We start from the raw sequence: 57,671 nt of genomic DNA on the forward strand, positions 1-57,671 counted from the left end.
AGTGGTTGAAAACCAGCTATGGGAATTAACTGATAAGTTAACTCCCATCCAAGACGTACAAAAATATAATCAAGCAATGATGGATATGGGGGCAACAATTTGCACCCGTTCAAAGCCTGCTTGTGAACAATGCCCAGTAGCAATAGACTGTGAAGCTCAATTGATTGGTCGTCAAAATGAATTTCCTGGAAAGAAACCAAAGAAAATCACCCCAGAGAAAAATGCTTGGATGTTGGTTTTAGTGAAAAATAAACAAGTCATCCTTGAAAAACGTCCACCAACTGGTATTTGGGGAGGACTATGGTGCTTCCCAGAATTTTCAAGTCGTCAAGATCTCGATGAATATATGCAAATAAAGGGTATCAAGATTTCACAAGAAGAATCATTACCTGGATTTAGGCACACCTTCAGCCATTTTCATCTCGATATCACCCCCGTACTCATCAATCTTGATAGCTGGGATGATAAGCAAATAATGGAAGATAAGTCATCAGTCTGGTATAACTTATCCAACCCTCCTAAAGTTGGCCTTGCTGCGGCAACAGAGCGCATTTTGGCAAGTTTAGGCTCAGTATTAAATAAGGAATAATGATGGCTCGCACTGTAAATTGTATCTACCTGAAAAAAGAGTCCGAAGGACTTGGATTTCAACTGTATCCAGGCCCTCTTGGAAAACGTATTTTTGATAACATCAGTAAAGAAGCTTGGGGGTTATGGCAAGCTAAGCAAACCATGCTCATTAATGAAAAAAAACTCAGCATGATGAATGTCGAAGATAGAGGTTTTCTTGAAACTCAAATGATCAATTTTCTATTCGAAGGCAAAGACGTAGAGATTGAAGGTTACGTCCCTCAAAAAGACGATGAGTAAGTTCATCTTAAAAAAATAGAATTTAAGCGATTGATATAGTGTCTAGGGTCGAACAGTTATTACATAGAAAACTCGTGATTCAATGAGTGGCTAAACCAATGCTTAGAAGTGATCTTGGGCAGCTAACCTTCTGGTTAGCTGCCCAATAATTGTTTGTCATCACTCTTTAATGGATTGCACACTAAAATGTGCTTTATTTTTTAATTCCTTCGACCACTAAATCCAATTTAACATGAATAGCAGTAAGGCCAAGATCCTTCTTCATATCATAATCTTTTAATGCAAACTCAATCGTTTCGGTAAAATCGGCACGATATCACCCCCCAAGGATCACCGCCTTCTCTGATTCTCATCACTGAAATCACAAGCGGTTTAGTCACTCAATTTTTACAATCAAATAAGACAAAAATTGTTAGTTTTTGAGCACTAACTAACCGAACAGTCAATAAATGACAAAAAGATGTTGCAGGAAAAATCACACCACTATATTATACGCGCACTTTAAACGGCACTGGTTGTTAATAAACTGAGTGTATATCGTTTAGAGTAGATGGCTAACACTTAGCTTAGTTGCCCGAATAGCTCAGTCGGTAGAGCAGAGGATTGAAAATCCTCGTGTCCCTGGTTCGATTCCGGGTTCGGGCACCAATATTAAACAGTAATAGCAAGTTGATAAAACGACTAGAGTCAACAAAATAGATGACTCACTAGCTTTTACTTAACATAAGCCGGCATAGCTCAGTTGGTAGAGCAACTGACTTGTAATCAGTAGGTCCCGAGTTCGACTCTTGGTGCCGGCACCATCTAAATAATAAAAGTAAGTAAGCATTACTCAGCTTAATCAATCTTCTTAAATACGTTTATAAATCATCGTGTGACTGAATCATTCAGTATCTCTACATCCATAGCAAAATGTGATTTTTTAACTGAATTCTAGCGACAAATTGATCACTACACTTACTGATTTGGTTAGGTGCTGTTGCGGTTATAACTCAGTGGTTGACTGCTGCAATGTCTGACCACTTTTTATATTTTTCATCTGTCAGACTTACCTAGCTCAGTTCAAAAATTATAATGGTGATAACAGCATAAGGATTATCCATAGGGTGTAGTTTATATTCTATATATGGTATTTAAGTGCAAGATGCAGATACCTACAGCTGACTGATAAGATAACGCCAACTGTCAATAAACCAAATAACAAGCTAGAACAATAAACCTACAAAAAAATTGAAAGTATTATTCAACCAATTACTTACCGTCGATCACCGCCCGCATACTATTAAGCAAAGCTCGGTTAGTGCGTGATTTTTTTAACTTCTTTGAACTTTCTTTTAATGACTCATCAGAAATACGAGTAAAAATCCCACTGTATTCCTGTTCAGAAACGGCCTCATCACTATCAGCCATATCTGAAATATCCTGAGCAACACGGCTCAATTGCAGCCAAGCATTAGCAATATAAAAACCATGAAAGTCAGCTTGTGGCAACAGAGCTTTAGCACTACTGGGTAGTGCATCCCACCCCTTGGTAAATTTATCATCACCGTCTTCTAGTAATTCATTACACAAGTTTGCGTAGGCTTCGAGTAAATTCTCAGGGAGCTTATCCATTGGCACAACAACACTACACACATTAAACGACACTTGCTCAACGCGAATTTTATACTCTGGAGAGATATCAATCATGATTTGTTCTCTAAAATTAATGACAATGACAACTAAAAAGTACCGCTGACATAAAGGCCGTAATTACCATTTCCCACTATCGGTGAAATTGTAATACCTTTATAGGGTTCAGTAAAATACAGGCCAGATAATATACCGATTGCAGCACCTGCTAATACATCTTCGACATAATGCTTATCACTCTCAACTCGGGTATAACCAACAAAAGCGGCACCGATATAGGCTGGAATAGCCCACTCCCATCCATACCTTTGCTGGACAAACGTTGCTGCAGCAAAGCTATCTGCAGTGTGCCCAGATGGAAAAGAGTCCGAGCCAGAGCCATCTGGGCGCTCTTTATCGGTAACATATTTGAGCCCTTCAACCGCAATACGCGAAACAACCGTTGTTTTAATCAGTTGCCAACTCCCCTCATAACCCTCTTCATAAATTAAGCTAGTGCCTAAAGCCGCTAACGGGATTAGGGCATGAAGAATGTCGCCGGATTGTTCTAAATTAGACTCAGCACTCGCTGAGCCACAAGCGAGCAGTAATGCACCAGTCAATAAAATTCTCACGACAGTCGTCCCTGTAGGTAAATAGATAAAATATGCTGTTATACCTCCCTCTATAATGAAATGCAAACAAATATACAAATAGATCTGATTCTGTCATAAATCATTAAAAATCATCAATTCAACAGCAATTTATGTACTATCTAAATCAGTCACTTCACTAACAGCGAAGTCAAAAAGATCATTAACACCAAAGGATAGTTTACATGAATAAAATACAGTATTTAGAAAACAGATAAATTCCTGCTATCATGCTTAGGTATTCCTTAAATCTTGCCTTATTTATGTCTGACTCCATATCTACTCATTCACATTTCGACTCACTCACAACAAAGCAGTTAGCCGAACTAACGATGAATATTAAGCTGTGGGGCAAAGAACTCGGCTTTGCTCAAGTCGGTATTTGTGATACTGATTTAACCAAAGAAGAGCCCAAACTTCAGCAGTGGTTAGATAATGACTATCATGGTGATATGCGGTATATGGAAAGTCACGGCATGATGCGTGCTCGTCCTCATGAGCTCCACGCCAACACCCTACGAGTGATATCTGCCCGTATGGACTACTTGCCGCCTCAAGCAGGTTTTGCTACTAACTTAAAAGATCCTAATCTCGCCTATATATCCCGCTATGCTGGAGGTCGTGATTACCATAAAATCATTCGCCATCGTCTTAAAAAGCTGGGGCTGATGATTGAAAGTGAACTGAACCGCTTAGGAGTAGGCAAACCAAGCTTTCGTCCCTTTGTTGACTCAGCGCCTATTTTAGAACGGCCATTAGCCGAAAAAGCAGGGCTAGGCTGGACAGGTAAACACAGTTTATTGCTTAATCAAGAGGCAGGGAGTTGGTTTTTTTTAGGCGAGTTGCTGATTGATCTCCCTCTGCCAGTCGATATTCCTGTCAGTCAAGGGTGTAATACCTGTGTTGCCTGCATTAAGTCATGCCCGACTAACGCCATCGTCGAACCCTATATTGTGGATGGTAGGCGCTGTATCTCTTACCTGACGATAGAGCTACAAGGCGCTATCCCAGAGGAATTTCGTTCACTGATGGGTAATCGAATTTATGGTTGTGATGACTGCCAACTTGTTTGCCCGATAAACAGCCAAGCTCCTCTCACACTTGAACATGACTTTCACACTAGAGACCCACTTAAACACCCTGAGTTACTGACCTTATTTAACTGGAGTGAAGCTGAATTTCTTAAGATCACTGAAGGCAGTCCAATCCGCCGTATTGGTCATAAACGCTGGCTGAGAAACATAGCCGTTGCCCTAGGTAATGCCCCTGCATCTACAAGTATCATTGCTGCCTTGGAAAGCAAAAAAAGCTCAGTAAATCTAAACCACGAAGTCGACGATATGGTCATTGAGCATATTGACTGGGCCATTGCACAACAGCAACTCAAACTCTCAAAAACACCCGACTCACCCAATCGAAAAACCCAGCGTGTGATCCGCAGTATCGAAAAAGGCCTGCCTAGAGATGCTTAAGCCAGATGAAGGAGAGTTGACAACAAAGTGACCGCAAAATATGTCAACAAACAAGCATTAGCAGCGTCATACACTATGTTACGTTTTGCCATACAACGCTCGCTCAACTAAACTAAAAACAACCCAACTATACCAATTTAACAAGAAAGCTTATGTCTTATTGTTGTGCTCGCCTAGTTAGACGATTCACCATACTCTATGCTTGCATCATCGTTAGTGTGTCTATCGGTTGGATTAATATTGCTTGCGCGCAAACTGACAAGTACAGCACTATTTTGGTCCACTTTCCGCCTTTCCAGTACGATCCAACATTAGCTGAAAAGAAGCTGGGGCTCACTGTTGAATTGTGGGATCTAGCCAACCCGCAAGATGCTCATCGTCAAAACCGACAATACTACCCCCCAAGTCGTATTTCAAAAATGGCATCACAAGGTGAACTAGAGGTATTTTCTCCTGTACAATTCATCATTAAAAGGTATGACTTACTCAAACATTACCGTTGCACGGGCAACGTACTTCAAATAATTCCAGTGCTATATCAAAACCTCAATCTAGAACCTATAGAAATAAAAAATTTAAAAAGCGAACTGATCGGTAAGAGTATTTTACTGCCTCAAGAAAGCAAGCTGTTTTTTCAAAGTCTCATCCCACAAGGCAACCAAGTTGTTACCATGATCCAACCGAGGAATATGGCCAAAATGTTCATGGCTCAGCGTTATCCTTACATGCTGGATTTTCAAGAACGCGCCGAAGTGAGTTTAAAACAAGATAAAGCATCACTATTTGCTATCAAGCGCTACGTATTAATACAACTCAAAACCTCCGTATGTGTCACCAAGCAGCGCCCTGATTTATTTGCTGATGTCATGCAACAATATTGGAACTTTAGAAAAATGAAAGACACACCTGAAGCCCATCGTTTAGAAGATAAATATGATTTTAAACTTAACTGGGGCCCTGATGAAGATGAGTTGACACCAGATAGACTGCAAAATATATCACCAAACAACCATTAGCAGCACCATACTTGATGTTGCGTTTTGCCATACAACACCCGCTCAACTAAACTAGAAACAATCCAACTATATCAATTTAACAAGAAAACCTATGTCTTATTATTGTGCTCATCTAGTTAGACGATTCATCATACTCTCTGTTTGGATCATCGTTAGTATGCTTATCGGTTGGGCTAACCTTGCTTTCGCTCAAACAGACAAAATCAACACTTTTTTAGTTCACTTTCCTCCTTTTCAATATGAACCAGCATTAGCTAGGCCGGGACGACCAGGCCTCTCTGTTGAGCTTTGGGATTTAGCCAATCCTGAAGATGCTCCGAATCAAAATAGAACATTTTACCCACCTAGCCGCCTTTTCAAAATGGCTGTACAAGGTAAGTTAGAAGTATTTAGCACTGCACAATTCATGATCAATAAATACGGATTACTCAAACATTACCGCTGTACAGGTAATACCGTTGAAAGCATTATCGTCCTTTATCAAAACCTCGATATAGCACCTAGAGAAATGATAGATTTAAACACCGAATTAACAGGTGAAAATATTTTGGTCCCCGAAGAAAGCAAGCTTTTTTTTCAAAGCCTGATTAAAAAAAGCAACGAAGTATTTGCCATCAATCAGCCTATAAATATGGTAAATATGTTTATTTCCCAACGTGCAGCTTACATGTTGGACTTTCAAGCTCGAGCCGAAACAGGGCTTGCTCAACATCAAAAACCACCATTTACGATCAAACGTTATGTACTCTTACGACTTAAAAATTCCATATGCGTCACCAAGCAGCACCCTGATTTATTTGCAGATGTCATGCAACAATATTGGAATTTTAGAAAAATGAAAGACACACCTGAAGCCCATCGTTTAGAAGATAAATATAATTTTAAACTTAACTGGGGCCCAGATGAAGGAGAATTGACACCAGAGTGATGTTCCTTGCTGAGCAAGAAAGTCCATTAGAGCTGAAGCACTATAATCAAATAAAGCATTAAAAATAACAATTAATCATACAAGAAAAAAACGAATGTATTCCATCGTTAATACATAAACTGTAAATCATGGTATATCCTTTATGGAGCCCTTGCTATACAGGAGCAACTGGCGTTACCCTTATTAAGTGGACAGAAAATAATTAAAAATCACCCTATAATGTTTACGTATTATTGAAAACGATATCCAGAGTTTGTCGCTGTTACAAACTCAATGCTCAATTAAATCTAAGACTAAACAAGCTCATTTTCAACCAACATTTAGAAGGTAAACAATGAAAACAACACTATTAGCTGCCCTCATCACGGTATCACTTGCACCTATTCATGCAAGTGCAACAGAGCATAGCTCTGATACTCCCGTTTCTGATGAAGTCATCATCCATGAACGTGATGCACTTGCAGCACACACGAAAGACCAAGGTTTTGGCCCACAGTCACCTCGTGATATTGATTCAAACACAGGAAGTAACAGCACAATTTCAAGTCCTGCACCGGCTTCTTCAGCAATGAACCTCTGTAATATTCATTTTCATAAAAACGCCGAACATAAAGGCGGCGAATTTACTAAATATGCAGGTAATGGAGATGGTCTCGGGTATCAAAGTGGCTACAAATTTTCAGGTCAGCTAACTGCAAAAGAATTAACCCCACTGAACGAACAAATGTGTCCTAGCAAACATGGTGGACTGTCAGCTGGTGACACCATAGAAGTACACTATGTTTACTCAAGTATTCAAGTCGCACCAGGCCCTACACTAGGCGCTTGCCTAAGTGACAAGATTAACAATCCTCAGTTGCGCGTCGAGACTCAGGTTTATGTTGTCGTTAATGATAAGAACGCATTAGATTTTGCCGAATTGACAAAACACGGTGTAAAAAATGGTAAACATCAGGCATTCAATATCCCCAGTAATACAGGTACCCCCATTCAATATGAAGGTTCAACAACGGGTCCTGATTTCGACGAAGTTGCTTCTCCTTTCTTGGCGACATGGAGCGTACGCCCTAAAGTCGCTAAAGTGAATATTGAGACAGTCGGAAAATGGTGCCAAGGGAATGTCTTTAATGAAGATCACGCTCATGGGGTAAGGAATCTGATCAAGAATCCAGATCTACTATCGCAAATGACCAAATAGTATTACTGAGCAATCATCGCTAAACATAAATTGCCCACATGTCACTCAATCGTATTCATGTGGGCACTAAGCGAAACCAGTATGTGTCGGTGATATTATCGACACTGTATTTATTTTCTATTTAGCCAAAAAATTTTTAACAGAGGCTCCTGCTCCCCGCAAAGAAATTAACCAACGATACTCACCGCTAATCCCTGCCAATAAATATTCAAGGCAGTATCTGCCGACATAAAGAAATAACCTCTGTGACTTGTTCCTTTGACAATCCTGTCGCACAAAATGCTTGTTGAGTAATATATTCACTTTTTTCTACCAGTTCTTGACCCATTTCTGTTAGTTGTATATTTTTTTGTCGCTCATTATTCTGCACCACCTGCCTTTTAATTAACTGTTTATATTCCAGTCGTTTCAATAGTGGACTCATGGTTGCTTTAGTTAACCCCAGTTTTTTAGACAGAAAAGTAATCGATAAATTATCTTCTTCTCCGAGTGCTAGCAACACTAGAAATTGAGTATAAGTGAGATCGATAGGGGCCAATAAAGATCGGTAAATACTCGTTAAGCGGCTGGATGCCGAATACAGTGCAAAGCAAAGCTGATTATCTAATTTAACAGTAGACAAGATGTCACTCCATAATCTTCGTTATGAGTAATTCTGATCTTTTATCACCTAAAATACAATGACGACTTGACAATAATCAGCAAACATATAGTATTTGCACTAATAGTTAGCTTACTAACCTTTATGTTCATTAATCACTGAATGGAGAAAATGTTATGATAAAAGCAATCGTTGGTTTGAGTTTTAGTTTATTTGTCACAAGCAGTTTTGCCACAAATATTCATCAAAATGCTGAAAATATGGTTACATCATTCGAAAAAAAATTTGGTGTCACTGAAGGGAAGCGTCGTAATCACACCAAGGGATTTTGCTTTGAAGGTGAATTAATACCTAACCCTAAAGCAATGCAGCGTTATACAACAAATTTATTGTTTTTAAAAGAAGCGGCAGTCATTGGGCGTTTATCACATAAAGGAGGCAATAATCATGCTCCTGATAATAAAGCCGCTGAGTACGGTATGGGATTATCGATTAATACCTCAGACGGGGTAAATAATATGTCGATGAATACTTTAGACTTTTTTCCTGTATCGACACCAGAGGATTTTGCTAATTTAATGTTCGCGAAAACTCAAGGCTCTGCTGCAGTAAAAGCATTTAAAGCTAAAAATACCGATCTTCAGCGCTTCAGCGCACATAACGCCAAAAAAGAAAAAAAATTAATCCCATATGAAGGCAGTACATTTAACAGTATTAATAGCTTCTACTTAGTGGATCAAAATGGTAAAAAAACGGCAGTAAGGTGGTCATTTATCCCAACAAGAAAACAGTTAGTCGTATTAGAGCCTAAAGCGGATTTCTTTTATGAGAATATGCAAAATAATGTCAATACACACGGCGTAAGCTGGGATATGGTGATCACTGTAGCGAACCCTGATGATGAGGTCGATAATGCTGCCATTGAATGGGTGGGTGAACATACAAAGATAACAGCTGCAACACTCAAGGTTATTTCGCTAAGCTCAGAAAAAAATGGCCAATGTGATACGATTAATTATGATCCAATGGTATTATCTCAAGGGCTTATACCATCTCAAGATCCACTTTTACAAGCAAGACGCAATAGCTACGCTATCTCCTTTGGCAAAAGAATATTAGAAAAGAGGGAACAACAATGAGTGATTTATGGTTAAACAGTTTAATAACAGAAACTCCTCAGGCAGGATATGAACTTGCAATAAAGCTGTCGAGAATGGGCGTTAAATACACTCAACCATCTGATAAAGTAAGAGAAAAAATGCGACCGGATTATGCTGAGAATGCAGATAATTTGATCGCTTCATCTCACGTTATTGCCATTAATTTTCAAACAGTATCAGCAGCAAATAATTACTGGAAAAAGTAAAGTTTACCTCTCTTCACAATAAGCGAAATAAAGTGACCTTGATAAGCTATTATCAAGGTCACTGTCAATCAACAGCATTTATATCGTTAAACAATGACGCCCCTCTTACATTGCCTCAATCTGGTCAACCATCAACTGCAACGTTTGCTTCCCTCTAAATTCATTCACATCAAGTTTATAAACCACTCTAACATACTGAATACTCGCATCTGGCCAAATGGTCAAATCGACATTGAACGCGATAGCATCTAGCATGGTTTGACCACAATGCGTCTCTAAAACCAGCTTTAAATGCTTTTCACCTACGATACGCTGCTGAATAACCTTAAAGTAACCATCAAAAAGAGGCTCTGGAAACTCTTGCCCCCAGGGGCCTGCATTTCGAAGCTCCCATGCCATCGATAAATTCATTTCATCAGGGCGTAGTTCACCATCTGTTGTCAGTTGTCCAGTTAACTGCTCAGATTGTAATAATTCTCTTACCCCAGCATCGTAAGCTTGTTCAAACGCGTAGAAATCTTTACTCAGTAATGAGAGCCCTGCCGCCATGGCATGACCACCAAATTTGAGTATCATTCCAGGATGTCTGCTATTAATCAACTCAAGTAAATCTCGCATATGCAAGCCTTTGATTGAGCGAGCAGAACCTTTTATTTCACCATTTCCCGCATCGGCAAAGGCAATAACAGGTCTATGATATCTATCCTTTATTCGTGAAGCCAAAATGCCGATCACACCTTGATGCCAGTCCTCTTTAAACAAAGCGATCCCCCATGGAAGTTGATCTTCATTAAGTGACAATGACTCTAAGCTTTTTAATGCCTCCTGCTGCATATCGGCTTCAAGATCACGACGTTCAGCATTCAGACCATCAAGCTCTGCTGCCATACGTCTTGCTGTCACCATGTCATCACACAATAGAGTTTCGACACCTAACGCCATCTCATCAAGCCGACCAGCAGCATTGAGTCTGGGGCCTACAGCAAAACCAAAATCAGATGCGACGATACGAGCAGGGTTTCGTTTGGCAACTTCCAATAATGCGGTGATCCCCGGACGACATCGACCAGCTCTGACACGTTGTAACCCCGCTTCAACTAAAATTCGATTATTACTGTCTAAAGCAACCACATCAGCCACGGTGCCCAGCGCCACAATATCTAATAACCCACCTAAATTAGGTTCAATTAACCCTTGTTCTTGATACCAGTGACGAGATCTCATTTCGGCTCTTAATGCTGTCATCAAATAGAAAGCGACACCGACACCTGCTATTGATTTACTTGCAAAAGTACAATCAAACTGATTAGGATTGACGATAGCATCGGCCTCTGGTGTGGTTTTACCTGGCAAGTGATGATCTGTTATCACCACTTGCATGCCTAATCTCTTCGCTGCTGCAACCCCTTCTATCGAAGAAATACCGTTATCGACAGTGATCAACAGCTCTGCACCTTTACTGTGTGCAACGGCGACAATTTCAGGGCTTAACCCGTAACCAAAATCGAATCTGTTGGGGATCAAATAATCGACTCTATTCGCTCCCATCATCTTAAGCGCTAACATACATACACAAGTCGATGTAGCACCATCAGCATCAAAATCTCCCATAATAAGGATTGAACGTTGCTCCTTAATAGCATCAGCAATGATTTCGGCCGCTTTAGGCAATCCCTTCATCGTATCAGGCTTAAGTAATCGGCTTAGCGTTAACTCACAATCCTCCACAGAACTGCCACGGCTCGCATAAATCTGCCTTAATAGTGGTGAAAGGGTATTGGGGAGGTAGCTGTCATCAACTTTGTCTCGGCGAACAATCTTATGGATCACGTATTTACAGCCTTATGTCAGATTATATTTGATTCAATCATTGTTTATTACAGAAGATTGGGGGGTAGGAATTAATTAGCGTAAGTTCAGCTTACGATTGAATGAATAAAGCCAGTAGCGATAAACTACTGGCTTTTGGCTATTCAATACGGGTGAAAAAGCATACTAGTTAACCGATTCAAGTGCCTTTAGCAGTTCAGCTGGTGGCTGGTAGCCAGGGATCATACTGCCATCTTCTAAGATAATTGCTGGCGTGCCGTTAACACCAAAACTTTGGCCTAAATTATACTGCTCTGCAATTTTCGCGTCACACTTATTATGTTTAACGGTCTTTCCACCTTTCGCTTCAGTCATGGCTTTAAGAGGATCATCTGCACACCATACCGCTTCCATCTCATCAGCATTCGCTGAGGGGATGCCACGACGTGGGAAAGCTAAATAACGTACGGTTATACCTAAATCATTGTATTCAGACATTTGGTTATGCAACTTACGGCAATATCCACAGCTAATATCCGTAAATATGGTCACCACATGCTTTTCTTTTTTTGCTTTATAAACCAACATATTACTTTCAAGAGGCTTCATCATATCAAGTCGGGGACCTGCCATAGCAGCCTCGGTTAAATTCTTCATGCCCTTGTTTATATCATATATGTTACCGTGGATAATCTTGCTGCCATCTTTTGATATATATAGCACACCACGGTCAGTTAACGCTTGGTATAAGCCTGAGATCGGTGACTCTTGCAACGAGTGAACCTCAACACTTAAGGTATCTGCCAGTTTTTGTTTTAAAACAGTGTTGCTATCTGCCTGTGTGTTGGGTGCAGCCAAAGTAAAAGGCGTTATCACTACGGCAAAAATCAGAGAGCATACTCGGGTAAACGTCATTGGTAATCCTGTTTTTATCTAGGTCAATATATTGTGAGTTCAGTCGTCATAAAACAGTAGACCTCAGTTTCTATTGAAAACTTACAGTTTCAATGCAATTAAAGCAAATATAAACTGTAAGCAAAACCGTCAAATGTTGCCTAAAACACCAATACTACCCCCTTGGGTGATGCTCACTGTGTAATTGGCTCAATCTAGCTTTAGCTACATGAGTGTATATTTGCGTAGTAGAGAGATCGCTATGACCTAACAATAATTGCACCACACGCAAGTCGGCACCGTGATTTAGCAGATGCGTCGCGAAAGCATGCCTTAAAGTATGAGGCGAAAGGTCAGTGTTAATCCCTGCCCTCAGAGCATACAGCTTAATTCGATGCCAGAAGGTTTGTCTGGTCATCATTTTTCCACGGTTAGAGGGGAAAAGCACATCACTCATTTTTTGCTTTAGTAACTCACCTCTGGCAGCGACTAAGTAATGCTCAACCTCAGCGACAGCAAGCTCACCTAAAGGCACCAATCGTTCTTTATCGCCTTTACCAACAACCCTGACTAACCCCTGACGCAAACTTAGTTGTTCCATAGTCAAACTCACCAATTCAGTCACGCGTAAGCCTGTAGCATAAAGAAGCTCTAACATTGCTTTATCACGACATTCTATTGGCGAGTCAAGGTTTGGCTCATTCAGCAGATTATCAACATCTGCTTCACTGAGTGAATCTGGCAATTTACGTGCAAGTTTTGGTGATTTAATTTGCGCGATAGGATCAATATCGATCCGTTTATGCACCAATAGAAAACCATAAAAACGCCTTAAACTACTCACTAAACGTGCGCTACTGGTACGCGCAAAACCTTGAGTAAAACGCGTATCTAAATACTCTCTAATTAGCGTTTGTGTGACATCAACAAGTGAAAATCCTGCACCTAAGGCCCAGCGCTCGAAATGACAAATATCGGTTCTGTAAGCACTCAGTGTATTTTTACTTAATCCTCGGTTAGACCAAAGCTCATCAAGAAAAATATCAATCAGAGGATCAGACAAGTATGCTTCTGTTGGCTTAATCGGGTTAAATTCGGTCAAACAAGGACCCCTTAAAAATGATAAAAAAAAGCGCAGTCTCAACGAGACTACGCCTTATCTTATATCAACTTAATGAAAAATGATTATCTAAGAACTCAATAATGGATCAGAATTTGGTTTTTTAACCAATAAGCAAACCACGATGGTTAAACCCGTTGGTAACAACCATGCCATTCCTTCATTGTGTAAAGGCATAAAGTCAATCAGGCCCATATCGAACCCGGCCGCCTTTAGTCCATCAATCACACCAAACACCAATGCGACACTTAACACGATACGATGAGAAAATTCAGGCATTGAGAATTTTTTCGTTAAGAAAGTCACCGCAACAAGTGCCATTGCAACAGGATAAATGGTATAGAGAACAGGCACACTAATGCTGATCAATTCCGCTAAACCGACATTGGCAACGATCCCACAAATAAGGCTGATAATGATGACAAATGCACGATACGACAAACTAGGAATAAGCTCATTGAAAAACTCAGAACAAGCCGTAACCAAACCAATAACGGTTGTTAAACAAGCTAGAGTGACCACAGCCGCTAATAAGAACTGTCCAAACTCACCAAATTCACGATTCACATAATTAGTTAAAATCACCCCGCCATTATCAGCACCAATCGCAATATCACCTGCTGTAGCCCCTAAGTAGAAAAGAGAAATATAAACAAATGCTAGTCCTGCTGCAGCAACAAAGGCTGCTCGGATTAAATATTTAGTTTGCTCTTTACTATCACTCACCCCTTTGCGGCGTAAGACATCGATGATCAACATCCCAAAGATAAGTGACGCTAACGTATCCATGGTATTGTAACCTTCTAAAATACCTTTAGTTAATGGACTTGCTTGATAATCGCCTACCGCTTGGCCGACTTCTGTCGCCGGAACCATAAACACCGATGCAGCAAGCACAACCAACAGTGACAACATGATAGGTGTTAATACTTTACCTACGTAATCAAGTAATTTACCAGGATAGAGTGCCAATAACATCGCTACACCAAAGAAGATTAATGAATAAAGTAATTGAGAAATATTAAGCGCTATCCCCGCCAGCATAAAGGTCGAATTACTGTCGGCTAGAAAAGGTTTTAATCCCATCTCATAAGCCACCAGTCCTGCACGAGGCGCCGCAAAAGCTGGACCAATAACAATGTAGATAGCAATAGCGAAAATAGTCGCAGCTAATGGCGGCAGTAATCCCATGATCTTACCATTTGCCTTGGCGACAGCAATTAAGGTTATCAAGGGTAAAGTTACCGCAGTGATTAAAAAGCCAATCATGGCCAGACTCATATTCTCACCAGACAAGAAACCTGCAAGTGGTGGAAAAATTAAATTACCCGCACCTAAAAAAAACGCGAAGGTCATAAAACCTAAGCCCAAAGTGTCAGTGATCGTCATTTGTGTTTTTTGCACTTTTTACCCCATCTTTATTTTTATCATTCTCAAGCCATCACACTGAACATTAATTAGGTATGTATTATTCAGAGTAAATCAAAGTGTAAACATATGTTTACACTGGTCCGTGGTCAATTCAGTCGAGATTTGTCGAGTTTACAAACAAAAATACAAAACACGCATGTTTAGATTGTGTAAAACTGAGCGACCTCCTTTAAAACCTGTATAAATACGGGTTAAGGGCGCATACTATTACCAAATTTGACGCCAACTTACAAGTCCAGGTATCATAAAGACCACATATTAACACTTCAAGAAAACAAACAAGCCACAAACAAAAACAATGACCCTCAAAAGAAAACCAAAAACCTCAAAATAAACAATAAAAGTAAACAATAAACTAACAACCCAATCCACTGCTCCAAAATACATCTCTTTGATTCGCAGTAGTCGATTTTTTAACGTATCATCGCATTAATGTAAATCTGTAAAAATCTTCCTGATGGCCTTTACCTTTAAACAATTTCATATTAACGATCACGGTTGCGGTATGCCCGTTAGTACTGACGCAGTACTACTTGGCGCATGGGCACCATTGACACAAGCTAAACATATTTTAGACATAGGTGCGGGCAGCGGCTTGCTCAGTTTGATGGCGGCGCAGCGAAGTGAAGCCGACCTCACTTCGATTGAACTTGACGGTATTGCTGTCAACGCATGCAGTCAAAATTTCAACGCATCTAAATGGCAGAGTAGATTTAATCTGCTACATACCAGTGTTCAAGAATTTAGCGCAACTCATCAAGCTAATACCAGCATTAAATTCGATCACATTATCTGCAATCCCCCTTATTTTAAAGGCGGCACCCAATCCAATGATCGACTTAGAGCTCAAGCAAGGCACACGGATACATTGAATTTTCACTCGCTCCTGCAGGCAATCACTCAACTATTAACCCCCACAGGTACCGCAAGTTTAATTTTACCCTCTCAAAGCATGCCGCCTTTTAAGGAAGAACTAGACCGCTCAACTTTATTCATAGAACAATTGACTGACATTCGCGATTCAGATTTAAAAGCCCCTCATCGTCATCTATTTACTCTCAGACATAGCGCGATTGGCAGTCAATCACAGACCAAAACTAATTTTTGTATTAAAAAACTAGACGGTCGTTATACAGAAGAAATGATCACACTTATAACCGATTTTTACCTAAAATATTAACTCATTTACTGCCTATAAATACTCAAACTACCTCAAGATGCAGAATTCAGCGTATCTAGAGGTGACAGAGTTCAAGCGCCTTAATTCATGCCGCATGAACGGCATTCCAACCTTTGATGGATATGGGAAATGTCTTATTTTGTATAGCACAAAATAATCCATGATGGCCTCATTCAATATTTTACAACCAAGAAATACGATGCGATTAAAAAGGTACGCTCAATCAATGAAGGTGGAATCATGCAATTTGGAGACATCAAAAAACCACAATGTTGTATCGTATCAAAACAAATTGAATGATTTTTTATTTTAAATGGATATTTTCAATACTAATGATTTAAGTTAGTTCGATTAACCTTTATAATGTGGCGCTATTATTTATTGAGAGCTGCACATGCAATTTGAAGACTTCCTGCTTGACCCTATATTATTAGCGTCATTGAAAGCCATGGGCCACCTTAAGCCTACGACTATACAACAACAAGCGATCCCATTGGCCATGGATCAGCGGGATATTCTTGCACGAGCACCGACAGGAACAGGAAAAACCGCCAGCTTCTTATTACCAGCTCTTCAACATATTATTGACTTTCCACGCCGATTTTCAGGTCAAGCACGCGTCGTTATTCTTACACCAACCCGTGAATTAGCCAGCCAAATACACAGGTATGCCTCTCATCTGGCTTATGAGTTAGATCTCAACACCGTCATTATTACCGGCGGAGTCCCTTATGGCCCACAGGAGGAAGCATTAAAAGGTAATGTTGATATTCTTGTGGCAACCCCTGGTCGCTTAATGGAGTATCTAGATAAAGGGTTATTTAACGCAGAAGAAGTGGAAATACTGGTAATAGATGAAGCAGATAGAATGCTCGACATGGGCTTCTCAGCTGCTGTTGAAACCATCGCAATTGAATCTGTTGGCCGTAAACAAACCATGCTTTTTTCTGCGACATTAGAAGGCAGCGATGTAGGCCGTTTCTCTCATCAACTGCTTACAGATCCTGCAAAAGTTGAAGCTGAAGCACCTCGTAGTGAGAAAGCTAAAATTCACCAATGGATCCATATTGCCGATGATAAAGAGCATAAATTTAAGCTCTTATGCAGCATTCTACAACAAGAAGATACTAAGCGAGCCATCGTGTTCGTTAAAACTCGTGAATCTGTAGCAAGTCTAGATGGGCTACTCCAAAAAGCAGGCATTACCTGTAGCTTTATGCGTGGTGATATGGAACAAAAACAACGCTTTCAAGCTCTTGGTCGTTTCAGCAAAGGAGAGGTCAACGTATTACTTGCGACGGATGTTGCTGCACGTGGAATCGATGTCGAAAACATCACTCATGTGATTAATTTTGATATGCCAAGGTCTGCTGATACTTATGTCCACCGCATAGGCCGTACAGGTCGTGCTGGTGCTAAGGGCACCGCCATTTCTCTTGTCGAAGCACATGACATTCGCGTTGTGGGTAAAATTGAGCGTTATTTGGACCAACCACTTAAGCGTCGTTTTATTAAAGATCTTAGGCCTAAGAACAAGGAAGCGAAACCACCAGGAAAGAACAAAGTTAAACCGACTGACAAGACCTTTAGCAAAAAAAACAAAAAAAAGAAAAAGTAAATCGACTTAAAATTTAACTCTATTTCTAATAGCCGCTGATAGCGGCTTTTTTTTGCTAAAAAATGACCAAATAAAGGTCATTTTTTAGCAACAACACACTTAAATCATTTTAGACGTAAAAAAATTTTATCAAACCCCTCTACTCTGTTAAGTTAACCGGAGATCAAAATTTTAACATCGAGCAGAATAATCATGATAACAATAATACTCAGAAGGTTAGCTCCCCTCTATATTCTGGTTTTTTTCAGTATTGCTGCTTGGCTTCTCATTAACACTAAAAAAGAGCCAGAGCAAAAAGATGAAACAAAATTAGTGCCTATCGTAGATGTCATTAAAGCTGAACTAAAAACAGTCTCTTTAAACCTTCCTTCCTATGGTGTCGTCACTCCTAAGAATAAAACCCAACTGGTTACCGAAGTAAAAGGAAGGTTGCTGATTATTTCTCCAAATTTTGTCGCCGGTGGTGTCGTTAAAAAAGGCGAAAAGCTGGCTGTCATTGAACCATCGGACTATGAAGCAGATCTCAGTCAGGCTCAAGCAACTTTAGCTCAAGCAAAAGCAGCGCTCGAAGAAGAAGTCGCTCGTGGTGAGGTCGCTAAAAATGATTGGAAAGGTTATGACCTAGGCCTACCACCAGAGCTGGGATTACGTTTACCTCAATTAAAAAAAGAACAAGCTAACGTAAAGTTTGCTGAAGCAGCAATGGCTCGTGCTCAGCGAAACCTAGAAAGAACAATTATTAGCGCTCCTTTTGAAGGGATTATAAAAATTAGAAATGTCGATTTAGGCCAATATGTCGCACTTGGCACTAACTTAGGAGAGCTCTACGATACCCGTATTGCTGAAGTCCGTTTACCCCTTGCCAATAATGACCTTGCTTACTTGGAGTCAGTAGATAAACCTGATACTCAAGTCACCTTTAGTGCCTCTCTTGCAGGAAAAGAGATGACATGGACAGGCAATATCGTTCGCAGTGAAGGGGTAATAGATACCGAAAATCGTATGGTCTATCTGGTCGCAGAAATTAATGATCCGTACCTAAAAAAGATGAAGAAAAAAGGGCAACTCCCTCTCAAATATGGCAGTTTTGTCACCGCAGTGATCAAGGGGCGTACGGTCAGTGGCATTGTGAAACTTCCACGTCATATTGTCCATAATGGTCATGTCGCTGTGGTATCTAACAGTAATACTATTGAACTACGTGAGGTCAATATTATTAGAACCGATATAAACAATGTTTACATTAAAGATAGCTTACAAGATGGTGAACGTATCTCACTAACAAAGCTGGCAAATATGACCTCTGGCCAACAAGTCACAATCTTAAGTAAAGTCAGTGAAAACAGCATTAAAATCAATGAAGATGAAATAAAATCAGAGCAAAATACAGCCACTATGGATGTTCAATAATGGAACAACAAAAAGGAATAATGGCGTGGTTTGCCAACAATACAGTTGCGGCAAATTTACTTATGGCCTTCCTTATTTTAGGAGGATTATTCAGCAGCTTTTTTGTTATTAATAAAGAAATTTTTCCATCCTTTGAATTAAACTACTTACAAATAACTGTTGCTTATCCAGGCGCTGCACCTCAAGAAATTGAAGAGGGGATAAACATAAAAATTGAGGAGTCTATTCGCGATGTTGATGGCATAAAAAAGATAACTTCAGTCGCCAGTGAAGGAGTAGGTGAAGTCACTATTGAAGTACAAGACAACTTTGAAGCACAAGATATTTTAGATGAAATCAAGCTCAGATTGGATGCCATTGCCACCTTTCCAGATAATATCGAAAAACCTAATATCTTCCGTATTAAGCCGGAAAATAATGTTATTTGGGTGTCAGTTTATGGCAATCTTGATTTACATGAAATGAAAGAGCTAGCGAAAAGTATTCGAGAAGGCATTACCTCTCTTCCTTCTGTTACCCGAGCCAAAGTCACAGGTGTACGTGATTACGAAATAGGCATTGAAGTCTCTGAAGATAAACTTAGAGAATATGGTCTCAGTTTTTCTCAAGTAGCTCAAGCGGTTCAGAATTCTTCTATCGATCTCCCTGGTGGAACAATTAGAGCACAAGATGGGGACATACTACTACGAACCAAAGGTCAGGCATACACAGGGGACGATTTTGCTAATATTCTGGTGTCTACTCGTCCAGACGGTAGCAGAGTGATGTTGCCACAAGTCGCCACAATTAAAGATGACTTTGAGGAAAGACTAGAATATACCCGCTTTAACGGTAAACCCGCTGCGATGATAGAAGTCAGCAGTATTGACGATCAAAATGCACTGGATATTTCTGCTGAAGTCAATAATTACATCGCGCAACGCCGCACCACTCTTCCTGCAACAGTACAAATTGATACTTGGGGAGATCTCACCCATTACCTCAAAGGTCGATTGAACATGATGCTATCAAACATGTTCTATGGCGCTATTTTGGTGTTTATCATTCTCGCGCTATTCCTCGATATTAAGCTCGCCTTCTGGGTTATGATGGGACTGCCAGTGTGTTTTTTAGGGACAGCGCTATTAATGCCCATTGAGCCTTTTTCTATGTCGATTAATCTATTAACCCTATTCGCCTTCATTTTAGTACTGGGCATCGTCGTCGATGACGCCATTGTCATAGGAGAAAGTGCATACACTGAAACCGAGTTACACGGTCACTCTTTAGATAATGTGATTAAAGGGGCAAAAAGAGTCGCTATGCCAGCTACCTTCGGTGTGTTAACAACAATAGCCGCCTTTATACCCATGTTAATGGTCTCTGGCCCTCAAGGAATCATTTGGAAATCCATTGGCATGATAGTTATCCTCTGTTTAGCCTTCTCTTTGGTAGAATCAAAGTTAATCTTACCTGCTCATTTAGCGCATATGAAACCCAAAAAAAACCTGAAAAACCCAAATAAACTTGGCCAGTTAAAACGTAATTTCAACAATCATATTCAGCATTTTATCCATCATCAATACCGCCAATTTTTAACTACTTGCATTCAACACAGGTATAGCGTTGTAGCCGTATTTATTGGAGGACTTATTTTATCTCTCGCGCTTGTAATGAGTGGGACAGTACGCTGGGTTTTCTTTCCAGATCTACCTTCAGATTTTATTCAAGTTCATTTGGAAATGGAAACGGGGAGTTCAGAAGAAAATACTTTAAAAGTCGTTAAAGATATTGAAGATGCCCTTTATTCTATGGATCAAAAAATAACCGACGAAATGGGATATTCAGTCGTTAAGCACAGCTTTATTGATATGAAATCACGCACTTCTGCCTTTATCCTTGCAGAGCTAACAAAAGGCGAAGATCGTGATGTCGATGGTATTAAAATCGCCAGTGTCTGGCGTGAATCTTTTCCTGAATTTCTATCGGTTAAAAAATTAAGCATCGATGCCAGCACCAATGATGCAGGCGGTGATATCTCATTTAGGCTGTCCTCAAATAATCTAGAACAGCTTGCACAGGCCTCATCAGAACTCAAGCATAAACTAAAAACCTATGAAGGCATCGATGATATTTCCGACAATGATTCATCAGGAAGCCAAGAGATCCGCCTTACTATTAAACCCGAAGCTGAAGCACAAGGATTAAGCTTATCAGATCTGGCAAGTCAAGTTCGCTATGGCTTCTACGGCTTCGAAGCTCAAAGGATATTGCGTAATAAAGAAGAAATAAAAGTCATGGTTCGCTATCCTCTCGATCAACGCCGCTCTGTTGGCCACCTTGAAAATATGATGATCCGCACACCAAATGGTATATCTGTTCCTTTTTCTGCAGTCGCTGAAATTGAACTCGGTGATTCTTATTCATCAATCACCCGTGTTGACGGGCGTCGAGCCATTTCGATCATCGCCAATGCAGACAAAGATAAAATAGAGCCTTCTAAAATCGTCACTGAAATTCAGGAACAATTTATTCCCTATTTAGAAAGTCAGTATCCTGAAATTTCAACAAGTTTAGATGGGGGAAGTGCGGATGAACAAAGTGCATTAATTAGCTTGATACAAGGTTTCTTATTCGCACTATTTGCCATTTACGCCTTAATGGCCATACCATTAAAATCTTATAGCCAACCATTAATCATCATGGCAGTGATCCCATTTGGTATCATTGGTGCAATCTTTGGTCATTTGATTCTGGGTCTAGCTCTCAATATTCTCAGCTTATGCGGTATTATTGCACTCGCTGGAGTTGTCGTAAATGATTCGCTCATTTTAGTCGACTTTGTCAACCAAGCTCGCGCCAAAGGCATGTCAATAGCACAAGCAGTTATTGACTCTGGTTGCTATCGTTTCCGTGCGATTATTTTAACGTCATTAACGACGTTTGTTGGACTTATTCCTATTCTTTTAGAAACAAGCTTACAAGCTCAAATTGTTATTCCTATGGCAACCTCACTCGCATTCGGTATTTTGTTCTCTACTGTCGTAACCTTAGTATTGATACCACTACTCTACATCATACTCGATGATACTAAACAGTTATTGTCATGGTTAATCAAAGTACTACAAAGTTTATATCAATGGTGGTGGCAACCAAAAGATAAAAGCTCACTACCTCGTTAAACATCCACTTTTAAAGAATAACGAATATTTATAAACATTTACACAACCTAAATACAGCATAAAACAAACAAAAAACAACTCAAAAATAAAATAAACGAGCCAGAAAAATAACCAGTTAGCATAATAATTATGCTAATTATCATTAGGTTGTATCAATTTAACTGACACTGTTTGTATAGTAAATTTGTGTTAATATGTCGCTCAAACAAACAACTTAAAACTTAGATGCCGACGCGAAAACAACCTCTTCTCATTTCAGCTCAAGGGATCCATTGGTCTCACCAGCGCTTGCTGGCGCTTGCTGTTCAGATATGCCTATTAGTTCTCAGTGTTATATTCCTCAGTAATGTCATCATTACCTTAGGAGAACGTCGACTGCAAGAAGACTGGGCAACTCAGAGATACAGTGAACTTCAGACTGTTGGAACCGTAATTGCAGATAAAGTGGCATTTCAGCAATTTAGTACTCAGGTATTTGCTAAATCGGAATTACTTAAACGCTATCTCAATGTCCCTAGCACGGAAAGAGAAGAAAAGTTGAAACAAAACTGGAAAATTATCAAAGATAATATACCAGAACTCCTTGATATGGCATTATTCGATCCTCAGGGACATTTTAAATTTGCCACCAGCGATAACTTTGGCCATAAGCCTCTTCCCCCTGCACTACTCGGTGCCTCACGTAATATGGGAGGCAACGAAATCTACACATCGCCACTCGAATTTAGTCCAATAAACGGCAAACTACAGCCTTACATGTATCAACTCGCTTGGCTTGAAAATCCAGATCAAAGCATCAGAGGATATCTGGTTACTTACCATTCAATGTCAGAAATATTAAAAAATATAAAACCAGCTTATTCTAGCAATCCATCTCCTCTACTTATGTTTGATACACAGGGGCTCCTTTATGCAGGAGCTGAATCTCGTACTTCATTACAAAGAGTGCCGGACACAATAGGAGGAAGCCTAAGACAAAGTTATCCCGCACTTTGGCGAAAAATGGCAACCAGTAACTTCGGCCAGTTTCATGGAGACAACGCAACATTCGTCTATCTTAAGGTCGAATTAACCACCCAATACGAAACTCGTCGAGAATACTTACTTGTTTCATACATACTTAACAATGAAATTGCAACACACTTTTATCAATGGCGAAGCATACTTATCATAGGCGCATTGATTTTAACCATCCTAGCCTCTTTACTTATATTTATCAGTCACCTTTACAGGCTAGAACAAGGATCCCATAAATACAGTATCGAACTCGCTAGTCGCTTATTTCATCGGAATGTCGGTTGTATCATCGTCAATGACAATAGTCGTGTTGTCTCAGCAAACAAGAAAGCAGCTAAACAATTAGGCTTACCTAAAGATGAACTGCTCGATCGCAGTTTACAAAGACTTTTACACCTCGAAAATGATGAATATACAGATATCATACTGCATGTTTTGCAACATGGTGAATGGAAAGGTGAGTTTAACTCAGGAACTGATAATCAGGCACAATTAACCGCTCACATCAAAACTCAACATAATTCAGTAAAAACGAAACAATACTTATTAATCACTTTTGAAGATGTCAGCGAACTAAATAGTGCTAAAAATGATGCTTATATTAACCATATGCTTAATGGTAGCGCAGTAGCAACAGCACTTATTCATGCCGATGGTAAGCTGGTGCGCACTAATCAAGCTTTTGAGGAACATTTTCAAATACAACAAGGCACGACTCAATGCCTAACCGATATTTTAGATCACGACTTAGGCAATAAATGGCATCAAATATTGCAACAGATCATTCTTCAGGGTACTTGGAAAGGACAGGTACTGTGTTCACAAAATCATATTACCAGCAGCTGCCTTCAAGCAACCCTTAAGGGGTATCTTGACACCTCTGGTGAAATTGAATATATCGTTTGCACCTTTGAACAAGCTGTTCAAAAAGAATCCCCTTTAAAGCGTAGTAATATGGTACCGCACCGCACAACGGTATTAGTCAATCCTAGGGACTTAGAAAGCTACTTTAAGTCACTTTCTTCTACCAATAGAGAAACATCGAGTTTAATACTAATAGACATTACAGCAGAGAACATGCTGAGTCACATGAGTGATAGCAGTCAACTTGAAAATAGGCAGAAAGAAGTTGAGCTTCAAATCTTACATGATCTGCCGATTGGATATCAGATGTCCCATTGGCAGTTAGGTAAATTAATCATAATATTACCAAGTACAAATGCAGATGAAGCGCATCACTTCGCAATAAAATCAATGAGTAATTTAAAGGATATTGGCTTGAATGAGGGAATATGTATGGGTATTGCTGCTTATCAAACAGGACAAACGTTAGAGGAATACTTCAGCAATGCTGAAGTCGCCCTTAAACGAGCAAAGCAAACCGGTGAACAAATGATCTGCCAAGCATTCACTAGGCAAACATAGGAAATTTAAAAAGCAATACGAAAACACTAACGCGGTTATTGTAGATTAGTCTATGACAGTGATCCCATCAGGAAGATCACTTTGACTAATATCCACAATAGTAGAACGGCTCATGGTGATTTTGTATCTAGCATACTGCACCTCTTCTTTCCCATCTTTAAGCGCCAAAATCATATTAATCTGATAACGGCGCTCAACAGAATCATTACTGATCTTGCCCTCTTGTTCTTTATAAATTTTAGCCCTGCCCCGTTCTAAATAACGAGCAAATGGCGCTAAACTGAAGTTAACTTGCTCTTGAATTAATGTGTAGCCTGTTAAAAACTCTTTTTGAGTCACGCGAGTATGGAGCCCATAGTGCAGTACTTCAGCATCGAGTTTATTCTGAGTATGACGCCTCTGTAGTATATCAGAGACAGTATGAGGCAGTTCAGAAGGCTTGATAAAATCTAACCAAACTAACTGCCTAGCAATAGCCGTTTGACTTGTCGTATCCCTTAGAGTTCGACTCCACTTGGGTCGTCCCTTTTGAATGATACGCCATAATGCATTACGTATATCTTCTTTAAAAATCTCACGAAATCCATAAATCACCGCCAAGGTTAATACGAGTGCTATCGTTAAACCACTGAACACACCTTGAGCCTTAATAATTAACGCTGAGACAACAAGCATCACCATGGCAGTAGCAAAACCCGTTGTCATTTTTTTAAGGCCGGTACCTAAAGTCTTAATCTCATCTTTTAACACTACACCTTGCTGAATTAATCGCCTTAATAACAGCATTTTATTAGAGATACGATTAGGATCATCTTGAGTTTGTGATGAATTATATCGTCTCGAGTCGCGATGTTGAGCCTCTGCACGGCACTGAGCAACGACAGCATCCAACATCTCACTATACTCACTGCCTCTGGGCGCTCGTGACAGTAATTTAAGTAATTGCTGTTCACAAAACCAGGAGAGATAATTGTCAGCATTTTCAAAATAAGACTTCCACTTAGGATCACTTGGCTCATTACGACGAAACTTTTTTAAAAGTTGCGCAACCAATTCACTCAACTCAGTAAGGGCTTTAAAAAACTCTGTAGGTCCTTCAATCTGGCTAAGCTCCTTGCTGTCTGTTTCAATAGCGACAGCAAATTGGTAAGCAAAAAGATTCAGATAGAGCCTAAACTCCTCAACCGTACGCTTTTTCTGACTCGCAAAACGACTCTGCACTAAAGGAAGGTGTAAACCAGCTGAATAATAAGAACGACGCCCAGTGATCGCAGAATAATAATACTCTTCCTCGTTAAGACTATTAGAATCTATCCCCATCTCTTTAGGCAAGAAAAAGTAAAGATCAAGGCGCCTATTATCCCCCACTGTCATCTGGTGAATAAATTTGATTGAGAGAGATTCTTCCTGCTTAATGCGAATTTTAGACACTGGGCCCCTGAATATTTGCGAAGTTAAATCAGATAGTTATTTTTATAGCTCTCATTATAGCCCAAAAGCCATTGATTAAACGGAACCATGGTCGAATGTGAGAACGTTCGCTTAAAAAAACACCTAAAACACAAATAATCAGTCATTGTCATCATTGACATTCATGCTATTTACAATAGATATTTTTCGTCGTGCACAGCACTATTTAGCTAACACACACGACCACATAAGACATACTGGAAGTATTAATGCCATGGAGCACATGGAAGTGCTAAAATGGCCACCTCCAATCTTCTACCGATTGATCTCGGCGCACTGGGTCTGATAATTAATTTTCGCCTTGAAAACGCAGCGGATTATCGACTTCACTGACAATTTTCAGCGCCACGTCGTCGTAAGCTTGGTAACTCACCGACTAGACGATGTCGCCTTGCTCATAGGTAAGTTAAAGGTGGTAGCTGTGACCACCTTTAATGATGAATGTCTTGGTAATTTATGTCCACTATCTTGGGTGATGTCTTGATAATTTTCTATGAGCCGATGCTTAATCCACTATCTTGGGTGTCTTGATAATTTTGTTCTTTAGGGCGTCACCTAAATAAGCCTCCGGCTTTGCCGGAGGTAAGTGAACTTCTTAGCCTGCGATGATGCCTGAGGCAATTAGTGAACCACATGCACCCAAGATTATAGTTAATGTCGTTGAACCCAAGAATAAATATAAATTTTTTCTATTTTTCAATGATGAATTTTTAACAAAATTCTCGTCGGCACCAGAAAAGTGTATATAGGACTGTTCATAGATTCTATCTAGGCTTACTTCTGCTTTACGCCCAAGAAAATGGCCCGTTTTATATGATAAAAAAGAAACAAGAAGTGAAGATAAAATAAATACACATATTGGTCGCAGGTCCATTGCCCCGTCTACGACAAAATGGTTAGAAAGTACGTAAGAATAATAGCTTGTAAGTCCTAAAAATGAATATTTGAACAATTTAGGAAAGTAATGAGACAACTCCCTAGAAAGCTTCAAAAAATTATTAGTATTATTTTTTTCGAGCCCATTATACCAACCTTTTAATACGCTCATTAGTGCATTGGCCACACCAACATCTATATAATCAATTGAGAATACGGCAGTCTTCATTCGCTCGAATTGATATAGAGGAATGTCACTTCCCATTGGGCCAAGCTCTTCTTTAATTCCCTCAATCTTTGCAATTCTAGAGACAAGGGTTACGCTACTTTTGTACTCTTGAGGACGTTGAGTTTTTGGCAAAATTATTAAGAGATTATATTGAATATTAATAGATTCTACGGCACTTCCTTTGCATTCTGCATGTAGCTTTAGCCTATCGAGTGAACTATACCTTTCTGAGGAATCATCTACGTATTTAACTGAATAAATCTCATTTGATGAACAAATATTGTACTGCTCAGTAAATTGATATACACGGTGATGCAGCTGCTCAATGTTGCTCAATGTAAGAACAAAAGAGTCATTCTCGCGCTCCTTTAATTTTTCAGATTTACCCGTAATTTCATTGTAAAAATCTTGGGCTAGTTGGAAACTAATTTGTGATGCAGCATTGCCATCTCCCATGATGACAACTTCTGGGTCCCCATCAGCTACGTCAATATTAACAATATCGTTCATAAAACTTCCTTTTTATATGTGTGAAAGACTAACAGCCTTATTGAACATAGTTAACAATTCCATCACCCATAAGTTTAAATAAGATACCCCCTCCTCCTTTAATAACACCTGCAATATCTCTGAATAAAGTAAAAAGTGAGCTATTAATTTTGATAGCCTTTAGTGTTATTGTCACATAGACGCTGCAATTACACTAAGTGAACACCCATAATATTTTTAACATATCCTTGTGGTTATAATATGTCCATAAGCCTTATGGACTGTCTTAACCATTTTGCTAAACGGTATAACCAAGACATCCATAATTGTGTCATAAACGGAAAGTGCCAATTAATCCACTATCTTGGGTGATGAGATGGACGCTCCCTAATTCGGCGTCAATGCGCCAAACTGATATTGACCATTCAGTTACATAAGGAGCGTCCACTATGAAAGTTACCACTATTGCGATTGATCTTGCAAAGAATGTATTCCAAGTACTTGGAATGACTGCAGATGCTAAAAAAGTCTATAACAAACGGCTGAACAGAAATCAGCTTAAAGAGCTGCTATGCAACACGCCTGCTTGTACTGTGGTTATGGAGGCCTGTTATTCATCCCACTATTGGGGCCGTGTCGGTTTACAATTTGGTCATAACGTTAAGTTGATACCCGCTCAACATGTTACCCCATTTGTTCGCGGGAATAAAAATGACAGTAACGATGCATTAGCTATCTTTGAAGCAAGTTCAAGACCTAATATTCGTTTTGTGCCAATTAAGTCAGAGGCCCAGCAAGAGGTCTTGATGATGCACCGAATAAGAGACCGGTTAATCAAACAGCGTATCGCTTGTACCAATCAAATTCGAGGGTTATTGGTTGATTTTGGCTTTGTTTTCCCACAAGGTTTTACCGCTTTTGAACAAAACATCTGGGATATTATCAATGACAGTGAGCAGAGACCTTTACTCAGATATCTCCTCAACCAAGTTTATGATGAATACTTGCAAATAACTAAGCAACTCAAAGACCTCAATAAGTTGATAAAACAGAAGGTAGAGCAAACCGAAACAGGACAGATACTGCTCAGCATACCGGGTATTGGTCATGTAATAGCCTCCGCTTTTGAAGCTTGTATCGACAAAGGCCAGGCTTTTAATGGCCCTAAAGAACTCGCTGTCTGGCTTGGGCTAACACCGAGGCAATATGCCTCAGGAAATAAAAGCCAGATTTATGGTATTACTAAGCGTGGTGACAGCTATTTACGGAAACAACTCATCCATGGGGCGAGAACTGTTGTCAGTCATGCACACAAAAAAGATGATGCACTCAACCAATGGATAACCCAATTAAAAGCGCGAATAGGCTTTAATAAGACCGCAGTAGCGACAGCACATAAACTGGCAAGGTTGATGTGGATATTATTGAAAAAACAAACACGTTATCAAGCACAAATCGGCCAAACGGCAGAGATAATATTGTGCGTCCGATAATGTTAACGGTATCGACTATCAAGCAAAGCTCGTTCAAGACAAGGGCCTGTACTGAGCCCGACTGGGTGTAGTGAGCACTTGATAGTCACCTCTTAGAGAAGTGGTTAAATTGATGACAAAAGACTCAGTTCATCCTGCATAAACCCGTTAGAGACAAGGGTAAATAACCCGACTGGGTGTATTTTATTTTTGGGTGTGTAGGTACGGAATTCATCAGGGGCGCATTTTCTCTAAAAAGAGAACGTGTTAAGCCCGCCTCTTACTGTAACAAGAAGGTCAGCACTATCGCTTAAAGCGAAAAGAGTCCGTCAATACACACATAACGAGAGGCCATAGCTAACAGAGAAACCAAGGTAAAAAACACCTTGGCTAGATGAGTATTACCTTGACTAACCGGGAGCGTCCATATATGTCTTGATAATTTTGTTGATAGCGGGATAGGGAGCTAAAGGTGGTCGCTGTGACCACCTTTAATTGTGGATGTCTTGGTTATTTTTGGGTTGTTTTTGGTTTTTTTTTGTTGATAATTTACTTGTTCGATAGATTATCTACTGATTTGATAACCAATCCCCTCACAGAATACTTGCTGCCCATTAACTTTTAAGCTATTTAAAGATTGAACAACGAAGATTGATTTTTTTTCAAGCTTTTCATCTGATTTTAATATGTAGCCAAGAAACTCTGAACTAAGCTCTTCAGTTATTAGCTGGCAAAACAACTCTAAATCAGTATCTAAAATTTTTTTCAACTCTGGAAATCCTGCATTTTTAATTCTTAGATAAACTCCATTTAAATATTCGTCAGGATCGGGGTCATCTGCTTCTCTTTCCATAAAATCATTAAAGTATTCTGAGAATCTTTCTAAGATACTTTCAAAACTTACATATAAAGAATATCTAATTGATTCATCTTCAGAAATGGGTTTTCCAAACCCTACTTCGTTAACCTTAACAAAGAAATCATTTATATTATCGTTTGTTATCTTCATTCTAATTCCTTACATTCCAGGTGGAACAAGCGTAATAGTGCCATCTGGCTTTAGAGAAATATACCCAGATGGCCCAAATGGCTCTCCTGCTCTTGAAGGTGGAAAATCTCGTATCCCTGAACGTTGGAAGAATTCTTGTGGTGAATCAATTTTACCACTAGGTGGTTTATTACCAGAAAATATTTTAATTCCTCTTTCAGACATAAGCTCCCCAGCTTCATCGAAAGAATTTAATATTCTATCTATTTGGCTGTTTTTCATCTTTACATTGAAGCCAATATCTAAATCACTATCTAATCTAAATTCGCCTTTACCGAAGAAACTTTTTACTCGACTTCCACCAAGCACAACTTCTACAGGCTTTCTGGGATCAAACGCTGCTTCTAGTAATGCTGTAGCTTGTTTATTGCTCATACCTGGAACCATGTCAGTTAAGTGTGATACTTGTTCAGCTAAACCATCAGTATTGATGATAGTTGGAGAAGTAATAAACTTGTTTGGAACTATTTTCTCTTTTTGCCCCTTCCCACTCCCCGGACACTCAACCTCACACTGCATCAGCCCTAACGGATCCACCCACCCCGTTGGGTTCTTCACATATTGATAGTTATTCAGTCCGCCTGCAAGCCCTATCGGATCGGGTGTGATAAATCGGCCTGTGTTGGGGCTGTAATAACGGTGCCTGTAGACTCTTTACCCAACGAATGGTCATCCCGTCTCATGGTCAAAGTATTGGCCTTGAAAACGCAGCGGATTATCAACTTCATTGACCGTTTGCAACGCGACGTTACCATAAGCTTGGTAACTGACCGACCAGACGATGTCGCCTTGTTCATAGGTAAGTCAAAGGTGGTAGCTGTGACCACCTTTAATTGTGGGTGTCTTGATAATTTTCTCTGACCTCAGACTCTGTTAATAGCTTATCGCCTTGCCAGATAAAGTCGGTGCTGTGGCCGCGTTTGTCGGTGACGGTTTTGTTGATGCGGCGGCCGTACACATCGTAGCGGTAACGGCTGTGGCTGCCACCGGGTTTGCGTACCTCGATGAGCCGATGCTTAATCCACTATCTTAGGTGTCTTGATAATTTAATTCACTGGTGTCTTGATAATTTTTTTAAATAATTTACCCATTAATTTTACTATCTTAATTGTTTTCTTTCACATAATTCCAAGACAAAAACTCTGAATTACCTAGCCAACCTTTCACCTTATCAAATTTATAACCCGTTTTTTTATTCTTGTATCCATAATAAGTTTCACAATTGTCCCCAATAATTAACCAACAGCGACGCTCATTAAAGCAAACGGCATCAATAAACTCTTCAAGATTATCTCCTAAAAAGCTTAATTCATCCCCAGCATGATAAAATCGTCCATATTGATCTATGACAATAACACCAGAATACTCATTCATATGCCCAATTGGATAAAAGTCTAATTCTAAACCAGTATCTTCTATATCATCATCAAAATCATCTAGATATGCTTGATGAACGATAAATTTTCGACTGTAATCTTGATCATTACATCTTATAGTTAGCCCATTTAAATTTTGTATAACCGCTTTTACCTTCTCGGGCAGATCTTTGTCGCTTAAATACTGAGGAAGAGATACTTTTCTATCACTTGACCAACCAGATTTTTTTAATAATTTTATGTTCTTAGAAATCATTATTATGAGTGCTTTAATTATTTAGCTAGATTTTAACCAGCCCTTCATCCTTATGAAAAACCCATTCTGTTTCTTCCTCTGAATTGCAGTAATAAGTTCTTCTATAGCCACTTTCTATATATGAAAGATCAATGTTTGGGATTGAATCGGGGAAATCTATCGCTATTCCCGAGCGATTTTTTAAAACAACAATATCTACAAAATCAAATATGTTTTCTCCATAGTATATAAGATTTGAATCAGCAAAAAAGAACCTTGCCTTATGGTCTAGCATTAAATAACCACCATATTCTGACATTTCTCCCAACGGATAGAATTGTAAATCAAGTCCAATATCCTCTTGAAACTCCTCTACAAGTTCATCAAAATGACTCAAATACTTTTCACTTATGTTTAAATAGCGCATCATTCCAGTCTTACTTTCTAATGTTAGACCATATAGATTTATCAAAACATTTTTAACAGCTGTTGGAAGATCATATTTCAGATATGCATCAGGTAAAGTTACAGCACGCTCAGCAGACCAACCAGCCTTAGCTAAACAAGATGAAATTTCATCACTACAATCCAACATTAGTTATCTAGTACACTTAAACATCAACACAGATTCCCTCGATACTAGATATACAAATGTTTTTTGCACTCGCAATTATGATTTTTTTTTGGTCATCATCTTTAATTTCTATTTTAACATTTGGTATAGCACCAGATATTTCAATATTACAGATGCCTGTATACTTTTCCCCTATTGAAGGCTCCTCATTAATATGCAGTATATCTACAACAAAACCGACAGCATTATACTCCTTATTTTTCCACCTATCTGGAATAGTCTGCTCTTCCAAATAAGAAAAACACCTCAACTTACATGAATTGCCCGAAAAAGCCATATATTCCAAGAATACTTTTTTAGGAAAGTCGTATGATTTAAAAATATAAAACCATTTCATATCTTGATCAGTCGCTTCAATCCATCTCATCATTCTTCGCCCTTATTTAAATACATAATGTAATGCAACACTTTTTCTTGGTAATGTTCTATTTCTATGAGCGTTTCCTGTTATCTCATCATATTCCCTTACATTAAAATGAGGTTTTTCAGAAGCCGAACCTGGAAAATCACTATGACCCAAGCTGTGTTCTTGTATAACAACTTTTTCATCATATATATTTGTAAAGTGATATTCTCTAGTCTGTATTTTTTTATAACTTTCGTCTAACATCGGTATGCCTGATGCATCCGTGAGTTCTACATTTTTGACTTTAGCTTGCGCACTCAATGGTATACCTGCATCTTTTTTGACTTGCCTAAATGCTTCTCGTCTAGTTTCAAAATATTTATCTGGTCTTTTCCATTTCTTCCCCGGACACTGAACCTCACACTGCATCAGCCCTAACGGATCCACCCACCCCGTTGGGTTCTTCACATATTGATAGTTATTCAGTCCACCTGCAAGTCCTATCGGATCTGGGGTGATAAATCGGCCTGTGTTGGGGCTGTAATAACGGTGGCGATTATAGTGTAGGCCAGTCTCATTATCATAGTATTGCCCCTGAAACCTTAAGGGGTTATCGACTTCATTGACCGTTTGCAACGCGACGTTACCATAAGCTTGGTAACTGACCGACCAGACGATGTCGCCTTGTTGGTTAGTGAGTTCTAATGGCGTGCCCAGTTGGTCGAGCTGATAGAAATAAGCTTGGCTGTTTTCAATCCCTTCACCTGTGATTAAGGCCAGCGGTTTAAAACTGCCATATTCGTACAAGTACGTTTGATAGCGTGGCTCATACGCTGCTTGACCCGCATTGGCTTGTGCTTTCCTGCTGGCTCGCGTGCTGACCTCAGACTCGGTTAATAGCTTATCGCCTTGCCAGATAAAGTCGGTGCTGGTGCTGTGGCCGCGTTTGTCGGTAACGGTTTTATTGATGCGTCTGCCATAAACATCGTAACGGTAACGAGCATGGCTGCCGTCGGGTTTACGTACCTCGATGAGCCGATGCTGACTGTCATAGCTGTAGTGTGTGATTTGCTGGCTGTCTTTGCCACGCCGCTCGGCAATAAGATTACCAAAGCCGTCATAGTCAAAGTGGCTGTCACCTTGAAAAAGTAGTTGATTGCCCTTAACGTTGACCCGCTTATCTTGCAGTAAATTACCCGCCGGATCGTGGCCAAACTGCTCATCGATGCCGCCGCGCACCTCCACTAATCTATCGAGGGGATCGTACTGGTATTGCGTCTCGCCGCGCTGACTGTCCTCAGTCTTGGTTAAGTTGCCTGCGCCGCTGTAATGATAACGTCGATGCAGTTTCTCATGGCCTTGCTGGCTGAGTCGGTGCTCGGCAAGCCGGCCCTGCTCGTCATGATAATAGCGACTATTGAGTGCCCCTTGCTGGCGGCTGACCTCTAAACCCGTCGCTTGGTATTCGTGTTTGCTAAGTTGGGCACCGTTGAGCGTAATCTCGCTCAGTAAACCGCGATTAAAGCCATAATCGATGCGCTGTCCGTCAGGCAGCACCATGTGGCTCATGCGGCCCATGTCGTCATAGCCATAACCTAAACTGGCCCAGCCTTGATGCTCTTCTATCAAGCGGCCACATAAATCATAGCGATACACTAACGGCCATTGACCATCATTGGCCTCTATCAAGCGACCCTGCTCGTCATAACGATAATCGATGTGCTGGCCATCGCTTAAGGTTTTGCCCGTCATATTGCCCAGCGGATCGTAAGCGTATTCGGTGCGTAACTCTACGGGTACGCTGGCTGCTAGGTCGCCATTAGCATGATGATCATGCTTGCAGTCGCTGGTGGCTAAGTGATGTACATTATGATTAGCATTGGCAGCGCGCTCGGTTTTGGCGATAAGTTGGGTGTGTTTGTCGTACTGATACAGGCATTCTCGGCCATCGAAACTCAGCTCTCGGCTCACATGGCCAGTAGGCGAATACTCTATCTGATAACGCTCACCGCGCTCGTTAACCACTTCACTTAAAAAGTTAAACGGATTGTCATAGCCATAATTGACTTGGCTGCCATCTGGGTTGATTTTACGGCCCAATAAATGCGACGACCCTTGATATTCATAGCGGGTGCAGCGCCCTTGCTCATCGGTAAACGAGGTGAGTTTATGATAAGCGTTATAGGCATAATGGCGCACTTTGCCACCTGGCAGCACTTGCTTAGTCAAGCGCCCGCCTAAGTCATAGTGCATTTCAGCAATGCCTAAACTGTCTTGACGACGGCGCAAGCGGCCCAAAATGTCATAACGGTAGCGGATAACCTCACCTTGCGGCGTGGTTTCATCAATCAGCTCGCCACTTAAGTTCCAGCTAAAGCTGTGCTCACTCTTGTCAAAATAACGGATAGATTTAAGCAAACCATGGTCGTTATAAGTATAATCAGTCACTTGCCCCATGGGATCGCACTGGCGGGTAATATTGCCATGGCCGTCACGTTGATATTGCCATACCGCCTTGCCTTGGCGCACCTTCACCAGCTCGCCATTTTTATAACTAAATTGGGTTGGCTCGCCATTGGGGGCGATTTTAGCCGTCATTTCACCCTGCTGGTTATACACCAACTGAGTGGTATTGCCCAAGGGATCGCTTTCACTGACCAAGCGCCCCTTGTCGTCATAACGTTTAAGGTATTCACCGCCGTCGGCATCGACTTCTTTTACCAGCCGCGCATTATCATCGTGCTGGTACACTTGGCTGTGACCCAAGTGATTGGTTAAGGTGACAGTGTTACTGCTGTCGTCCCATTCATATTGGGTATCGATATTTGGCAAATTACTGCATTGTCGCACCGCGCGTACCGACTTGCCTTCCCCTTGCCACAGCCAACTAAATTCAGCCCCGCCCGCCAAGGTGCGCGCTTGGATAACATGTTGCTCGTCATAGCGATAGCGCTCAGTGTCACCCAGCACGTTCGTCGCCGCGATAAGCTGCTGAGCCTCATTGTATTGGTAACTGATCTGCGTGCAGATAAACACCCATTGCTCATCGTCTTGGACGGTTTTTTTATGGTACAGCTCAACGTGAGAAATTAAATGGGCCAGCTCATCATCACCATACACCAGCGCAAAACGCAGTCCCGACTCGTTGGTAATACTGACAACTTGGTTGTCCTTATCACGGCCGATCACTAAACGATGATCGTATTTATCGCTGATTTGGGTGAGCAGTCCTTGTGAGGCCGCATTGATATCGCCTCCCATAGCAAAGTGATAATACAGCCCGGCCTCACTTTGAATAATGATGCTGTGCTCGCCACCAAAAAAGGCCGCCGCGCCCGCCATGCGATTGGTGATTATGGGTAAGTCTTGGCTCGGTTTAGGCAGTCGAATTTGGGCGCTTTCACTGTTGTGCCACACAATTTCGTCACCCTCAACACTGAGGCGATGGGATAAATTATGTGACCAACCAAAGCCTAAGCCATGATTCGACTCCACCGCACTGGTGCGATAAAGGCGCGTCCACTCAAAGGGCAATAACCCCGGTAACTGGCCATCTTGCAATGACAATAACTCTTCGCCAGTGGCCATGGAAATAGGATCTTTATCACACTTCGTTTTCTCAGCCTCTTGGGTCGGCTTATCATTGGCATTCTTGGCCACTTTGCCTTCATCGGGAATTTTACTGGCGACCTTCAGCTCACTTTGCACCACATTTTCGGTTTTAAGCAGCAAGGTGCCATTTTTGGCTTTGCCTAACTTATTGCCATTGACCGCCACCAACTTGAGGCTGTCCGATGAACCTGTCATCAGTTTTTCAGCTAAAGCAAACACCTCTTCCAGTGACTCTTCGATAAGAATATAGAGCCTGCCTAAATATTTTTTAAGTTTTGTGCCTATTTTAATAGAGAAATACGCCAAGCCAACCACTGGCGTGGCAACCAGTGAAATGACCACACCACCCAGAATAGCCAATAATACATTGGCCAACACATCACCGGTTAAACTCGCCAGCTCATTAAATATCTCGTTTAATGGCAACATCGACAGATACAAGACTGCAGCACGAGAGAATAAATACAAGCCAGCTTCGTCCGAGGCAAATAACAAGGCTTTGGCAGCCAAGTCTGGCGCCGCCTTAATGGCACTGACGACATCATTGCCCACATCTGCTATCAGGGCTAAGGCTTTTTCAGGATCTTGCAATAGTTCAAACAACTCACCAATGCCATCCCACAGCGCGGTTAAGGCATCCCATATGCCATCAGCAAAGCTTGCGACCATGTCTAAGGCGAGCGCTGACGCTGAGGTGCTAAAATATTTTTCCCACTGAGGTTTAAAACCCTGCCATTTACCTTCAAGCCAGGCAAGCAGATCGGCATTAATGGCGTCATAATGGCTAAATAAGGTATCCATGTCCGCTTGAGTGACTTGGTGATCCACAGTCACCGTATACTCCTTGCCGGGAGTGAGGTCGGCCACACTCGCCTTACCTTGTGCATCGAGCATCACTTGACGTTTTGCTTCACCACTGGTCTCTAACCACACAGGAATATTACCAAGGGGTACTTCTTGGGTAGATTCAAACGCGCTTTCAATCTCTAATATACCGTTTAACGGGCATTTAACCTCAACACTATAGTCATCATCATTGCTGCCTACCGTGGTCGATTGATCACCCGCTTTGAGGGTTTTGTCCATACCAACCAAAGAGCGAATATCGGCGGCTTCGCTCACTGCATCGGCAGCATTAAAATACCAGCTATCAATTTCGGTACGATATTCAGTTAATAGCTCAGGAAAGAGACTCATTTGCTTATCGATATAGTTATAAAACTCCTGCTTATCGCTCATCGATCATTTCCTTCAACAAAAATGTCCCCGACAGGATCGGCGGTAAAGGCTCCAGCTGTGATGTGGCCCTGGGTCTCACCTTTGATGGCGATATAACATGGTGCTGGCATTGCAATTCCTTTTGTTAACAGTTAATTAACGATACACGTCGTCGCGATAGACATAGTATAAAGCAAGAATAACGCCAACTAGTTAAGATGTTGAATTTAAATAATAAGATAAAATAGGTAATATTGGCTGGGCCATATATGGCCCAGAGCTGAGCAAGATCTGGCCCAGCGAGCAATAAGTGGCCCAGCTTTTTGATTTAAAAGCGTATAAAAAACAAACTAAGGATTAATTTTTAACCACACCGTATACAGTGGGAGAAGCGATGTTACTAAAATGTGCATTTTTAACCGATGAATTTGTCACCTAAGATCTCATCATAATATCATTACTGATTATCAGGAGCTCATCGCACATGAACTGTCGTTTTTCACCGATTTGGTCGTTAACTCCAGTATATTGCTAACCTGTTGCAATACTAGATCCCTATGGCTATCGATAAAAAAGTGATCACCTTTAAGTAAAGTTACCTTTTTTTCTTGTGTAAAAAAATCTCCCCAACTTTCTAATGTCTCGAAAGTAATGGTATCATCTTCACCTCCAAGTACCGTCAAATCGACAGCATACTTGTCATCTTCTTGATAACAATATCTATCCGATATTTCAAAATCAGCTCTTAGTAAAGGTAAAAAAAGTTCCATCAGCTCTTTATTCTCCAATACCGCTTTAGGGGTACCGTTTAACTCTTCCAATTCTTTAATAAATTCATTATCAGGTAAATGATAGACTGATCTTTTTATCGATTTAAGATGCGGGCCTCGACTTCCAGAAGCTATAAAATGCTTCGGTAATGTTAGTCTTAATTTATTTATTTGGCTCATTAGCTCAAATGCGATTCGGCTGCCTAAACTATGACCAAAAAGAACATAAGGCTTATCAAGTAAAGGAGGAATAAATTTAATCAATTCTTTAATCAACAAATTCATATCAGAATATGCAAGTTCACCCATCCTAGCACCACGACCAGGCGCTTGTATGATCACAACTTCAGTGTTGGCAGGTAAAGCCTTAACCCATTGCATAAATACTTGAGCGCTTCCACCAGCATAAGGAAAACAAATAAGAGTCAACGTTGAGTTGGGGTTAGGCTTAGGGATCACAAACCAGTCATTATTGTATATATTCATTATTATTATTAGCTTTAACATTCATATGTAACAAAATAATATCATAATAGCTTTAACATTATCATTTATGCAGGCTTACTCAACACTTTAATCGCACAAGACAATATACAAGTCATATTTGATTGGCATGAACATCATATCTTATCATGCTTGCTATTAAGTGATGATCTTGTAAAACAAGCGGCAGGTGAACCTTAACCCCTGAATATTTCAGACGCTAACTAGAGCAAAGGCATCTCAAATAACGTATTATGTCTTATTCAAGCTAATGAAAGTTTAGCTCCGTATTTAATGATTAGTTAGAGAACATTATGGCTCGTAGAATTACCTACAAATACAAGAAACAGGCTAAAGAGATAAACTTTGCCTATGACAAGTTTAATAACATACATGAAGCTGTTGCAGCAGCCGAGGGAGTTGACCTCACTCGCTACCACATGATGGAACAGCAAGTGGTGATGACATCAAAAGGTAAGTCTGCAGCTCGAGATTTTCGAGATAAAGAATTTACAAAAATGGGGTTTACCGATATCTATTACATTAAAGATGATCCTAAAGAGAACTAACCATGAAGAAAAGTTCAAGGCCAAATAGTGAACATGCAAATTGTCCTCGTGCAGGATTCTTTCGCCGTTGCGGTGCTATCACGTATGATTTATTACTCGCCGTTGCCGTTTATATGATCGCTGGTGCCATTGGATTTGGTGCTTTTACTGGCTTAGTTTACTATGATGTTATCGATATGGGTAATACTCAGCATGTATCCGATTTACTCAATCAAACGCCTTTATACAAGGCGATATATCAATCTTGGATAGTACTATGTGTTAGCCTGTTTTATATCGCTTTTTGGAGCCATGGCGGACAAACATTAGGCATGAGAGCTTGGCGATTGAAGGTACAACATCCTAATGGACAAAGCCTGAGTTTTATTACTGCATCAGCACGAGTGATCTGGTCACTACTTGGTATCGGAAATCTGTGGATCTTAATTAATGGTGATAAACTTGCTTTACAAGATATGATGACTCGCTCTGAAGTCGTTGTTCTCTCTAAAGCAGCGAACCAAATGCGCAACTGGCACGGGGTATAATCCCCGTCGCATCCTAAAGGCTTTGAGCAACAACGGCTTTAAAGCCTTTTACTCACACAAGATAACGTTATTTTATAACCATTAAAAGCATCGATAAAAAACAAGCTGCTAATATTATTTCCTAATAAAATAAATCGCCACAGCACTGAATATCAAGGCTGGCATCATGGCGCCAATATAAGCTGGCAGTCCATAAACTAATGTCATAGGGCCAAAAATTTCACTACTAATATAAAAAATAAAACCTGCAATAACCCCCAGCAGAACTCGAGCACCCATAGTGACGCTTCTTAACGGACCAAAGACAAATGAGAGTGCCACCAACATCATCACAGCCACAGTCACTGGCTGCATGAACTTTCGCCACAATGCCAATTCATAGCGAACTGAATTTTGATTGTTCACTTTCAAATAATCTAAATAATCCATTAAACCTTGTATCGACAAGGACTCAGGTTTAACGGATACCGCACTCAGTTTGTCTGGCGTCAAGGTCGATTGCCAATTATATAAGGTTAAATCAGTTAACGTTATCTTCTCATCAGTCAAATCGGTTTGCCTAACATCGATAAGACGCCAATGATCGTTAGAGAAAATACCGCGCTCAGCATGGATAGTTCGGATCAGTGAGAGTGTCTCATTAAACTCATACAACGTAATATTACGTAGATGATTAATATTTTCAATTTCACCTATATTAACGAAAAGATCACCATCTTTAGCCCAAATTCCACGACTGGATTTAATTAAACTTCCACCAGATGTTTTCATCGCCTTAAGTTCATTTGCTCTTTTCTCTGCTTCCGGTGCTCCCCACTCTCCGAGTACCATGATCATAAGCATTAATGGAACCGCAGTTTTCATCGCCGATAATGCAATTTGAAACCTTGATAACCCTGCAGACTGCATTACCACTAATTCAGAATTTGATGCCAACATCCCCATGCCAATCAAGGCACCTAATAGCACTGCCATAGGAAAAAACATCTCTATGTCTCGTGGGAGTAAAAACAAAACATAAATCCCAGCATCGACCATCGAATACGTTCCACGGCCCACTACACGTAACTGGTCTACCCACTTAATAATGCCCGACAACCCAGTAAGAATAAGTAAACACAAGGCTGAAGTACTGACCAAAGTGCGGGCAATATAGAAATCTAAAATTCTCATGCGACACCTTGCTTACGTTTAAAAAGCCCTGTGAATTTAATGCCTGAAGTTCGCTCTTTACCTAGGAGTAACCCTCCAAAAAACAAGGCTGACAAATGGATCCACCACATGCCAAAATAGCTGGGTATCACCCCATCCTCTAGCGCTTTTCTTCCCGCAATCATCAAGCCAAAATAACCAAGATACAGTAAAATAGCAGGAAACATTTTAGCAAACTTTCCTTGGCGCACATTAACACGAGCCATAGGCACTGCTATTAACGTCAGCAAAGGAATAGACAACGGGATAGCCAAACGCCAGTGAAATTCCGCATTGCTCTCAGGCCCCTCTAGCGCCATTAATTCTTTCAAAGGGAGTGCTGACAGTTCAAGACCACGCTCGTTGATCTCTTGATCTTTTATGTCCATTTGATAATGGCCAAACTCAATCACTTGAAAATTAACTTCCTTAGCTGTTGCTTGATACTGCACACCATTATGGAGCTGTAAACGTTGCCCGCCGGTTTCGTCTTCAATAACCTTACCCCCTTGGGCAACCACGATATGGCTCAGTCCAACTTCAGCTTCCGGATCCGGCAACTGTGCAACAAACACCTTATCCAATTCGTTATCGCGGCCAATTTTCTCAACAAAAAGTACAGCCCTACCGTTAGAACTAGTTTGAAAACGCCCAGGAGTTATTGCCGCTAAACCTGCTTCAGATTGTCCTTGCTCGAATACCTGATTTTGCTGCTCTTCAGCCCAAGGTTTAACATAAACAGAAAGTACTCCGGTTATCAACATATTGACTACTGCTAAAAGTAGTGTCACTCGAGTAATGTACCACTCACTGACACCTACATTATGCAATACCACCATTTCACTTTCAGCATACATACGGCCATGGGCCATTAAAATACCCAAAAATAAGCTTAAAGGAAGGACCAAGACTAATAGCTCAGGTAAATTGAGCCCCAAGAGAGTCAAGACTAATGAGGTGGGAAAATCCCCGTCAGAGGCATTTGCCAATACACTGACAAAACTTTGGCTAATAAAAATAGCTAACAATACAAAAAGTACCGCTATTTGTGCCTTTAAAACTTCTCGAATCAAGTATCTAAATACAATCACAGGCAGGATCCAACCTCTAAACTTATAATTATGCTGGTGTCAGTCACACTTTCATGTAGACTGTCTAGTTTCGGTAGTTTTGTAACCAGCTATCAACTAAAAATGGCAAGAAAAACACCTAAAAACAAACTATTGGTGTACCAATTTCAGGCCCGCTTGGGCGCAAGCAGACATTATCTAATAAATAATAATATTTGTCTTTAAGAATCTAGGAGAGCTCATGGAGTTTAGCGTTAAAAGCGGTAGTCCAGAGAAACAACGATCGGCTTGTATCGTCGTTGGCGTATATGAACCTCGACGTTTATCTGGTATTGCCGAACAGCTTGATAAAATTAGTGAAGGATACATCAGCAATCTACTTCGTCGCGGTGACTTGGAAGGAAAGCCAGGACAGATGCTACTTTTACACCATGTACCAAACGTGCTTAGTGAACGTGTGTTACTGGTTGGGTGTGGGAAGGAGCGTGAACTCGATGAACGCCAATATAAGCAAATTATCACAAACACCATTAAAAGGCTTAATGAAACAGGTTCTATGGAAGCCGTTTGCTTTTTAACTGAATTGCATGTTAAAGGTCGTGATACTTATTGGAAAGTACGTGAAGCAGTTGAAACCACACAAAACTGCCTTTACAGTTTCAATGTACTAAAAACCAACAAAGACGAAACTCGTCGTCCCCTACGTAAGTTAGTTTTCAATGTCCCCACTCGTCGAGAATTGGCTGTCGGTGAACGGGCAATTGAACACGGTATTGCCGTCTCTTCAGGTATGCAACTTTGCCGTGATGTCGCTAACATGCCACCGAACATCTGTAACCCCGCCTACCTAGCTTCACAAGCACGTCAAATAGCTGAAGTCAGTGAAGAGCTAACCGTGACAACTGTCGGTGAAGAGCAAATGGCGAAAATAGGCATGAACGCTTATTTAGCCGTCGGACGTGGCAGTGATAACGAATCCATTATGACCATTATGGAATATAAAGGTGCACTCGACAGCACTCAAAAGCCCATTGTCTTAATCGGTAAAGGCCTCACGTTTGACTCCGGTGGCATCTCACTTAAGCCAGGTGAAGCCATGGATGAAATGAAGTACGACATGGGAGGCGCAGCAGGTGTGATTGGAGCGATGAAAGCCCTCTGTGAAATGAAATTACCTATCAATGTTGTCGGTATTCTTGCTGGTTGTGAAAATATGCCTTCTAGCAATGCTTACCGCCCAGGCGACATTCTCACGACAATGTCGGGGCAAACGGTCGAAGTATTAAACACCGATGCCGAAGGTCGGTTAGTGCTCTGTGATGTATTAACCTATGTTGATCGCTTCGATCCTGAACTCGTGATTGATACAGCAACGCTAACCGGAGCCTGTGTTATTGCACTGGGTAAGCACGCATCTGGTCTGTTTTCTGGGCACAACCCACTCGCACATGAACTGTTAAACGCAGGAGAGCAAAGTGGTGATCGTGCATGGCGCATGCCTTTGTGGGATGAGTATCAAGAACACCTTGAGAGCCCATTTGCCGATATGACTAACCTAGGCGGTCGCGCTGGCGGTGCGATCACTGCCGCTTGTTTCTTGTCACGCTTTACTAAAAAGTACAATTGGGCACACTTAGATGTTGCAGGTACCGCTTGGAATAGTGGTGCGAATAAAGGTTCAACCGGACGTCCAGTTCCTTTGCTGACTCAATTTTTGATCAATCGAGCCGGTGTTGAACAAGGCGATTAAACATCAAAAAAATTACCATTGATGTAAACATAAAAGGTGAAGTATGCATACTTCACCTTTTTCCTCATGTATTGAATTAATATGACCTATTTCACCCGTTTTGATTTAGATAGATCATCATAATCCCTCTAAAATGAAAAATGATTCATCGTATAAAAATATGAATTACATTGTTTTTCTGTGTAATATAAAAAGTATTATGAGATAATTTGAACAATATATGAACCACATAATACCCTCACTTGAAGAAACAATTGAACTGCAAAAAGGTGAAGTAAAAATCATATTCTCAGCTCAGGTATTTTTTCCTGAACAAGATCAAGAACTATGGCGAAGCCATGTGATATTTAAAGGGCATAGAAACTATGAGTCTCACACTCCAAGTGACAGTCGCTACCAGTCTTTTATACTAGCACTAGGAACAATAAAATACTTATTCGAAGAAGCACTTGACGAAGGTTGGCGCTTCCCGCCTGAAGCACAACGAAAAATATCAGACCAACAGAAAATGGCTAGCCCACCAACAGATGAAGCGCTCTACATAGATGTTATGTTTGGTTTTGGTGAAAAATCCCATGCTTTTTATAGTAACCTAGACTATTTCCCACAACACAATCAAATAGAAACGGATACATAATCAATTAAATGAAATTAGTTTGTCTGCAACATTGACTCTAAACTAAGGAACTACACCTGCTCCCTAACCACGTCATTTTTGATATCTTCAAGCGAATTGTTTTCTAAAATGACAATGTCCGTTTGAGCCAAAATGTTATGTACTGTAAAAGGCTCAATCTCGATCACTGATGGTTCTCTGACTTCTAGTGAATGGACATCAGTCTCACCCACTTTTCTATATTTCAATAAAATAGCCCCACTCAACAACACAAATGTTTTATTTTTAGTCCCTAAGTTCAAACCTTGATGATAGCTATTCCCGCTTAGCACTCCTTCGAATCTAGTGATATAGATAAAAGCCCCATAATCCTTTACATTAAAACAACACGTCTTACCACGTTCATCTTCACCTATTTTTTCAAATTTTTTAACTGTCAACATTCTATTCTACCCCTCTATAAATTCAGTATGTAACTAATTTCTTTACCTGACATCGTGGATTCCATCCAGTCGAAAGGAGTCATATCAATCGCATTTTCAATGCTAATAAACTGAGATTTTTGTTGATAAAGCTTTCTCGTAAAGATAATTTTATTCGTTCTCAGCAGTGCATTGCGGCGTTGTTGCTCAAATCTCGACTCTAAACGCAGCAACCCAAGGTGTTTCACCCAATTAGGCAGCGTGTTTCCTAACTGGCATTCCTAACCCTATGACTTTATTCATTGCTTTAACACCCGCTAACGCTTCACCTACCTGAGCGTTATAATCCCGAAGACTCAGTTTTGGACTAATTAACTGTTTATATCGATACATCGCTGTTTCTGATAGTGATCTCTGATGATAATCATTATCCTGTTTCCATTGCGCTAATTGGTTAGCCTTGAGTGCTTTTACTGCTTCATTTCTGGGGTGGTCATCCTCCCAATATCCAGCATGACTTCTCGGAGGGATAGTTGGCTTGCATCCTTTGCGCTGAAGTAGTTTATGACATGCCTTAGTGTCATAGGCACCATCAGCTGAGACTTGAGTTATATTTCTTCTTAATGGGTTAAGTAATGTGGGAAATACTTCATTATCGGCAACGTTAACTAAGCTTATTTCAGCTGACACAATTTCATGGGTATTACTATCCACTGCAAGGTGTAGCTTTCGCCAAGTACGGCGTTTTTCTTTACCATGCTTACGCGTTTTCCATTCTCCTTCTCCATAAACTTTCAGACCTGTTGAATCAATCACAACATGTGCCGCAGAGCCACGACTCGGTGCTCGATAGTTGATCTCAACAGTCTTAGCTCTTTTGCTTATACAGCTATAACTTGGTGAGGTCAGTGGCACATCCATAAGTTGAAATACAGAGTTGGTGAATCCTTCAAGTGCTCGTAATGACAAGTTAAAAACGCCTTTCACAACGAGTGCTGTTTCAATAGCAACATCAGAGTAAGTGAACCCTCGACCACGACGCCCGTGGTGTTCACAACAATACCAAGACTTAATTGCTTGCTCATCAATCCAGAAAGTGAGTGAGCCTCGATTAATCAACGCCTTATTGTACTGAGACCAATTGGTTATTTTATGTTTAGATTTTCCCACTTTTCAGCTTCCGTATAGCTATCTTTAGGGATCAGATCACGCTAACGGCAAAAGGTTCCCTCGATTTAGGAAACAAGGCTGTGCATTGCTCTCAGTATTTTTTGATGACCAATGCAAAGCTGATGCATTAAAAACATTCAAAGTATTATGCTCGATCAATGCATTGATGTGCTGATAATGTCCTTTCTCAGCAGCAATATGCAAAGGTGTAAATCCAAAATTATCTTGTAATGAGGCTATATTGGGGATAAAAGGAATCAAACTTGATTGATGATAAGCAGCAAAATGCACTGGATATTGACCTTTCGCATTGGGCTGTTCTTTTAACTTAGGACTTAGCTCAACGAGCTCTAAACTAAAGCAATGATCAAGAAGTAATGCATAATGCAACTGATTATTACCATTGCAGCACTGTCCCGGTAACACAACTTTTCTATCCAATGCATCAATAAATGGGTAACAATCATTATCTATCTCAGCCATTGGATCAAAGAATACATTCGATAGAGTGACCAATCCATTATTTAATTTATAGTCTCTCAACACTCTCATCTACAACAACCTCAATTTTTTTTGCTGGTAAAAATTTACGTATGAAATCATGACAAGCTGAAATACTTTTGAATGTTGCAACCCCTCCTCTTTTGGTGACGAAAAAGACATTTTCACCTTTTGCTGTCACTCCGTAAAAATGCACTGAATCAGCTGATATCACCATCTTAATCGACATATCACTCCTTTGAATAACGCTCCCCATATCCTCCTTATATGGGTAAACTTTAATCGTCACAGAGCTTCACCATGATATTGTTTTTCCCTATTTTTTTCAAAAAAATAAACACTGTATCAGCACTTTTAAACCGCTTAACGTTTCCTTTAGCATCAGACACCGTCCACTCTTCATCGCTACTAGTAAAGGTGACAATATAACCGAACTTATCTTGCTGAACGACAATTGTTTCAACCAGACCAATCGCACTCATTATCCTTAGTTTATCAAACGAACAGACGTTCACATCAATAACACCATTAGTTAGTTTAGGTTTACATCATTCAAGAACATAATATCAAGAAACCAGCTACCAATTTCTACATATTGGTATATTATAACTGAAAATGTGATATTGATATGGTTGTCGACAAAATTAAAAAGCCAGCTAGCTCCATTTTACAATAATAAGAATAAGGCACTAGCCACTTTTGACTAAGGAATGATGAGATGTCCCACCAACATAATGCTTCGGCAATTAATAATGATATTTGGTTATCTTTTGACACTATGCTCATTCTCACCTTAATCTTAATTTTTATGACATTTGTAGGTATGCTTTATCGCTGGGATAACCCTGCTGTCGGAAAAACCAGAGTTTTCCGCCATGTATTCTTAATGACCTTTGCTTTAATCACAGTGTTGGGAAGTATATCGGTACTCAACATGGATATTCGAGGTGAAGGCCAGTTTTGTTCGCTAACAAATAAACCATCAATAGAAACCAAATAACAACATAAAAAAACACAACATCAGTGCTTTTTTGATGGCTAAATGATAAAGTAATGCCCTCTAAGCTCGCCTTACTAAACACCACTAAGCCATTAAAAATATTAAAAATAAAACAAAAAAAGTTTGATTTCTACACATCTATATTTAAAGTGCATCATAACGAGAAAATATGCCTGTTATTACTGTTCAACAAAAAACCAAAACAATTTTAATTACAGGGGGGAGCCGTGGGATCGGAGCTTCCATTGCCAGATTAGCTGCTAAACAAGGTTTTAATGTTTGTATTACTTATTTTAACGATAAAGATACCGCAGATAGCTTAATTCATGAGCTAACTAAAACAGGCATTAAAGTCAAAGCGGTTCAATCTGATGTCGGCAATGAGAAAGACGTCATTCAGCTATTTCAATATATAGACCGAGAATTTGGCAATCTTTGGGGCTTAGTCAATAATGCTGGAATTGCCATTAATCAAGGACGATTAGAAACCTATACCAAAGAGCGAATTGAGCGCGTATTTTCCACCAATGTATTTGGGCCAATTTATTGTTCTCGTGAGGCAGTTAAACGTATGTCAACCAAACAATCTGGCACGGGTGGCGTCATCATTAATATCTCTTCCATTGCAGCTCGTTTAGGATCGCCTGGTGAATATATTGACTATGCAGCTTCCAAAGGCGCTATTGATACATTAACAATAGGATTAGCTAAGGAAATTGCCGATGAAGGTATTAGGGTTAATGCAGTAAGTCCTGGACTAATAGATACCGAGTTTCATGCTCAAGCTGGTGAAAAAAATCGTATCGAACGAATAAAAAGTGCCATTCCAATGCAACGGCCGGGGCAAGCTTCTGAAGTGGCTGATTCCGTCATGTTCTTACTGTCAGATAAAGCGTCTTACATTACAGGTTCGATATTGGATGTGTCAGGTGGTCGCTAGTCATTGCGGCTTCTTAATGAGTAAAATCCCTTAGAACATAATGTTCACGGTATAGAGGTGAGAAACGTAAATGTTGACTATTGAAAAGCTACAAGAATGCGATCTATCTAAAGTGTTAAAAATTACTTTACCTGAAACACAAATTAAATTTGCAGAAACAGCAAAAGATTTTTTATCTGATAATAATGACACTACCCATCTTCATGTTATTAAGTTAAATAATACCATCGTTGGCTTTTTTAAAATTGATACAGCATATTCATCTGTATACGATTTTTGTTCAGACACAGGAGTAGGGTTGAGAGCGTTTGTGATTGATGCTAAACAACAAGGGAAAGGTATAGGCTCTAATGCTGTAAAAGCCCTTTTTCCTTATCTACAAGCACATTACCCTGCTTATAATACAATCTATTTAACCGTAAACTGTAAAAATGATGGCGCTCGGCGTTGTTATCAAAAGGGGGGTTTTATTGATACAGGAGATACGCTTTTAGGCGGAATTGAAGGACCTCAATACATCATGCTTGGTGAAATTAAAGCCAACTAATCAAGCTACGGTCAGTGGAAAAAGAGAAACTGACTTAGAATACTTAGGGATATTTTTGCGTGAGTTTGCACAAAAGTGTAGTTTATTAAAGTCGTAAAATAGTCTCTCAATGTGGCAATAAATTATCAAAATAGAAGTTAGCTAACCTCCCAATTTATCACGCATAGTGTAATACCAAGCGCCAATAGCACTAAAAGGCACTTTAAGCATGTGCCCTCCAGGAAATGGATAATGTGGTAAATGTGAAAAAGCATCAAAACGGGTCGCTTGTCCATGTATTGCTTCAGCCAAAATTTTCCCGGCTAAATGAGTGTAGGTCACACCGTGCCCACTGCAGCCTTGAGAATAATAAATATTTCCACCGATGCGCCCCACTTGAGGTAAGCGAGACAAGGTCAGTAGAAAATTTCCAGTCCAAGCAAAGTCAATTTTAACTCCTGTTAATTGTGGGAATGTGGCTAACATCTTAGGACGAATAATCGCCTCAATATTGGCAGGATCACGGCCACCATATACGACTCCTCCTCCATATATAAGACGCTTGTCAGCCGACAATCGAAAATAATCAAGCAGGTAATTACAATCTTCAACACAGTGATCTTGTGGTAATAAATGATTCGCTAAGTCATCACTTAATGGCTCCGTAGTTAATACCTGCGTCCCACAAGGCATCGACTTAGCCTGCAACTCAGGCATAATATTATTGAGATAGGCGTTACCAGCAATCACAACAAACTTGGCTTTAACAGAGCCTTTAGCGGTAACGATAAGTGGATTCGCTCCTTGTTCAATCCTAATGGCAGCGGAATTTTCAAAGATTTTACCTCCTAGTGATTCAACTGCAGCAGCTTCCCCTAACGCCAGGTTCAATGGGTGAATATGACCACCACTCTTATCGAGTAAACCACCAATATAGCGCTCTGAATTAACACATAAGCGGATATCGTTGCCGTCAAGCAGTTCGAGCTGATCAACATGCCCATGTTTTTCCCACAGTTTTTTTTGTGCTGTCAGGTGCTGCATCTGCTTAGAATTAAGCGCTGCAAATAGGCCTCCATGCTTTAAATCACATTGAATATGGTATTTGTGGATTACGTCCTTAATAATGCGAGCACCTTCAAACGCCATTTCACCGAACATCTTTCCCCTCTCTTTACCAACCACTTTTTCAATGGCATCGATATCGCGGCTAAAACTGTTAACGATTTGGCCACCATTACGACCTGAAGCGCCCCAACCTATTCGAGCAGCTTCCAATACCGTCACACTTAGCCCCAACTCAGCAAGATGTAGCGCCGTCGACAACCCTGTATAACCCGCGCCAATCACGCACACATCAGATGATATATGATCAGCCAGTGGCTCCCTCTCTACTGTATTATTTGCCGATGCAGCATAATAAGAAGCTACATGAGGTACACCAATCATAACTTTCACCTTAATATTTAATATACAAACAACTCGTTAACACGCTTAAAAAGTAAAATAAATAGCCATACTTTTGGGTTACAGAGCCATCAATTTTTACATCTCTAATTAGTTGACTGGATATTTGGTTTTTAATGCACCACGACGAGCCATATACCATGAAATAAATGCGATCAAAGAGACGGTCAAAATGATCAGTGTCGCCAACGCATTAATCTTAGGTGATACCCCCATGCGGACAGAAGAAAACACCACCATTGGCAACGTCGTTGCCTCTGGCCCAGATGCAAAACTGGCAATAACTAAGTCATCAAGTGAGAGACTAAAGGATAATAACCATCCTGCCGCGACTGAAGGCATAATCATCGGCACAGTGATGTAACAGAACGTCGTCAATGGTGTAGCACCTAAATCTTGAGCCGCTTCTTCAATAGACAGATCAAGTTCACGTAAGCGAGCAGATACAATAACGGCCACATAAGCCGCACAAAAAGTTGAATGTGCTACCCATAGCGTTAACATACCCCGCTCAGCTGGCCAACCAAACATATCCCCCATTTGTACAAATAAAAGTAAGAGAGACAATCCAGTGATAATCTCAGGCATCACTAATGGTACCGTGATCATGTTAGCCAAGGTCATTTTACTTCGCGATCGCTTGAACCGTGTCATCACTAAAGCCGCCATCGTACCTAACAGCACCGCCATGGTAGAGGCAAAGAATGCGACTCGTAAACTGATCCATACCGCATCAAGGATCTGCTCATCTTTAAAAAGCTCTCCATACCATTTGGCTGACACGCCGCCCCAAACCGTCACTAATTTAGATTCATTAAACGAATAAATCACTAAAACAAACATCGGGGCATAAAGAAAAACCATGCCTAACCAAAGTATTATCGTCGAAAAACTAAAATGCTTTAATTTGCGACTCATGTGCCTTGATCCATACTTTTCCATTGATAACGGTGAAACAAGGTAATAGGAATAATTAACAGCACCAGCATCACCATTGCCAATGCAGATGCAACAGGCCAGTCACGATTATTAAAGAACTCCTGCCACAAGACTTTACCTATCATCAGCGAATCAGGACCACCCAGCATTTCAGGAATAACAAACTCACCCACAACAGGAATAAAAACCAACATGGCTCCTGCAATTATTCCACCAGTAGATAAAGGCAATGTGATTTTCCAAAACGTATTGAACGAGCGAGAACCTAAGTCAGATGCTGCCTCCAATAAACTGACATCAAGTTGAGATAAAGTCGCATAAAGTGGTAAAACCATAAAAGGAAGATAGGTGTAAATGATCCCAATATAGACGGCAAAATTAGTATTTAGCATCTGGATAGGCTCAGAGATAACCCCCAGCCACAACAAGAAATTGTTAACCACCCCATTGTTACTTAGTATTCCCATCCAAGCATATACTCGAATAAGAAATGAAGTCCACGAAGGCAACATGACCAGTAAAATTAATAAAATTTGCTTATCTTTTGGCGCTCTGGCTATTGCATAGGCCATAGGGTACCCAATAATAAGGCAAGCTAGCGTGGTAATACTGGCCATTTTTAATGAGCCAAGGTAGGCATGCATATACAAAGGATCATCGAAAATAAGCCAATAATTACCTAAGTTCAACAAGAGTTGTAGGGAGTCATCGGCATAACTGAACAAAGATTCATAAGGTGGAATAGAGAGCATTGCAGTTGATAAACTGAGCTTTAATATCACAGTAAAAGGCAACGCAAAAAATAACAGTAACCAAAAATAAGGCACTGCCATCGTCCAAAATTGCCCTGTAGGCAATACAGATATAAATCGCTTTTTCATCAATAAATCTCTTATGAACTGAGCACCACAGCACTCGTGTCCTCCCAGCTGATGAAAACCTTATCTTGCCAGCTTGGAAAATCTGAATGTCTATCATGATTAGTCATCACAGATTGGACAACCTGATTGTTCGTTAGTCGAATGTAATAAACTGAAGTCCCACCTAAGTACACAATATTATTGACGACACCTTCACACCAATTAAACTCGCTTTGCGGTTGCTCGCGGGTTATACGCGTGTGCTCAGGTCTGAGTGCTAACCAGATGTTCTTGTCTTCCACATGAGTCGAGATACCATGAGAAAGATAAAAATTCTGTACAAGATTAGGCGCTTTGATAATGGCACGATCAACCTCATCGACAAGCACCTTACCTTCAAATAGGTTAACAGAGCCCACAAATTCAGCCACCACACGCGATGAGGGTTTCTCGTAAATTTCCACCGCAGAGCCTGCCTGAGCTATCCAGCCATGAACCATAATCGCAATACGCTCAGCCATCATCATCGCTTCATCTTGATCATGGGTCACCATCACACATGTCACCCCAACAGCTCCCAGAATATCGCCCACTTCAAGTTGCATTTGCGTTCTTAGTTGCTTATCTAAAGCCCCCATGGGTTCATCAAGTAGCAGCAGTTTTGGACGTTTTGCCAACGATCGCGCTAATGCTACACGCTGACGCTGACCGCCGGATAACTGACTCGGTTTACGTTTAGCAAAGTCTTGCATACGTACCAGTTCCAGCATTTCTTTCACACGGGCAACTATCTCATTTTTTGATAGCCTATCTTGTTTCAAACCGAAAGCGATATTTTGCTCTACTGACATATGAGGAAACAAAGCATAAGATTGAAACATCATGTTAATTGGGCGTTCATGAGGCGGCATATGAGTAATATCAACGCCATCAAGCACAATGCGGCCTTCTGAGGGCTGTTCAAAACCCGCTAACATTCGTAATAAAGTCGACTTGCCAGAACCCGAACCGCCCAAAAGTGCAAAAAGCTCACCCTGATGAATATTCAATGACACATCATCAACGGCACGAACATCACCAAAAAATTTACTTACCCGCTCAATTTTCAGTAACACTTTCCCTTGTTTCTTGGTTTTGGACTGGGTTGTGTATCTATCAAGCATACAAGAAGCACTAGCCATAATACTCTCCACTAAAGACACCTCTACAGAGGTATCTAACGATTTGCTTACACGTTAAAAGCCAGATTGGCAGTATTCAGTAGCCTGACTTAATCTTGGTCCAAACTCGCGTCATTACCCGTTGAGCTTTCATTGGGCGAGCATCTGCAACATAGAGACGTGTTAATATTCCGGCTGTAGGATAAATGGCAGGATCATTTAAGATATCTTTATTAATTAAGCTTTCAGCAGCAACATTGGGATTAGCGTAAGCAACATGATCCGTGATGGGTGCAATGACATCAGGTCGAAGTAAATAGTTTATGAAAATATGCGCATTATCGACGTTTTTTGCATCAGCAGGGATCGCTAACATATCAAACCACAGGTTAGCCCCTTCTTTAGGTATTGAGTAAGCAATCACCTGACCGTTCCCTGCTTCTTTGGCGCGAGCTGCCGCTTGAAACACATCCCCAGAATAGCCAAACGCGATACAAATATCCCCGTTAGCCAAATCGGTAATATATCGTGATGAATGAAAGTAGGTCACAAACGGCCTTACCTTATCCAACACTTCGCCAGCTTTTTTATAATCCTCAGTTTTAGTACTGTTAGGATCTAACCCTAGGTAAACCAATGCCATAGGTAACATTTCATCAGCAGAATCGAGCATTGATAAACCACACTTAGACAGTTTCTCTGCGTACTTAGGGTTAAACAACAGCTCAATGGAATCAATAGGTGCATCGTCACCTAACAAGTCTTGCACTTTTGCTTTGTTATACCCGATCCCGGTGGTGCCCCACAAATAAGGCACAGCATATTGCCCCCCAAGATTAACAGCCGCTAACTGTTGCATTAATTCTGGCTTTAAATATTTATCATTAGGAAGCTTACCTGAATTTAATGGCTGGAAAGCACCGGCTGCTATTTGTTTAATCAAAAAGTTATTCGATGGCACTACAATATCGTAACCAGAACCACCAGAAAGCAATTTAGCTTCAACCACTTCGTTGCTATCAAACACATCATAGATAACTCGAATACCCGTCTCTCTTTGAAAATTAACTAAGGTGTCTTCGGCAATATAATCAGACCAATTATACACCTTAACAATTTCTTCCGCTGTGAGAGCCATACTGGATAAAAAACCAATACTGATTAACACCAACACCATTGTACTTTTAGCAAAGCTCATACTACCCCCTTGATTTAGCGTCACAGTCCACAATAAGTAACGGTGAGTATTCACTATCAAGTCAGTTTATTTATCAACCAATGTTACACCTTAAAACGACATCAGCAATGTAGACAGCCTAAAGGGAAAATAGCGTCCCTATCCCCCAATTTACGATAACACGCTATCCTATTTCCCTCTTTACTTCAGCTTACAATACCCAAATTGAATCGCTAAACCGTTAGCAACAAATACTCACGTTCCCATGAACTGATCACTCGCTTATAACTGGCTAAATCAGCTTGCTTTACGGCGATATAGCCTGTAGTAAAGACTTCTCCTAAGTACTCACGGCACACGGTACTTTCAGCCATCACGACTAAGGCTTCTTCTAATGTCAGCGGCAAACTGATGCTTTGTCGAGTCTCGTTAGCTCGGCCTTGAACTGGTGTTGATGGCTTAACATCATCAACCATGCCGATATAACCTGCGAGTAAACTTGCTGCGATAGCTAAATAACTGTTGGAATCAGCGCCTGCAATACGGTTTTCAATACGTAAGTTTTGAGGAGAAGACTCAGGAATTCTCAAACCACAGGTTCGATTTTCTTCACCCCATTCCAGATTAATGGGTGCAGATGTCCCCGGAAGAAAACGCCTAAAAGAATTCACATTAGGGGCCAACAGAGGTAAAAACTCCGGAATATATTTTTGAAGACCGCCAATGTAGCTAAAAAATAAGGGACTATAACTTCCATCCTCTAAAGAAAAAATATTGTTACCCGTGTCTATATCCACCACGCTCTGATGTAAATGCATGGCACTGCCCGGCTCATCGGCCACAGGTTTAGCCATAAACGTCGCACATACATCATGTTTTAGCGCCGCTTCACGCAAGGTACGCTTAAACACAAAAACCTGATCTGCCAATGATAAAGGATCACCATGGCTAAAGTTAATCTCCATCTGGGCCGTGCCCTCTTCATGGATCAGGGTATCAATATCAAGCCCTTGAATTTCACACCAGTCGTACATGTCTTCAAAAAGTGGATCGTATTCATTCGCTGCATCAATTGAAAATGATTGACGGCCAGACTCTTGTCGACCACTGCGACCCATAGGTGGAATAAGTGCTTGATCGGGATCTTTATTTCTACGAGTAAGATAAAACTCCATCTCTGGAGCAACAACAGGTTTCCACCCTTTTTTTTCATACAGGTTGAGCACTTTTCTCAACACATTTCGTGGTGAAAGTTCGACGGGGTTGCCCATTTTATCGAAAGTATCATGAATAACCTGCGCAGTCGCTTCAATGGTCCATGGCAGTTTGAATACTGCATTTTCATCCGGCACACAGATAAAATCGATGTCAGCTTTATCTAATAATGCATCATAGGGTTCATCTTCAACATAATCCCCCGTAACCGTTTGTAACAACACACTCTCAGGCATTCTCATGCCTTTTTCATTAATAAATTTAGCCACTGGAGCAATTTTTCCACGCGCAATACCAGTCATATCACTAATGACGCACTCAACTTCTGTAATTTTATGTTCTTTTAAATAAGCAGTTAACTTTTTCATTCTTACCTCAATATCTTGGTGATTGCGCTTAATGTAATAAAAAGTCCTCCCGAAAATCCCATCTTCAATGCATCACACATAGCGCCAGTATTAATACTCACTTTCAGCTTGAGGGACAATCGACCAATTTCATTTTGCCGCACAATGCATACCGACTTATGGGAACATTAACATCAGAGATATCAGTATTTAATGCAGATAAGTGTTTGCTTGTTTTATAAAACATTACACTGGAAAAAGATCACAAGCAATCGTACAAAGGCATTCAATTAACAGCATGTAAGAAGCAATAAAAGAAAGCTAAAATCTTTTATAACATAGCGATATAATAGTTAATGGCTTACAAATTGACTGGAGGAAATGGTTTTGCTTTAACCGGTAAAGCAAAACATAATTACATAATATTATTCATAAAATACGATTAAAAATTGGCTGGAGTGGTTGCACTAACAAGCCGGCATTTGTCTGTAAAAGGATTCCTGAATCTATGGGGTATTTCACTATTAAAGTAATAGCTATCTCCAACCTCAAGAGTAAACACTTCGTCACCCACGGTAAGTTCAAGCTTGCCTTCAATCACCACCGCGGCCTCTTCTCCCTCATGTTTAAGCATCTCTTCACCAGTATCAGATCCTGGAGGATAGGTCTCACTTATCACTGACATGGCTCTGTCAGGGTAATCTTTGCCCACCAACTTATAATCTACATTACCATCACCAATATCCAATAGTTCATCATTACGATAGACAATTTTAGACTCACTTGTCAGTGTATTTTCCATCGAAAAGAAGTCAACTAAAGACATAGGCAGCCCAGATAACACTTTTTTTAATGAACTCACCGATGGACTCACGCTGTTTTTCTCTATCATAGAGATAGTGCTATTGGTCACACCCGCTCTTTTGGCAAGCTCTCGCTGGGACAACCCTTTACTGTTGCGGACAGCTTTGAGACTAGCTCCAATATCCAAATCAACCTCTCCTATTTCAATGCCTTGATAGTCAAAAATGCATGAATGTTCGTATCAAAATAATGCCATTAGAATGGCATACTAATTTGTATCAGACAAAAAAGCATGTTAAATATAATCCACAATCGCGAATTATATACACCATCAAAGCTGTGTTAAGCCCCATTGGCTGACAATAAACAGTGTGTAAATAAG

Annotated in this window: 51 protein-coding genes, 2 tRNA genes and 1 pseudogene (1 of these 54 cut by a window edge); 23 read left to right on the top strand and 31 right to left on the bottom strand. The window is 40.4% G+C overall.

The features are described 5' to 3' along the window. The 4 genes from mutY to HQQ94_RS17705 all read left to right on the top strand — a co-directional run. Positions 1-589: the 3' portion of an A/G-specific adenine glycosylase gene (mutY, locus tag HQQ94_RS17690; protein WP_173295653.1), read on the top strand. 497 nt of this gene lie to the left of the window's left edge; the window shows 589 of its 1,086 coding nt (coding positions 498-1,086); its start codon lies off the left edge, out of view; its stop codon occupies positions 587-589. 2 nt (positions 590-591) lie between these two features. Then, positions 592-870, top strand: coding sequence for an oxidative damage protection protein (locus tag HQQ94_RS17695; RefSeq protein ID WP_173295654.1), 279 nt, complete (start codon positions 592-594; stop codon positions 868-870). A 572-nt stretch (positions 871-1,442) separates the two neighbouring features. Then, positions 1,443-1,518 (top strand) — tRNA-Phe (locus HQQ94_RS17700). Between the two features lie 79 nt (positions 1,519-1,597). Beyond that, positions 1,598-1,673: transfer RNA gene (locus HQQ94_RS17705), tRNA-Thr, on the top strand. A 448-nt stretch (positions 1,674-2,121) separates the two neighbouring features. On the opposite strand, the gene HQQ94_RS17710 is transcribed toward HQQ94_RS17705, so the two are convergent. Continuing rightward, positions 2,122-2,559: a DUF3069 domain-containing protein gene (locus HQQ94_RS17710; RefSeq protein ID WP_173295655.1), complete on the bottom strand. Its 438-nt coding sequence runs from the start codon at positions 2,557-2,559 to the stop codon at positions 2,122-2,124. 32 nt (positions 2,560-2,591) lie between these two features. After that, positions 2,592-3,116 (bottom strand): phosphatase PAP2 family protein, encoded by a 525-nt coding sequence (locus HQQ94_RS17715; protein WP_173295656.1) that lies wholly within the window; start codon positions 3,114-3,116, stop codon positions 2,592-2,594. Between the two features lie 281 nt (positions 3,117-3,397). Here HQQ94_RS17715 and queG point away from each other — a divergent pair, with 281 nt between their 5' ends. The 4 genes from queG (at position 3,398) to HQQ94_RS17735 (ending at position 7,748) form a co-directional block, all read left to right on the top strand. Beyond that, the gene (queG, locus tag HQQ94_RS17720) at positions 3,398-4,606 is read left to right on the top strand and encodes a tRNA epoxyqueuosine(34) reductase QueG (protein ID WP_173295657.1); all 1,209 of its coding nucleotides are present in this window, start codon (positions 3,398-3,400) and stop codon (positions 4,604-4,606) included. A gap of 152 nt (positions 4,607-4,758) precedes the next feature. After that, a complete protein-coding gene (locus HQQ94_RS17725; RefSeq protein ID WP_173295658.1) occupies positions 4,759-5,622 on the top strand; it encodes a hypothetical protein in 864 nt (287 codons plus the stop codon). Positions 5,623-5,713: 91 nt separating this feature from the next. After that, a complete protein-coding gene (locus tag HQQ94_RS17730) occupies positions 5,714-6,550 on the top strand; it encodes a hypothetical protein (protein WP_173295660.1) in 837 nt (278 codons plus the stop codon). Positions 6,551-6,884: 334 nt separating this feature from the next. Then, positions 6,885-7,748 carry a delta-class carbonic anhydrase gene (locus HQQ94_RS17735; protein ID WP_173295661.1) on the top strand — a complete coding sequence of 288 codons (864 nt, stop codon included), beginning with the start codon at positions 6,885-6,887 and terminating at the stop codon, positions 7,746-7,748. A 208-nt stretch (positions 7,749-7,956) separates the two neighbouring features. Here HQQ94_RS17735 and HQQ94_RS17740 read toward each other — a convergent pair whose 3' ends face one another. Beyond that, a complete protein-coding gene (locus tag HQQ94_RS17740; RefSeq protein WP_173295663.1) occupies positions 7,957-8,370 on the bottom strand; it encodes a MarR family winged helix-turn-helix transcriptional regulator in 414 nt (137 codons plus the stop codon). Between the two features lie 155 nt (positions 8,371-8,525). Here HQQ94_RS17740 and HQQ94_RS17745 point away from each other — a divergent pair, with 155 nt between their 5' ends. After that, positions 8,526-9,488 (top strand): catalase, encoded by a 963-nt coding sequence (locus HQQ94_RS17745; RefSeq protein WP_173295665.1) that lies wholly within the window; start codon positions 8,526-8,528, stop codon positions 9,486-9,488. After that, positions 9,485-9,715 (top strand): hexameric tyrosine-coordinated heme protein, encoded by a 231-nt coding sequence (locus HQQ94_RS17750; RefSeq protein WP_173295667.1) that lies wholly within the window; start codon positions 9,485-9,487, stop codon positions 9,713-9,715. The genes HQQ94_RS17745 and HQQ94_RS17750 overlap by 4 nt, the downstream gene beginning before the upstream one ends. 105 nt (positions 9,716-9,820) lie before the next feature. Here HQQ94_RS17750 and recJ read toward each other — a convergent pair whose 3' ends face one another. The 4 genes from recJ to brnQ all read right to left on the bottom strand — a co-directional run bounded on the left by recJ (position 9,821) and on the right by brnQ (position 14,927). Further along, positions 9,821-11,545 (bottom strand): single-stranded-DNA-specific exonuclease RecJ, encoded by a 1,725-nt coding sequence (gene recJ / locus HQQ94_RS17755; protein ID WP_173295669.1) that lies wholly within the window; start codon positions 11,543-11,545, stop codon positions 9,821-9,823. Positions 11,546-11,710: 165 nt separating this feature from the next. Beyond that, a complete protein-coding gene (dsbC, locus tag HQQ94_RS17760) occupies positions 11,711-12,439 on the bottom strand; it encodes a bifunctional protein-disulfide isomerase/oxidoreductase DsbC (RefSeq protein ID WP_173295671.1) in 729 nt (242 codons plus the stop codon). Positions 12,440-12,593: 154 nt separating this feature from the next. Next, positions 12,594-13,520: a site-specific tyrosine recombinase XerD gene (gene xerD / locus HQQ94_RS17765; RefSeq protein ID WP_217274065.1), complete on the bottom strand. Its 927-nt coding sequence runs from the start codon at positions 13,518-13,520 to the stop codon at positions 12,594-12,596. Between the two features lie 87 nt (positions 13,521-13,607). Further along, positions 13,608-14,927 carry a branched-chain amino acid transport system II carrier protein gene (gene brnQ / locus HQQ94_RS17770; RefSeq protein WP_173296705.1) on the bottom strand — a complete coding sequence of 440 codons (1,320 nt, stop codon included), beginning with the start codon at positions 14,925-14,927 and terminating at the stop codon, positions 13,608-13,610. Between the two features lie 499 nt (positions 14,928-15,426). Between brnQ and HQQ94_RS17775 the strand changes: the two genes are divergently transcribed. The 5 genes from HQQ94_RS17775 to HQQ94_RS17795 all read left to right on the top strand — a co-directional run bounded on the left by HQQ94_RS17775 (position 15,427) and on the right by HQQ94_RS17795 (position 24,780). Continuing rightward, positions 15,427-16,149: a tRNA1(Val) (adenine(37)-N6)-methyltransferase gene (locus tag HQQ94_RS17775; RefSeq protein WP_173295672.1), complete on the top strand. Its 723-nt coding sequence runs from the start codon at positions 15,427-15,429 to the stop codon at positions 16,147-16,149. Positions 16,150-16,543: 394 nt separating this feature from the next. Then, positions 16,544-17,767: an ATP-dependent RNA helicase SrmB gene (srmB, locus tag HQQ94_RS17780; RefSeq protein ID WP_173295673.1), complete on the top strand. Its 1,224-nt coding sequence runs from the start codon at positions 16,544-16,546 to the stop codon at positions 17,765-17,767. A gap of 192 nt (positions 17,768-17,959) precedes the next feature. Continuing rightward, complete coding sequence (locus HQQ94_RS17785; protein WP_173295674.1) at positions 17,960-19,177, top strand: efflux RND transporter periplasmic adaptor subunit; 1,218 nt, start codon at positions 17,960-17,962, stop codon at positions 19,175-19,177. Beyond that, positions 19,177-22,338, top strand: coding sequence for an efflux RND transporter permease subunit (locus HQQ94_RS17790; protein WP_173295675.1), 3,162 nt, complete (start codon positions 19,177-19,179; stop codon positions 22,336-22,338). Before HQQ94_RS17785 ends, HQQ94_RS17790 begins: the two co-directional genes overlap by 1 nt. A 225-nt stretch (positions 22,339-22,563) precedes the next feature. After that, a complete protein-coding gene (locus tag HQQ94_RS17795) occupies positions 22,564-24,780 on the top strand; it encodes a PAS domain-containing protein (RefSeq protein ID WP_173295676.1) in 2,217 nt (738 codons plus the stop codon). A gap of 45 nt (positions 24,781-24,825) precedes the next feature. Here HQQ94_RS17795 and HQQ94_RS17800 read toward each other — a convergent pair whose 3' ends face one another. Further along, positions 24,826-26,211, bottom strand: a complete 1,386-nt coding sequence (locus HQQ94_RS17800; protein ID WP_173295677.1) for a hypothetical protein — start codon at positions 26,209-26,211, stop codon at positions 24,826-24,828. A gap of 634 nt (positions 26,212-26,845) precedes the next feature. After that, positions 26,846-27,865, bottom strand: a complete 1,020-nt coding sequence (locus HQQ94_RS17805; protein ID WP_173295678.1) for a hypothetical protein — start codon at positions 27,863-27,865, stop codon at positions 26,846-26,848. Between the two features lie 428 nt (positions 27,866-28,293). On the opposite strand from HQQ94_RS17805, the gene HQQ94_RS17810 reads away from it, so the two are divergent. Continuing rightward, a complete protein-coding gene (locus HQQ94_RS17810) occupies positions 28,294-29,337 on the top strand; it encodes an IS110 family transposase (protein WP_173295679.1) in 1,044 nt (347 codons plus the stop codon). A 544-nt stretch (positions 29,338-29,881) separates the two neighbouring features. Here HQQ94_RS17810 and HQQ94_RS17815 read toward each other — a convergent pair. The 8 genes and pseudogenes from HQQ94_RS17815 to HQQ94_RS17855 form a co-directional block, all read right to left on the bottom strand. After that, positions 29,882-30,325, bottom strand: coding sequence for a hypothetical protein (locus tag HQQ94_RS17815; protein WP_173295680.1), 444 nt, complete (start codon positions 30,323-30,325; stop codon positions 29,882-29,884). A gap of 9 nt (positions 30,326-30,334) precedes the next feature. Further along, positions 30,335-31,000: pseudogene (locus HQQ94_RS17820) on the bottom strand (RHS repeat-associated core domain-containing protein); the annotation flags it as partial. Between the two features lie 193 nt (positions 31,001-31,193). Next, a complete protein-coding gene (locus tag HQQ94_RS23135) occupies positions 31,194-31,385 on the bottom strand; it encodes an RHS repeat domain-containing protein (protein ID WP_173296707.1) in 192 nt (63 codons plus the stop codon). An 83-nt stretch (positions 31,386-31,468) separates the two neighbouring features. Next, on the bottom strand, positions 31,469-31,996 hold the full coding sequence (locus tag HQQ94_RS17830; protein WP_173295681.1) for an SUKH-3 domain-containing protein: 528 nt from the start codon (positions 31,994-31,996) through the stop codon (positions 31,469-31,471). Positions 31,997-32,021: 25 nt separating this feature from the next. Further along, positions 32,022-32,570: an SUKH-3 domain-containing protein gene (locus tag HQQ94_RS17835; RefSeq protein ID WP_173295682.1), complete on the bottom strand. Its 549-nt coding sequence runs from the start codon at positions 32,568-32,570 to the stop codon at positions 32,022-32,024. 16 nt (positions 32,571-32,586) lie between these two features. Continuing rightward, on the bottom strand, positions 32,587-32,979 hold the full coding sequence (locus tag HQQ94_RS17840) for a hypothetical protein (RefSeq protein ID WP_173295683.1): 393 nt from the start codon (positions 32,977-32,979) through the stop codon (positions 32,587-32,589). Between the two features lie 9 nt (positions 32,980-32,988). Continuing rightward, positions 32,989-37,806 carry an RHS repeat-associated core domain-containing protein gene (locus HQQ94_RS17845; protein WP_173295684.1) on the bottom strand — a complete coding sequence of 1,606 codons (4,818 nt, stop codon included), beginning with the start codon at positions 37,804-37,806 and terminating at the stop codon, positions 32,989-32,991. 446 nt (positions 37,807-38,252) lie between these two features. Beyond that, positions 38,253-39,041 carry a thioesterase II family protein gene (locus HQQ94_RS17855; protein ID WP_173295685.1) on the bottom strand — a complete coding sequence of 263 codons (789 nt, stop codon included), beginning with the start codon at positions 39,039-39,041 and terminating at the stop codon, positions 38,253-38,255. A 311-nt stretch (positions 39,042-39,352) separates the two neighbouring features. On the opposite strand from HQQ94_RS17855, the gene HQQ94_RS17860 reads away from it, so the two are divergent. Both HQQ94_RS17860 and HQQ94_RS17865 read left to right on the top strand, forming a co-directional pair. Then, positions 39,353-39,607 (top strand): DUF2960 domain-containing protein, encoded by a 255-nt coding sequence (locus HQQ94_RS17860; RefSeq protein WP_173295686.1) that lies wholly within the window; start codon positions 39,353-39,355, stop codon positions 39,605-39,607. A 2-nt stretch (positions 39,608-39,609) separates the two neighbouring features. Beyond that, positions 39,610-40,134 (top strand): RDD family protein, encoded by a 525-nt coding sequence (locus HQQ94_RS17865; protein ID WP_173295687.1) that lies wholly within the window; start codon positions 39,610-39,612, stop codon positions 40,132-40,134. Positions 40,135-40,248: 114 nt separating this feature from the next. Here HQQ94_RS17865 and lptG read toward each other — a convergent pair whose 3' ends face one another. Beyond that, on the bottom strand, positions 40,249-41,307 hold the full coding sequence (lptG, locus tag HQQ94_RS17870; protein ID WP_173295688.1) for an LPS export ABC transporter permease LptG: 1,059 nt from the start codon (positions 41,305-41,307) through the stop codon (positions 40,249-40,251). Then, complete coding sequence (gene lptF / locus HQQ94_RS17875) at positions 41,304-42,416, bottom strand: LPS export ABC transporter permease LptF (protein ID WP_173295689.1); 1,113 nt, start codon at positions 42,414-42,416, stop codon at positions 41,304-41,306. The genes lptG and lptF overlap by 4 nt, the downstream gene beginning before the upstream one ends. Positions 42,417-42,636: 220 nt before the next feature. Here lptF and pepA point away from each other — a divergent pair, with 220 nt between their 5' ends. Both pepA and HQQ94_RS17885 read left to right on the top strand, forming a co-directional pair. After that, positions 42,637-44,145 carry a leucyl aminopeptidase gene (pepA, locus tag HQQ94_RS17880; RefSeq protein WP_173295690.1) on the top strand — a complete coding sequence of 503 codons (1,509 nt, stop codon included), beginning with the start codon at positions 42,637-42,639 and terminating at the stop codon, positions 44,143-44,145. Positions 44,146-44,365: 220 nt separating this feature from the next. Then, the gene (locus tag HQQ94_RS17885) at positions 44,366-44,782 is read left to right on the top strand and encodes a hypothetical protein (RefSeq protein ID WP_173295691.1); all 417 of its coding nucleotides are present in this window, start codon (positions 44,366-44,368) and stop codon (positions 44,780-44,782) included. 50 nt (positions 44,783-44,832) lie between these two features. Here the strand turns inward: HQQ94_RS17885 and HQQ94_RS17890 are convergent, their stop codons facing one another. The 5 genes from HQQ94_RS17890 to HQQ94_RS17910 all read right to left on the bottom strand — a co-directional run bounded on the left by HQQ94_RS17890 (position 44,833) and on the right by HQQ94_RS17910 (position 47,336). Further along, entirely contained in the window at positions 44,833-45,204 is a 372-nt protein-coding gene (locus HQQ94_RS17890) for a hypothetical protein (RefSeq protein WP_173295692.1), read from the bottom strand. A gap of 231 nt (positions 45,205-45,435) precedes the next feature. After that, complete coding sequence (locus HQQ94_RS17895; protein WP_173293111.1) at positions 45,436-46,353, bottom strand: IS5 family transposase; 918 nt, start codon at positions 46,351-46,353, stop codon at positions 45,436-45,438. A 36-nt stretch (positions 46,354-46,389) separates the two neighbouring features. Beyond that, a complete protein-coding gene (locus tag HQQ94_RS17900; RefSeq protein ID WP_173295693.1) occupies positions 46,390-46,905 on the bottom strand; it encodes an ankyrin repeat domain-containing protein in 516 nt (171 codons plus the stop codon). Then, entirely contained in the window at positions 46,883-47,083 is a 201-nt protein-coding gene (locus tag HQQ94_RS17905; RefSeq protein WP_173295694.1) for a hypothetical protein, read from the bottom strand. Before HQQ94_RS17905 ends, HQQ94_RS17900 begins: the two co-directional genes overlap by 23 nt. Positions 47,084-47,132: 49 nt before the next feature. After that, positions 47,133-47,336: a hypothetical protein gene (locus tag HQQ94_RS17910; protein ID WP_173295695.1), complete on the bottom strand. Its 204-nt coding sequence runs from the start codon at positions 47,334-47,336 to the stop codon at positions 47,133-47,135. 236 nt (positions 47,337-47,572) lie between these two features. On the opposite strand from HQQ94_RS17910, the gene HQQ94_RS17915 reads away from it, so the two are divergent. From HQQ94_RS17915 to HQQ94_RS17925, 3 genes are all read left to right on the top strand, one after another. Then, positions 47,573-47,854 carry a hypothetical protein gene (locus HQQ94_RS17915; protein WP_173295696.1) on the top strand — a complete coding sequence of 94 codons (282 nt, stop codon included), beginning with the start codon at positions 47,573-47,575 and terminating at the stop codon, positions 47,852-47,854. 169 nt (positions 47,855-48,023) lie between these two features. Beyond that, entirely contained in the window at positions 48,024-48,794 is a 771-nt protein-coding gene (locus HQQ94_RS17920) for an SDR family oxidoreductase (protein WP_173295697.1), read from the top strand. Between the two features lie 70 nt (positions 48,795-48,864). Beyond that, the gene (locus HQQ94_RS17925) at positions 48,865-49,341 is read left to right on the top strand and encodes a GNAT family N-acetyltransferase (RefSeq protein WP_173295698.1); all 477 of its coding nucleotides are present in this window, start codon (positions 48,865-48,867) and stop codon (positions 49,339-49,341) included. Between the two features lie 141 nt (positions 49,342-49,482). Here HQQ94_RS17925 and HQQ94_RS17930 read toward each other — a convergent pair whose 3' ends face one another. The 7 genes from HQQ94_RS17930 to HQQ94_RS17960 all read right to left on the bottom strand — a co-directional run bounded on the left by HQQ94_RS17930 (position 49,483) and on the right by HQQ94_RS17960 (position 57,476). Beyond that, positions 49,483-50,769, bottom strand: a complete 1,287-nt coding sequence (locus HQQ94_RS17930; RefSeq protein ID WP_173295699.1) for an FAD-binding oxidoreductase — start codon at positions 50,767-50,769, stop codon at positions 49,483-49,485. A gap of 108 nt (positions 50,770-50,877) precedes the next feature. Then, a complete protein-coding gene (locus HQQ94_RS17935; protein WP_173295700.1) occupies positions 50,878-51,705 on the bottom strand; it encodes an ABC transporter permease subunit in 828 nt (275 codons plus the stop codon). Further along, complete coding sequence (locus HQQ94_RS17940) at positions 51,702-52,607, bottom strand: ABC transporter permease subunit (protein WP_173295701.1); 906 nt, start codon at positions 52,605-52,607, stop codon at positions 51,702-51,704. The genes HQQ94_RS17935 and HQQ94_RS17940 overlap by 4 nt, the downstream gene beginning before the upstream one ends. Positions 52,608-52,618: 11 nt before the next feature. Beyond that, positions 52,619-53,767 carry a polyamine ABC transporter ATP-binding protein gene (gene potA, locus HQQ94_RS17945; RefSeq protein WP_173295702.1) on the bottom strand — a complete coding sequence of 383 codons (1,149 nt, stop codon included), beginning with the start codon at positions 53,765-53,767 and terminating at the stop codon, positions 52,619-52,621. Positions 53,768-53,843: 76 nt separating this feature from the next. Next, the gene (locus HQQ94_RS17950; RefSeq protein ID WP_173295703.1) at positions 53,844-54,944 is read right to left on the bottom strand and encodes a polyamine ABC transporter substrate-binding protein; all 1,101 of its coding nucleotides are present in this window, start codon (positions 54,942-54,944) and stop codon (positions 53,844-53,846) included. Positions 54,945-55,156: 212 nt separating this feature from the next. Beyond that, positions 55,157-56,506 (bottom strand): glutamine synthetase family protein, encoded by a 1,350-nt coding sequence (locus HQQ94_RS17955; RefSeq protein WP_173295704.1) that lies wholly within the window; start codon positions 56,504-56,506, stop codon positions 55,157-55,159. A 421-nt stretch (positions 56,507-56,927) separates the two neighbouring features. Continuing rightward, on the bottom strand, positions 56,928-57,476 hold the full coding sequence (locus HQQ94_RS17960; RefSeq protein WP_173295705.1) for a cupin domain-containing protein: 549 nt from the start codon (positions 57,474-57,476) through the stop codon (positions 56,928-56,930). Between the last annotated feature and the right edge of the window lie 195 nt (positions 57,477-57,671).

Source organism: Shewanella sp. VB17 (assembly GCF_013248905.1).
Lineage (GTDB): Bacteria > Pseudomonadota > Gammaproteobacteria > Enterobacterales > Shewanellaceae > Shewanella.

Bases quoted from the DNA above. Each gene is read 5' to 3' on its own strand.
- HQQ94_RS17920 (WP_173295697.1), top strand. From the start codon at position 48,024: ATGCCTGTTATTACTGTTCAACAAAAAACCAAAACAATTTTAATTACA.
- HQQ94_RS17940 (WP_173295701.1), bottom strand. From the start codon at position 52,607: ATGAAAAAGCGATTTATATCTGTATTGCCTACAGGGCAATTTTGGACG.
- HQQ94_RS17810 (WP_173295679.1), top strand. From the start codon at position 28,294: ATGAAAGTTACCACTATTGCGATTGATCTTGCAAAGAATGTATTCCAA.
- HQQ94_RS17935 (WP_173295700.1), bottom strand. From the start codon at position 51,705: ATGAGTCGCAAATTAAAGCATTTTAGTTTTTCGACGATAATACTTTGG.
- HQQ94_RS17860 (WP_173295686.1), top strand. From the start codon at position 39,353: ATGGCTCGTAGAATTACCTACAAATACAAGAAACAGGCTAAAGAGATA.
- dsbC (WP_173295671.1), bottom strand. From the start codon at position 12,439: ATGACGTTTACCCGAGTATGCTCTCTGATTTTTGCCGTAGTGATAACG.
- HQQ94_RS17805 (WP_173295678.1), bottom strand. From the start codon at position 27,865: ATGAACGATATTGTTAATATTGACGTAGCTGATGGGGACCCAGAAGTT.
- HQQ94_RS17695 (WP_173295654.1), top strand. From the start codon at position 592: ATGGCTCGCACTGTAAATTGTATCTACCTGAAAAAAGAGTCCGAAGGA.
- HQQ94_RS17835 (WP_173295682.1), bottom strand. From the start codon at position 32,570: ATGTTGGATTGTAGTGATGAAATTTCATCTTGTTTAGCTAAGGCTGGT.
- HQQ94_RS17885 (WP_173295691.1), top strand. From the start codon at position 44,366: ATGAACCACATAATACCCTCACTTGAAGAAACAATTGAACTGCAAAAA.
- potA (WP_173295702.1), bottom strand. From the start codon at position 53,767: ATGGCTAGTGCTTCTTGTATGCTTGATAGATACACAACCCAGTCCAAA.
- HQQ94_RS17905 (WP_173295694.1), bottom strand. From the start codon at position 47,083: ATGTCGATTAAGATGGTGATATCAGCTGATTCAGTGCATTTTTACGGA.
- HQQ94_RS17775 (WP_173295672.1), top strand. From the start codon at position 15,427: ATGGCCTTTACCTTTAAACAATTTCATATTAACGATCACGGTTGCGGT.
- HQQ94_RS17710 (WP_173295655.1), bottom strand. From the start codon at position 2,559: ATGATTGATATCTCTCCAGAGTATAAAATTCGCGTTGAGCAAGTGTCG.
- HQQ94_RS17745 (WP_173295665.1), top strand. From the start codon at position 8,526: ATGATAAAAGCAATCGTTGGTTTGAGTTTTAGTTTATTTGTCACAAGC.
- HQQ94_RS17930 (WP_173295699.1), bottom strand. From the start codon at position 50,769: ATGATTGGTGTACCTCATGTAGCTTCTTATTATGCTGCATCGGCAAAT.
- HQQ94_RS17950 (WP_173295703.1), bottom strand. From the start codon at position 54,944: ATGAGCTTTGCTAAAAGTACAATGGTGTTGGTGTTAATCAGTATTGGT.
- srmB (WP_173295673.1), top strand. From the start codon at position 16,544: ATGCAATTTGAAGACTTCCTGCTTGACCCTATATTATTAGCGTCATTG.
- HQQ94_RS17750 (WP_173295667.1), top strand. From the start codon at position 9,485: ATGAGTGATTTATGGTTAAACAGTTTAATAACAGAAACTCCTCAGGCA.
- HQQ94_RS17910 (WP_173295695.1), bottom strand. From the start codon at position 47,336: ATGAGTGCGATTGGTCTGGTTGAAACAATTGTCGTTCAGCAAGATAAG.
- HQQ94_RS17815 (WP_173295680.1), bottom strand. From the start codon at position 30,325: ATGAAGATAACAAACGATAATATAAATGATTTCTTTGTTAAGGTTAAC.
- HQQ94_RS17955 (WP_173295704.1), bottom strand. From the start codon at position 56,506: ATGAAAAAGTTAACTGCTTATTTAAAAGAACATAAAATTACAGAAGTT.
- HQQ94_RS17900 (WP_173295693.1), bottom strand. From the start codon at position 46,905: ATGAGAGTGTTGAGAGACTATAAATTAAATAATGGATTGGTCACTCTA.
- HQQ94_RS17845 (WP_173295684.1), bottom strand. From the start codon at position 37,806: ATGAGCGATAAGCAGGAGTTTTATAACTATATCGATAAGCAAATGAGT.
- lptG (WP_173295688.1), bottom strand. From the start codon at position 41,307: ATGAGAATTTTAGATTTCTATATTGCCCGCACTTTGGTCAGTACTTCA.
- pepA (WP_173295690.1), top strand. From the start codon at position 42,637: ATGGAGTTTAGCGTTAAAAGCGGTAGTCCAGAGAAACAACGATCGGCT.
- HQQ94_RS17890 (WP_173295692.1), bottom strand. From the start codon at position 45,204: ATGTTGACAGTTAAAAAATTTGAAAAAATAGGTGAAGATGAACGTGGT.
- HQQ94_RS17925 (WP_173295698.1), top strand. From the start codon at position 48,865: ATGTTGACTATTGAAAAGCTACAAGAATGCGATCTATCTAAAGTGTTA.
- HQQ94_RS17725 (WP_173295658.1), top strand. From the start codon at position 4,759: ATGTCTTATTGTTGTGCTCGCCTAGTTAGACGATTCACCATACTCTAT.
- HQQ94_RS17790 (WP_173295675.1), top strand. From the start codon at position 19,177: ATGGAACAACAAAAAGGAATAATGGCGTGGTTTGCCAACAATACAGTT.
- queG (WP_173295657.1), top strand. From the start codon at position 3,398: ATGTCTGACTCCATATCTACTCATTCACATTTCGACTCACTCACAACA.
- HQQ94_RS17730 (WP_173295660.1), top strand. From the start codon at position 5,714: ATGTCTTATTATTGTGCTCATCTAGTTAGACGATTCATCATACTCTCT.
- HQQ94_RS17735 (WP_173295661.1), top strand. From the start codon at position 6,885: ATGAAAACAACACTATTAGCTGCCCTCATCACGGTATCACTTGCACCT.
- HQQ94_RS17840 (WP_173295683.1), bottom strand. From the start codon at position 32,979: ATGATGAGATGGATTGAAGCGACTGATCAAGATATGAAATGGTTTTAT.
- HQQ94_RS17865 (WP_173295687.1), top strand. From the start codon at position 39,610: ATGAAGAAAAGTTCAAGGCCAAATAGTGAACATGCAAATTGTCCTCGT.
- HQQ94_RS17795 (WP_173295676.1), top strand. From the start codon at position 22,564: ATGCCGACGCGAAAACAACCTCTTCTCATTTCAGCTCAAGGGATCCAT.
- brnQ (WP_173296705.1), bottom strand. From the start codon at position 14,927: ATGACGATCACTGACACTTTGGGCTTAGGTTTTATGACCTTCGCGTTT.
- HQQ94_RS17855 (WP_173295685.1), bottom strand. From the start codon at position 39,041: ATGAATATATACAATAATGACTGGTTTGTGATCCCTAAGCCTAACCCC.
- HQQ94_RS17830 (WP_173295681.1), bottom strand. From the start codon at position 31,996: ATGATTTCTAAGAACATAAAATTATTAAAAAAATCTGGTTGGTCAAGT.
- HQQ94_RS17785 (WP_173295674.1), top strand. From the start codon at position 17,960: ATGATAACAATAATACTCAGAAGGTTAGCTCCCCTCTATATTCTGGTT.
- HQQ94_RS17915 (WP_173295696.1), top strand. From the start codon at position 47,573: ATGTCCCACCAACATAATGCTTCGGCAATTAATAATGATATTTGGTTA.